Source organism: Streptomyces sp. NPDC015220 (genome assembly GCF_043079345.1).
In the GTDB taxonomy this organism is placed as follows: domain Bacteria; phylum Actinomycetota; class Actinomycetes; order Streptomycetales; family Streptomycetaceae; genus Streptomyces.
Genome location: NZ_JBIBUK010000011.1, coordinates 170,280 through 227,950 on the forward strand (window position 1 = coordinate 170,280; position 57,671 = coordinate 227,950).

Sequence of the window (57,671 nt, forward strand, 5' to 3'; positions counted from 1 at the left end):
CGGTGGTCAGCGGCGCGATGGAGTGGCTGGCCGAGCACGAGGACCGCGACCTCACCGCGGTGGCCATCGCCCCCGACCTCGGGGAGCGCTACCTGGACACCATCTACCAGTCGAGCTGGCTGGAGGACCTGTACGGCGATCTGACGCTCGATTCCACTGAGGTGCCCGCGGGCTCGCGCGGCACCGAGCGCCTCTCCGGGAAACCCGACCGGTCCTCGGAACCGTAGGACGGCCGTAGGACGCTTCCGCGGGCCCGGGTCCCGGGCCCCGGCTCCGGCTCCGGCTCCGGCTCCGGGGCGAGGCCGTCCGGCCCGGCGCCGTGCCTGCCGGAACCGGTTCGCCGCACCCACCGGTCCCACGGTGCGGCGGGCCCGCGAGGCTCCCGTGGACCGTGGTGCCCGGCGCACCCGTGGAGCGGCGCCGGCCGGCCTGCCGCCGTCAGCTCGCCGCGCGGGACGAGGCGGGCGGGGTGGCGGCGGTCGGCGGCGAACCGGTCGAGGGTGCGGGCGTGGAAGGCCCGGCCGGTGCACTGGCCGGGGCGGGCCGACTCCGGGGGGGTCAGTCCGTCCTGGGCGGCTGCCGGGCTTCCACCAGACCGGACTCGTAGGCGGCGATGACCGCCTGGGCCCGGTCCCGGACGCCGAGCTTGTCGAAGATGCTGGTGATGTAGTTCTTCACGGTGGAGACGCTGATCTCCATCGTCCGGGAGATCTCGCCGTTGTCGAGCCCGGTGGCCAGCAGCCGCCAGACCTCGCTCTCGCGCGGGGTGAGGCCGTCGGCCCGCTCCGCGGCGGGCTGCCTGCGGGTCCGGGGCGCGGGCGGCTCGCTCCTGACGTAGGCGGAGATCAGCCGGGTCAGCAGACGCGGCGCGACGACGGCCTCGCCGGCGCGGACGGTACGGATCGCGGCGACCAGTTCCTCGGGTGAACTGTCCTTGGGCAGGAAGCCGCAGGCGCCCGCGCGCAGGGCGGAGACCACGTACTCGTCCATGTCGAAGGTGCTGAGGGCGAGCACCCGGCACTCGGGCAGTTCGCGCGCCAGCCGCTCGGTGGCGGCCACGCCGTCCAGCACCGGCATCCGGATGTCCATCACCACCACGTCGGGACGGTGCTCGCGCGCCAGGGCGACCGCCTGTTCGCCGTTCTCGGCCTCGGCGACCACGGTGACGGCCGGGTCCGGCCCGAGGATGAGGGCCAGACCGCGGCGGACGAGCGGCTGATCGTCGGCGATCAGCACGCGGATGGGGTCACGGGACTCGGCGACGGCGTCGGGCACCGGTCAGCTCTCCTCGTTCTCGTTCGCGGGCGGTTCCAGCGGCAGGCTCGCCGCGACCCGGAAGCCGCCGCCGGGCAACGGCCCGGCCTCCAGGGTGCCGCCGTGCAGGGCGACGCGTTCGCGCATGCCGGTCAGACCGTATCCGCTGCCGCCGCCGAGTGCGCCGGCCGGCTCCGCGCCGTCGTACGCGCCCCGGTCGGTGACACGGACGGTGAGCCGCCCCGGCAGACAGGCCAGGTGCACCTCCGTGGGGACGGTGGGCCCGGCGTGCTTGCGGGCGTTGGTCAGTGCCTCCTGGACGATCCGGTAGACGGTCAGACCGACGACCGGGGGCAGCGGGCCGGGGTCGCCGTCGACGGTGAGGCCGGTGGGCTGGCCGGCCTGCCGGGCCTCCTTCACCAGGCGGTCGAGGTCCGCCACGCCGGGCTGCGGGGCCTCCGGAACTCCCCGCGGGCCCGGTGCGGCGTAGTCGTCCGCCCGCAGTACGTCGAGGAGTTGCCGCATCTCGCTCAGCGCCAGCCGCCCCGACTCCTCCAGGGTGACCAGTGCCTCGCGCGCGACGCCGGGGTTCCGGAGGTTGGCCCGGGCGCCTCCCGCCATGAGCTGCATGGTGGTGATGTGGTGGGCGATGATGTCGTGCAGCTCCCGTGCGATGCGCCTGCGTTCCTCGGCCACCGCGCGCTCGGCGAGGAGCCGGCGGTTGGACTCGGTCTCCTGCTGCCAGCGGTTGACCACGAGGGCCGCGATGACGACGAGAGCGGCGGCGAAACAAGCCAGGAGCACGTCGAGGAAGGTGAGCCCGGAGGAGTTGCGGTGGAAGACGGAGAGTGCCACCGCCGCGGCGGTCGCGGCCACCGTCGGCACCGGGCGGCAGGCCCGGGCGGTGGAGTACAGGGCCACCGTCAGCACCGCGCCGAAGTGCTGCTCCGCCGGCACGGCCAGGTTCAGCACCGCGCCGAGCACCAGGACCGCCGCCATGACCGGCAGCGGGTGGCGCCGGCGGAAGAGCAGGGGCAGCGCGGACAGCACCGAAAGCAGCAGGCCGACCGCCGTGACTGACCCGTCCCTGAGTTCGGGGACCACCGTGTAACCGATGAGGTCCACCACGGCGGCGGCGACGGTGACCAGGGCGTCCTCGCGGGTCCACGCCAGCCCCGCGGCTCCCTGCGATCCGAACAGCCGGCCGAGGCCCCGGCGGGTCGGCCCGGGATCTCGACGCTTCGGCCAGGGACCTCGGGGCGTCGGCATGGTCTTCCTCTCGCTGCTGCTTCTTCGACGGCCCCGCCGGGCGTCCGCTGTTCTGCCGTCATTGTGGCAGCGGCACACCCTCACGGAATGCGACCCGGGGCCGAGGCGCGACCAGGACCACGGTCCTGGTCCGGGCGGCGCCCGGCCCCCCGGGCCCGTGCCGCTTCTCATCCCGCGCTCGGACGTTCCCCGCGCATTCGGCTGATGAGCTTGAGGAGCACTGTCCGAGACCGAACCGAACGGGAGCCCCCGTGATTCGCGCCCTGACCGGATTGTCCACGAGACATCCATGGAAGGTCATCACCCTCTGGATACTGCTGGGCATCGGGCTCACCGTACTCAGCCAGCCGTTGATGTACCGCGTCACCGACAGCCGGATCGGCGGCTTCCTGCCCGGGACGTACGACTCCGCGGCCGCGCTGAAGATCGCCGAGGAGAAGTTCGGCGTCAAACCGGACGCCAACTCGGTGACCATGCTGGTGAAGCGGTCCGACGGGAAGCCGCTCGACGTCGCCGACCAGCGGCGCGCGCGGGCCACCGCCGCCGGGCTCGGCCGGCAGCGGGTGACGATGCCGAAGTCCGAGGACGAGCCGGACTTCCTGACCGAGGACTACTCGCAGACGCCGCGCGTAGGCCCCGGAACAGCGGCACCCCACGGCGCTTTCGTTCTCTTCCAGGTCGGGCTGTCCGGCAACTCCACCGACCCCGGCCTGCACGGTGTCTTCAGGAAGTTCCGGGACAGCGCGGAACACGCGTACGCGGAGGAAGGACTGCGCACCGGATTCACCGGCGGACTGGCCGACACGGTCGACAGCGCCGATGCCGAGAAGACCACCGGCACGGTGACCTCGATCCTCACCTTCGGCCTGATCCTCCTGCTGAACGTCCTGGTGTTCCGCAGCCTGGCGGCGGCGCTGCTGCCGCTGGTCGCGGTCGCTCTGATCGGCGGCGCGGCGGGCGGGGCCGTGGTCGGCGCGGCACTGCTCACCGGCACCAAACTCGACCCCTCCACCCCGTCGCTGATCAGCGTCGTGCTCCTCGGCATCGGCATCGACTACTTCCTCTTCCTGCTGTTCCGCTTCCGGGAGCGGCTGCGCGCGCACCCCGGGCGGAACGCCCGCGAAGTGGCGGGCGAGGTGACCGGACGCGTGGGTTCCGCCATCACCTCGGCGGCGCTCACCATCGTCGCCGCCTTCGCCACCCTCGGTCTGGCCAGTTTCGGCCAGTTCCGGGTGCTCGGCCCGGCCATCGCGGTCTCCGTCCTCGTCATGCTGCTGGCCAGTCTGACCTTCATGCCCGCCCTGCTGGCGGTCACGGGCCGCGGGATGTTCTGGCCGTCGCGCGCCCTGAAGCACGCACCCCGCGAGGGTTCGGCCGGTCGCTTCGGCGACTTGATCGCCCGGCGTCCGGCCGCCGTGACGATGGGCGCGGTCGCACTGCTCGCCGCCATGGCCGCCGGGACGATCGGCATGAGGATGGACTTCGGCACGGGCGGCGGGTCCGACACCCCGGCCGCCGCCACCGCCGCCGAGATCTCCCGGGCCCTGCCCGCCGGGATATCGGACCCGACCGGCGTCTACGTCACGAGCGGCAACGGCGACGCCCTCGACCGGCGGGGCGTCGACTCCCTCGTCCAGGTACTGCGCCGTACCGAGGGCGTCGGCCAGGTCGGCCGCGCCGTCTTCGACAAGACCGGCGACGCCGCCCGGATCGACCTCTACCTCGAAGCCGACCCGCAGAGCCAGCGGGCGCGTGACCTGGTCTCCGGACCGGTGCGGGACGCGGTCGGACGGAACACTCCCGCGGGCGCCGAGGCCCATGTCGGCGGCACCGCGGCGATCTTCGCGGACGTCTCCACCGCCGTCTCCAAGGACCTGCGGCTCGTCTTCCCGGTGGCCGCGGCGCTGATCGCGGTGATCCTGCTGGTGCTGCTGCGCAGCCTGCTGGCGCCCGCCGTGCTGATGGTCTCCGTCGGCCTCGGTTTCGCCGCCACCCTCGGCGCCTCCGCCCTCGTCTTCCAGCACCTGCGGGGCGAGCCCGGAGTCGGCTTCACCCTCCCCCTGGTGCTCTTCCTGTTCGTGGTCGCACTGGGCACGGACTACAACATCCTGATGAGCGACCGGATCAGGGAGGAGATGGAACGCCCGGGTCCCGCCCGCCCCGCCGTGGCCCGCGCCGTACGGCACACGGCCCCGGCGGTGGCCACCGCCGGGCTGGTGCTCGCCGGCTCCTTCGGCAGCCTCTCGGTGAACCCGGCACCGGCCACCCAGCAGATCGGCTTCGCGACGGCGCTCGGCATCCTGCTGTCGGCGTTCGTGCTGTCGATCGCGCTGGTCCCGGCGCTCGCCGCCCTGCTCGGCCGCGGGATGTGGTGGCCGGTAAGGCCCGACCGGCGCGGTCAGCGGCCGCACGAGCCCCGAGCCGGGCAGGGCGAGACGGTCCACCCGGCCACGCACGACCGGGTCGGCATGAGCTGATCACGGGCCGGCTCCGTGCGCGGGGCCGCCGGGTACGGGCGGCCCCGCGGTTCCGACCGCGCGGTCACACCTGCTGCGGCACGACGGCCACCGGGCACTGGGCGTGGTGCAGTAGGGTGTGACCCGTCCGGCCGAGCTGGAGACCGAAGTGTCCCGCGGCCCGCCGCGCGCCCACCACCACCAGGTCCGCGGCGGCCGAGCGCTCCACCAGCACCTTGTGCGCCGGCCCCTCCACCGTCGCTCGACGCACCCGGACCGCGCGATGGCCGGCGGCCGCTTCGCGCAGCAGTTCCTCCAGCACGGCGGCGGCCCGCTCCTCGGGCCCGCCGGGCGGTGCGGCATCGGCTGCCGCACCTCCGGTCCGCCCGTGCGTGCGGCGGTGCCGGGGCCGTAGGACGTCCGCGGGGCGGCGCCAGGCCCGTACGACATCGAGGACGCAGCCGCGCGCCTCGGCCTCGCGGAACCCGAACTCCGCGGCCCGGCCGCAACTGTCGGAGGTACCGGCGCCGAGCAGGATGCGCTCGTGCGTGCCGGCCACCCCCGCCCGGTCGCCGCGCACCACGACCACCGGACAGTAGGCGCGGCCCGCCACGGCCAGGCCGACCGAGCCCAGCAGCAGTCCCCTCAGCTCACCGCGCCCACGTGAGCCGGTGACCAGGGCGAAGGCGTCTTGGCCCTCGCGCAGCAGGGCGGAGACCGCGTCCTCGGGGAGGATGTCGGTGACCACCTTCACGTCCGGGTCGCGCCGCCGGGCCCGCTCGGCCGCGGAGCCTACGACGTGTTCCGCCATCAACTGCTCCGAAGGGCGCTCCGCGCCGTCCGCGGGGACGCCGCCTTCGTACCGCTCCCACAGGGAGGCGTGCACCAGCCTCAGCGGCAGGCCGTGCCGGGCGGCCTCGGCCACCGCCCAGTCGACCGCCGTCAGGCTCGACTCCGAGCCGTCGACGCCCACGACCAAGGGCAGTGCCATCCTCTCCACCGCCTTCCGCCCGGCTGCCGCCCCGCGCGGCAGGACTTCCCACTGCCACCGTCGCACCCACCACGAGCCCGCGCGAGAGCGGTTCGGCCCGGTCGAGGGGCCGTTCGGCCCCGTGGTGCGCGTGCGCCGTCGAGGGGATCCGGCGCGCCGCCCGGTGCGGCCCGTCGGCCCCTGACCCGCCGCCCGTCGGACCCTCCCCCGCCGCCCGTCGGACCCTCCCCCGCCGCCCGACGGGTCAGGCCGCGGGCACGGGGACGACCTCGTGCCGCGGTCCGCCGAGGACGACCTTGAGCGCACCCGTCTCGGCGGCGTGACCGAAGACCTCGTACGCCTCCTCGATCCGCTCCAGCGGGAAGGTGTGGGTGACCAGCCGGGAGGTCGGCAGGCGGCCCGCGGCGGCCATCCGCAGCAGGGTGGGCGTGCAGCGGGTGTCGACCAGGCCCGTGGTGATGGTCAGGTCCCTGATCCACAGCTCTTCCAGGTGCAGCGTCACCGGCCTGCCGTGCACTCCGACGTTGGCCACGCGTCCCCCCGGCCGCACCATACGGGTGCACATCTCGAAGGTCTCCGGCAGGCCCACCGCCTCCACGACCACGTCGGCGCCGAGACCTCCCGTCAGATCGGCGACCAACTGTTCGGGGGCTTCGCGGGCGTCGGCGACGGCCTCGGCGCCGAGTTCCCGGGCGGCCTCCAGGCGGGCGGGGGCCACGTCGACCGCGATGATCCGTTCGGGCGCGAACAGGTGGGCGGTGGCGATCGCGGCGAGCCCGACGGGGCCGGCGCCGACCACGGCGACGGTGTCCCCGGGCCGTAGCCGTCCGTTGAGGACACCGACCTCGTAGGCGGTGGGGAAGACGTCCGCCAGCAGGACCGCGTCCTCGTTGGCGACCCCGGCGGGCAGCGGGTGCACCGAGAGGTCGGCGAAGGGCACGCGGACGTACTCGGCCTGCGTGCCGTCGACGTGGCGGCCGAGGATCCAGCCCCCGCCGCCGAGGCACTGGCCGTACGCGGCCTCGCGGCAGAACCGGCAGCGCCCGCAGGCGGTGATGCAGGAGACCAGGACCCGGTCACCGGGCTGCACGGTGCGCACGTCGGCGCCGATCTCGACGATCTCGCCGACGGCCTCGTGCCCCAGCACGGTGCCGGGGCTCACCTCGGGCACGTCGCCCTTGAGGATGTGCAGGTCGGTCCCGCAGATGGTGACGGTGTCGACGCGCACGACGACGTCGGTCGGGTCCTTGACGTCCGGATCGGGGACGTCCTCCCAGGCGGACTGCCCGGGGCCGTGGAAGACACAGGCTTTCATGCCGATCCTCACCCTCTCGTTCTCGGGCGGATGTCCGGGGCCCCGCGGTGCGCGGCCGGCGGACGCGGTCCCGGCGCCGACGCGGCGCCGCCGGTGCCCCTCGGTTCCATCTTCTGCGGTGACCGGGCGTTCCGCTCGGTCCGGGCGGCCCGCGGCGGCGCTCCCCCGGTGAGCGGGCCGCGCGGGTGCCCGCGGCAGACGTCCGGTGCGGGCCGACCGGCGACGGAACAACCCTTCCGCCCGGGCACTTCCGCCGGGCTTGGCCCCCATGTCCGAGGGTCGCACCCGGCCGGCCACTGGTCGCCGGCCGGCCCAGGTCCGCCGCACCCGGCCGTGCCCACCTCCGCCGCCCGTCTTCCGAGGCCGCGGTGGCGGGGTGTGTCCTTCTCAGGGCTGACCCGGTGATCGCGTCTCCACCTTGAGGTGGATGAGCCGACGGTGCGTCCGGTGATGCGATGGAACGACGATCTCCCAGCGCGCCGATCCGGCACGGACCGTGCGCCCGGCCGACCGAAAGGCCCCGCATGAGCCGTACGTTGACGCGATCAAGCCAGGCCGCGCGCCGCGGTTGCGGCGGCTCCCGGCACGCGGGAGCGCGGGTCGCCTCGGTCGCGCTCGCGCTGCGCTGGGCGTCCTCCCGCTGGCCGTTCGTGGAGGACGAGGTGGGCGGTCTGCGTCCGTGGGTGCGGCCGGGCGCCGTCTGCCTCGACATCGGAGCCGAGTACGGGCTGTACACCTGGAGCCTGTCCGCGCTGGCCGGCCCGTCGGGGCAGGTGCACAGCGTGGAACCGCTGCCCGGCCCCGCGGGCTGGCTGAGGACCGCGGCCGCCGTTCTCGGCTGCGACAACGTCACCGTGCACCGCATGGCCCTGGCGGCACGCGCGCAGGACGGGACGATGAGCCTGCCCCGGCGCCGGCTGCTGCCCGTGCACGGCCGCGCCTACCTCACCGAGGGCGCCTCGGGCCCCGGGCCCAACACCGAGTTCCGCGCCTCGCGTCCGGTCCCGGCCCCGGTGCGGACGGTGGACGGCCTGTGCCACCACATGCGGCTGGACCGGGTGGACTTCATCAAGGCCGACGTCGAGGGGGCCGAGGCGGCCGTGCTCTCGGGAGCCCGGCGCACGCTGCTGCGCCACAGGCCCGTCCTGCTCCTGGAGATCGAGGACCGCCACCTGGCGAAGTACGGCACGGAACCGGCCGACCTCGTCACCCGGCTCGGCGCCCTCGACTACACCATGTACCGCCGCCGTGCAGGGCGTTGGCAACGCGTCACCCAGGTCACGGACGACTGCCGCAACTACCTGTTCACGGCCGGCCCGCTCACCTCCCACTGAAGGATCCGACACGTTCATGGGCTCGACCCTCGTCATCACCAACGACTTCCCGCCCCGCCAGGGAGGAATCGAGACCTTCGTGCATGCGCTGACCACGCGCATGCCCGGCGACGACGTCGTCGTCTACACCTCGCACGAACCGGGTGACACCGCCTACGACGCGACCCTGCCGTTCCCCGTGGTGCGGGACCGCACCCGGATGCTGCTGCCGACCGGCCGCGTCACCAGGAGGGCCGTCGAGATAGCCAGGGCGCACGGCTGCGACCGGGTCTGGTTCGGGGCCGCGGCGCCGCTCGCGCTGATGGCTCCGGCCCTGCGCGAGGCCGGCGTACGACGCGTCGTGGCGACCACCCACGGCCACGAGATCTGGTGGGCCCGGCTTCCCGGCGCACGGCGGATGATGCGCCGGATAGGTGAGGGCGTCGACGTCGTCACCTACCTCGGCCACTACACGCGTGCCCGGATCGAACCGGCACTCGGCCCGCGACCGCTGCTGAGCCGGCTGGTGCCGGCCGTGGACGCGCAGGTCTACCGGCCCGACGCCGCCGCACGCGACGAGCTGCGCACGAGGCTCGGACTGCACGGCGAACACGTGATCCTGTGCGTGGCCCGCATGGTTCCGCGCAAGGGCCAGGACACGCTGATCAGGGCCATGCCGCTGATCCGGCGCGAGGTGCCCGACGCGGTGCTGCTGCTCGTCGGGCAGGGCTCCGACGAGGCCCGGCTGCGCAAGCTGGCCCGGCGCCACGCCCCGGACGCGGTCCGTTTCACCGGCGGCAAGGCGCACACCGAGACGCCCCGGTACTACGCGGCGGCGGACGTCTTCGCCATGCCCTGCCGCACCCGCAAGGGCGGCCTGGAGGCGGAGGGCCTCGGAATCGTGTTCCTGGAAGCGGCGGCCAGCGGGCTGCCCGTCGTCGTGGGCAACTCCGGCGGCGCTCCGGACACGGTGCTCGACGGGACGACGGGCTTGGTCGTGGACGGCTCCGACGCCTCGGCCGTGGCCGGTGCGCTGACCGGGATACTGCTGGACTCCGACCGGGCCGCCGCCATGGGGGCGGCGGGCCGGGAGTGGGTCCGGCAGTCATGGTCCTGGGACGCGTCGGCGCGCCATCTGTCCCGGCTCCTCGCACCTGAACGGACGCCGGTCGTCACCCCGGGTCAGGAATAGCCCCCGGGCAGCAGCCCTCCGGGCCCGGCGCGGGCCCGGAGGGTCCGAGGGGCGTGGGGCGCCGTCGCGGCGGGCCGCCCCTCCGCGTCGCCTCCGCCGTCAGCCCTCGATCCAGCCGCGCTGCGTGGCGAACCGCAGCAGACCCTCCCGGATCTGCAGGATCTGGCTGCCCGTCAGCGTCGGAGCCGCGGACAGCAGGACCTCGGTCACTTCCCCGACGTACTCGTCGGCGTGGAGCACATCGCACAGTCCCTCCTCGCCCGCGTGCTGCCGGGCCGCGGCGGCCGCGGCCGCCGGAGGCGTCACCGGGGTGCCGTCGGCCTTCTTGGCGAGCCGTACCGACGACGCCTTCGGGCCGCGCTCCCCCTCCTCGATCTCGAATTCCACCGCCACACCGGAGCGGACGTAGGACTCCGGTATCAGCATGTCGTTCACATGCAGGAAGACGTCGTCGCCGCCGTGCTCCGGCGCGATGAAACCGTAGCCCCTGGCACCGTCGAACCTGACCACCCGACCAGTAACCACACCAACCCCCAACACCGTCGTCCGATGACCCACCCGGACCATCCGGGACGAAGATTAGTACGGCCCTGGCCATGAGGGGTTCCGTCGGGGCTCCGCCGGTGACGGGGTGCGGTCGGATGCGGCACGGGGGGCGGTGGGAGACGGGCGGCCGCCGCCGCTCAGCCCTCCGTGTCGGCCAGCCACAGGTCGGGGCCGAAGACCTCGTGACGGACGCGGCGGGCGGGCACGCCCGCCTTGAGGAGCTGGGCGCGGACCGCGCGCATGAACGGCAGCGAGCCGGACAGGTACACGTCGGCGTCGGCGGGCAGTCCCAGTCCGTCCACGTCCATCAGGCCCCTGCGGGCGCCGGGTTCGCGGTCGGTGTCCCGCTCGTACCAGAACCGGGCTCGTGCGTCGGGCAGTTCGTCCACCAGGCGGCGGATGTCGGCGCGCAGGGCGTGGTCGTCCGGGCTGTGGTCGGCGTGCAGGACCCACACCTCGCGGCCGGAACCGGTGGCGGCGAGGTGTTCGAGCACGCCGGCCATCGGCGTGCACCCGATGCCCGCGGAGACCAGCGGCGGCGGAGCGTCGGAGTCGTCGAGCACCACGGGGTTCTGGGGGCGGACGGCCGGACCACGGAGCGGGCGCCCAACCAGCCTTCCCCCGGCCCCGGTGGTGAGGGCCGGCCGCCTCCGGACGGCCCGTGGCGGCCGACCGCGCGTGTGCGGCGGACGGACAGGTACCGGGACAGGGACTCGCCCATGACGACGACGGCCGGGCTGTCCACCGCGCGGTCCACGACGCCGTGCGGGCGTTCGCGGGCGACGACGACACCCTCGCGCCGGAAGCGGCCGCGGCCGTCCGCTCGGCGGCCCCCCGGGCGGTCGAGCGGCTGCGCTCCCAGGGCGCGGGCCGGCGGGGTCTCGGCGCGGGGGCGCTGGTCGTGCTCGCACGGCTGGGCACGGACGAGGGGCTGAGCATCGGCGAGTCGGCGCGCGCCGCCGGGGTGAGTCCCCGCAACGTCACGGGCCTGGTCGACACGCTGGAGCGGGACGGGCTCGCCCAGCGCGTCCAGGACCCGCGCGACCGCCGGACCGGTCAGTCCGCGGCCGGCGGGCGGTCGGGCAGGGCGGCTTCCCAGGTGAAGCAGGCCGTCCCCGCGCTGTGCGCGACCACGAAGCCGGTGGCACTCGCGGCGATCGCCGACACGGGGGCGGGCAGGTGGTACGGCGCCGGGGCCGGCGTACCGCCGTCCGGGTCCCAGGCGGACACGCGGCAGTCGGCGCCGCCGCCCAGGAACAGGACCCGGCCGTCCCGCAGGCGGGCCGTCGCCAGGGCGGTCACCGATCGTTCGGGGCCGGCCAGCCGCAGCGGCGCCGCCCGGAGGCCGAGGTCCCACAGTCGCATCCCGCCGCCGGCCTCCGCGGACACGGCGACCGTCCGCCCGTCGGACAGGACGGCGGTGGCGATCGCGTCGAACCGCCCGCCCGACCGGGTCAGTGCCGCCGCCTCCTCCCCGCTGCGCAGGTCCCACACCAGCAGGGTTCCGCGGTCGTCACCGCTGACGGCGGTCCCGGCCGTGCCGGGGACGGCGGCGAGGGCGAGGATCCGGGCGTCGCCGTGCCCGGTGAAGACCGCCAGGCGCCGGCCCGTCTCCGGGTCCCACACCGTCGCCGTGCCCTCGTCGCCCCCCGCGGCGAGCACCGTACGGCCGTCCGGGACGCGTCCGCTCGCCATGGCCCGGACGCGTCCGGTCCGGGAGTCCCACGAGCGCAGCAGCGATCCGTCGGCCAGGCTCCACACCCGCAGGAGGCCGTCCCGGCTGCCCGTGAGAGCGACCCGGCCGGCCGTCGGCAGCTCGGCGGTGGTCACCGCCCGTACCAGCAACGGCCTTTCACCATCGCGCAGTTCATGCAGGACGCGACCGCCGGCGAGGTCCCGTACCTCCGCCGTGCGCTCCCCTCCCCCGGCGACGAGCAGCGCCTCGGCGTCCTGCGGCACGCCCGCCTCCCGCGGCGCGGCGACGGCCACGGCGGTGACCGCCTCGGTGTGGCCCGTGCCCGGCGCGTCCGGTCCGGCGGCCGTGACGTCCCACACGACGGCCCGCCCGTCGGCCCCGCCGCTGACCGCCACCAGCCGCTCCCCGGCCCGGCCGACGTCGACGTCGTGCACCCCGTCGGCGTGTGCGGCGAACCCGTGGGTGCGCCGCCCGGTGGCCAGGTCCCACACGGTGACCCGCCCGTCGGCGCAGCCCGTCACCACCACGGCGGCGCCCCCGCCCAGGGCCGCCCGCGTGATCACCCCGTGGCCGTCCCGCAGGTCGTGCCGCGGCTCCCCGGTGTCGAGGTCCCACACCAGCACACGGCCGGACCGGTCGCCGCTCACCGCCAGGCACCGGTCGCCGACCGTGCCGGCGGCCACCGCGGTCACCCAGTCCCCGTGCCCGTGCAGGGCGTGCACCGGGCGTCCGTCGGACAGGTCCCACACCAGTACGGCGCCGTCCCGGCAGCCGGTCACGGCGACGACGGCACCGTCGCGGCGGCGGGCGGTGGCGGCCGCCCGTACGAAGTCCGGGTGCGGGCCGAGCGTGTGCCGCCTGCGGCCGCTGCGCAGGTCCCACACCATGGCCTCGTACTCGTCGCCGGCGGCGAGCGCCACCGCGCCCCCGCCGGGCAGTTCGGCCGCCGCCAGGGCCCGTACGACGACGGCCGGGCTGTCCACCGCGTGGCGCAGCCGCCCCGCTTCCAGGTCCCAGAAAAGGATCTCCTTGCCCTTCCCGGCGGTGACGGCCCACGCCCCGTCGCGCACCGTGAGCGCGGTGAGCAGTCGCACCGCCCTGCCGTCGGGGTCCGCCAGGGAACGGACCAGGCCACCGGTGCGCAGATCGTGCACGAACACCCGGCCGTCGCCGCCGGAGACCAGCACGGACCGGCCGTCGGACAGCCGGGCCGGGGCCGGCGCGCGGGCCGGCCCGCCGGCCGGGGCGGGCAGCGGTCGGCCGCGCAGCACGTCCCACCGGCGCAGCCGGCCGTCGTCGCCCGCGGTGACGACGGCCTCCGCCGCGTCGCCGTCCCCGGACACCGGGACCAGCGCCACCCGTCTGACCTCTCCGCCGTGCGGCAGGGTGTGCAGCCGTGCCGGGAAGGCCGTGCTGCTGACCGCCCAACGCGGCCGGGCGAGCGCCGCGGGCGGGGTGCCGAGGGCTTCGGCGAGGGCGGGGCGGCCCCACACGGTCGCGTCCAGGTCCAGCAGGTCCCGGCGGACGGTCACGTCGTCCCGCCGTGGGTCGTGGGCGGTGCTGTGCCGGTAGACGTCGGCGTGCGACCGGGCCAGGGCGCCGCGCGCCCGGTGCAGGTGGGGGACGAGCCGGTCCGGTTCGGCGTGCAGCAGATGGCCGGGGTCGGCCAGGAGTTCGTCCAGTTCCTCCGGTCCGGCCTGCGCGGCGTGGTCGGCGAGGTGCCGTAGCAGATAGGGGTCCGCCGCCGCCCAGTCACGGATCCCGCCGGTGGCCGGCACCCGGGCCAGCAGGGCCCGCAGGACGTCACCGGCGTCCGCCCGTGGCGCCAGGTGCTCGGCCAGGGCGCGGTGGAAGAAGCGGTACAGCCGGCGGTCGCCGTCGTGGGCGCCGCGCAGGTAGAACCGGCCGAGATGCATCACCCGCCGGGTGTCCTCCAGCCGCGGCGGCAGCAGTCGGCGTGCCGCCCCGGGGTCCAGGGCGAGCGCCACCGCGTGGACCATCCCGGGCGGCATTCCGGGCCCGGCCGCGCGGGCGAGCGCCGCCAGCACCGGGCCGGTCCAGGGCTCCTCGGCCAGCAGCGTCCGCAGGTTGAGCTCCAGCATGCCGGGCAGGTCGCAGGGCAGGTCGCGCAGGATCTCCGCCGCGGTCGGCGGGGCGCCCGCGGCGACCAGGGTGCGCACATGGGTGCCGTGGAGGAAGGCGGTCAGGAACACGCCCTGCTCCAGGGAGTGCGCCAGGCGGTGTCCGAGGGCCCGCGCGACCTCGGGGGCGTAGTCCGGGCCGAGCAGGCGGCCCAGATAGGCGGCGAGATCGCGGGCCAGGACGTCCGGGTCCTCCTCGTCGAGGTCGATGAGCGACCGCGGCCGGCCGGCGAGGGCCGTGTGCAGGGCGGGCAGGGATCCGGGCCACAGGCGGGTGCCGATCAGCACCCGGCAGCCGGGCGTCCGGTCCTCGGGCGCGCGGCCCGCCAGCGGCAGCAGCACCTCCTCCAGCAGTTCCTCGGCGTCGGCGGCCTCGTCCAGGGCGTCCACGGCGACGGTCACCCCGCCGCGTGCGCCGAGGACGGCCGACAGGCCGTCCGCCGTGACCGTCCCTGCCCGTACGCCGGGCGCGTCCGCCGTCTGCCGGCCGTGCAGCTGCCGGTACAGGGAGGCCACCACCTGCCGGGTGGTCAGGCCGCTGGCGTGCACGGCGACGAAACCGGGGTCGGTGCGGGGCCTGAAGCCCTCGATGGCCATGTCCATCCGCAACCCGCCGAACTGCGGGTGGACCATGCAGACCGCCGCCCCGAGCAGCGCCGACTTTCCGGCGCCGGGGCTGCCGGTGACCACCAGCAGCCGGTCCTGGTCGCCGTCGGGGTCGTCGAGCCAGCGCTGCATGCGTGCCAGTTGCCGTGCGCGGCCGCTGAAGAAGAACGGTGCGGCGTGGCCGGTTCCCGTCGCCCGGGTGACGAAGTGGACCACGTCCAGCTGCGGGTCGAGGAAGGCGGCGAAGGCCCGCAGTCCGGCGTCGTACCCGGCCCACAGGCGCTCGGCGTGGTTCACCCCGTGCCAGGGGTTCGGCAGGATCGGCGCCGGCGGCAGCGCGGCCTCGTTGTGCGGGGTGCGCACCACGTCCTGCTTCGGCTCGCCGCGCTCCAGGTCCGCCCGGGCCAGTGCCGTGTCCATCTCCTGGGCGAGCAGTTCCACCGGGACGTGCTCGAACTCCGCCGGGACGACCAGCTTGCGGCGCGCGAGCCGGTTCAGCACGTCGGCGGCCGCCGAGCTGAACCGGGCGCCGTAGGTGATGGCGTCGGCGTCGCAGGCCGCGATCACCCAGGTCCTGCGGTCGGTCACCCCGCTCAGCCGGGCGACGAGCTGGGGCCGCAGCGCGGCGCCCGCGTGGCACACGTCGAGCAGGAACAGCACCGGCCCGCCGTCGCCCTGCCGGACGTCCTTCAGCAGCGCCTCCACCTCGACGGCGGTGTCGCGGATCCGGTTCCTGACCGTGCTGGTGCCGGACACGGCGAGGTAGAGGTCGGTGTCGACCAGGAGCCCGTGGCCGCAGAAGTGGACAACGAGCGGATCCCGGCCGGCCCGTTCGCGCGCGGTCCGCCACGCCGTGTCCCACTCCGTGCGCGTCGGATCGATCAGCGGCGGCCCGACCCCGGCCCCGGCCGCCGCCAGCGCCTGCGCCACCTCCTTGACGGCCTCCGCCACCCGGGGCAGCGGCCGCAGCGGCGCCGCGCCGGCGGCGCGCTCCTCCTCCGTCGCGGAGCGCCGCGGGAAACCCCCGGCGCCCGCCACGAGCGCGTGCAAGGTCACGTGCCGGCCCCCGCGCCGCGTCAGGAGCCGTCGAGACGGGACGCGAGCGCGGCGGCGGTCAGCCCGTCGGAGAGGTAGCCGCCGAGGGTGTGCGGGTCGAACAGGCCGATGTCGGTGGTGTGGTGCAGGTCGACCGGGAACGCGTCGCCCAGCCGCGGCGGGACGGCCACCAGGTCTCCGACGTCGGCGATGTTCACCCAGTGCCGCACACCCGGCGGCCGGGCTCCGCGCAGGTCCACGGGCTCCGGCTCCAGCTTGCGCAGCATCGCCGGCAGGCCGAGCGGCGAGCCGAGGGTCAGCAGCAGGTCCACTTCCAGGTCCGGGTGGGCGTGCAGGGTCTCGTACGCCACCACGCTGCCCAGCGAGTGGGCCACCACGACGCGGGCGCCGCTGTCCCGGATCGCCGTGGCGACGGTCTCCCGGACCAGCCGACGGCGGCCCGGGCGCGAGGTGTAGGCGTCCAGGTCCCGGACGGTGGCCACCACCAGCCGCGACAGCAGCTCCGTCAACTGCTGCCGGGCGCCTGGCGACGCGTTCCGCGCCCGCTGCGCCACCAGCCGGCCCAGGGCCCACCGCACCGGGGCCAGGAACGCGGCCTGGGAGTCCTCCGGATCCTCGGCACCCGCCGCGCGCAGCCACTCCAGCGCCTCGGCGGCCTGGCCGGGCGACAGGCCGTCCAGGCCGTCGTCCTCGGAGGACTGCGCGTCGGGCCGGTGGCCGTCGGTGAGCTGGTGCGCGTAGTAGGCCATCACCAGCGGCGGGACGGCGAGGTGCGGCAGGCGTGCGGCGTCCAGGCCCTCGCGCAGCCGCTTCGCCGCGTCCGCGGCCTTCTCCCGCGCCGCCTCCTCGGGAGACATCCCCGGTTCCTCGTTCCAGATGCCGTGCACCAGCACCACGGCGCCCATCCCACCACCCCCATGGCCGAGCCGATGTGCGTGACCCCTACCCGGTCCGCGCCCCGCCGACGCACCGCAGGCCGCACCCAAGGCGCCCGCGCCTGACGCGCCATCATCCCTGGGACCCCTCACCCGTACGCTCCCGCGTCGCTGAGGTCCTTGCGGTGCCGCGCGCCCGCCGGATCGTTGCGCGACCGCCACCGGTCGCGGTGTTCCTCGGCCTGGCGGCGTGCCTCGCGCACGGCGCCGGCCGGCAGCGGGGCCCGCCCCAGCTCGGTCAGGGCGTGCGCCATCCCGGTGACGAACCGGCGCCCGGTCGGGGTCAGCCGGTCACCGCCGTCGGCGAGTATCTCGTCGGTCGCCTCCGCCGCCGCCGCACGCCACCGCGCGCACCGCACCTGTGCCCGGTACCGTTCCCGCGGCACGGGCTCCGCGGCCGCCTCCACGGCCCAGAACCGGGCCACGGACAGGAAGGCGTAGGCGCCGTGCAGCAGACCGGACAGCGGCCGGGGGTCGTCGCGCCAGGGCGCGTAGTGCAGCGGCGCGGTCTCCGCCGTCCCGGCCGGCACCAGCAGGTCGACCAGGTGCGTCACGGCCAGCAGCTTGCTGTGCTGCATCTCGTGCACCAGCGTCTCGGCGAGGGCGCGCACGCCGGCCGGCCGGCTCAGCGCCACGCCGCCGAACATCTCCGCCGAACTCCCGCTGTGGTGCGCCGTGTCGCCGTCGTCGGTCGGCACCGGCACCAGCGAGCGCAGGCCGGCCGCGAGTTCGCCGGCGTACTCGGCGTGCCGGGCGCGCAGCAGCCGCAGGGCGTCCGCGGTCCCCGCCCGCCAGGCCCGCAGTTCCTCGCGGGACACCCGGACGGGCGCCGGCCCGGCCGTGGCGACGGCGTCGGTGTCGTCCAGGACCACGCCCGGGCCGGCCACCGTCCGCAGCGGCCACCATCCGGGGCGCTCGCGCCCCAGTTCGGGCGACGGCGGCAGCCACGCGCGCCCGCCGTCGCCGTATTCCAGCGTCCCGGCGCGCAGCCGTACGGAGGTGCCCCGGCCGGCGCCGGGCAGCAGGACCGCGCCCACTCCGGGCAGCACGACCCGGGGCCCCGTGACGGAGAGGGTCAGCGCGACGTCCAGCCCGGCCGCGGCGGCCGCCGCCGCGGCGACGGACGCCAGCGGCAGCTCCTCCCCGGCGCACGGCCGCCGCAGCGCCTGCCAGGTGGTGACGAGCCGCGGCCCCACCGAGGGGTGGGCGAGTACCCGGCGGGTCTCCTCCGGGGCGGCGTGCCGGGCCTGCGCGAGCACACCGAACAGCCGCCGCACCTGAGCCCTGGTCGCGCCGCCGTGCTCCCGCGAACGGTCCAGCACCGCCCGCAGGAGCAGCAGCCGCCTGCCGTACTCGGCGTCCGCGAGCAGCCCGACAGCCTCCGCGCCTCCCCCGCCCCGGGCCAACGCGTCGAACGACCGCTCGCTCAGCCGGTAGACGCGCAGCGTCACGGGCACGCCTCGCGCACCGCCGCCCGGCGCCGCAGCCGTGCGGTGTCCTCGGCCACCGCGCGGTGCACATGCCGGATGAGTCCCGCCAGGTCGGGGCAGTAGACGCTGGGGTTGCGGAAGCCGCTGCCGTCGGCCCGGTAGCGGTGGACGTAGTGGCCGCCGCCGCACACCGGCAGCAGCGAGCACGCCCGGCACACCGCGCTCAGCGCGGCCGCGCCCGACTGGCGCACCCTGACGTCCGGGTGGCGCAGCGCCCGGTCGAAGGAGTCCCGGGACACGTGCAGGCCCGTCCGCGTGGCGCCCGCGCGGGCCACGCGCAGTGTGTCGTCCAGGGCTATGGAGCCGTCGGTCTCCACGACGACGTACCGGACCGGTTCCAGTCCCAGGCCCTCGGTGCGGGAGCGCCCGCCCAGCACCAGTGCGACCAGGTTGTGCAGCACCCGCACGTCCGTCTCCCGCACCGGCGCCGCGTACCAGCGGTCGAACACCGCCGCGAGCCAGTCCCCGTACGGCGTGTCGGGGCGGCCGGCCACCCGGCCCGGCGGCGGCGTGGACCAGGTGCCCAGCGGCAGCAGGAAGTCGATCAGCGGGGGCCGGTAGCGCAGCAGTTCCTCATAGGTGCCGACCGGGTCGTTGCGCAGGTCCACCGTGCACAGCAGCCCGGCGAACAGGCGCCGGTAGGGGCCCTCGGCCAGCCGCTGGACGGCCGCGGCCGCCCGCCGGTGGCTGCCCCTGCCGCCCGGCCGCTTGCGGTGCCGGTCGTGGGCGATCCGGTCGCCGTCCAGACTGACCCCGATCCGCACGTCGAGTTCGCCCAGCGTCTGCAGCCATGCCTCGTCCAGCCGCAGCGCGTTGGTCTGCACACAGGTCTCGACCCGCACCCCGGGCCCCACCGCGCGGGCGATCTCCGTCACCGCCAGGCGCAGTGGCCGGGGCCCCGCCAGCAGCGGTTCGCCGCCGTGCAGCACCACGGTCACCGCGCGCAGCCCGTGCGCCTGGACGTGCTCGGCGATCCGCCCGGCCGTCCAGGCGATCACCGCCGGCGACATCGACCTCGGCTGGTGCCGCCAGCTCTGGTCGGCCGCCCGGTACATGTAGCAGTAGTCGCACGCCAGATCGCAGCGACTGTGGAACTTGAGGACGAAGGTGTGGAAAGGGAATTCGGCGGCGCCGTCCGCGGAAGAGGGGACGCCGCTTTGTACGGGAAGGACCGCCCGCCCGCACCGCTCACCCGTTTCAGCGCCCATGGATCTCCCGTGTGCGAGCGTATTGGCATCCGGCCCGGGGGCCGAAGGCTCGTGTGGCGCGCCGTCCGTCGCCGTGCGCTCCACGTGCCGCTGTTGCCAGTAGACTCAGCAGTGTGGCAGCAAGTCGGTTGTTTGACAGCCGGGTTCACCGGCCAAACCACAACTGTCCGGCACTCCTCCACACCGTGGCGCATTCTCGACTGAAACGAGATGACGGGGCTCCGTATGGATGATCAGATCGAAGCGCGGAACGTCGTGGAATCGCCATTGGTCGACCTGTCCGAATTCCCCTTCGAGGAAATCGCGGCACTGCCCAAATCCGCGCTGGTTCTCGCCCTGCGCCGGGTGCGGGACGAAGCCGACCGCCCCGAGGCGCTGTTCAACACGAACCACACCCAGCAGCCCGATCCGCCCGCCCTGCCCGAGGTCGATCAGTAGCACGCGGACGCACCCACCCCGTAGCGAAGTGGAGCCGAGATGTCCGAGGCGGTTGGCCGAGACGAGCGCCCCCGCGTGACGGTGTTCTGTTCCACGGCGGAGAACATCGGCCAGACCACCACGCTCCTCAACTCCGCCGTCCTGCTGGCCCGTTCGGGCCGCCGGGTGCTGGTGCTCGACGCGCGCAACGCCGACGCCCGCACCCGCCACTACGTCCGCTCCGTCACTCCGGGCCCCGCCCTGCTCGCCGACAGCGAGGGCGGACCCGCCGTGGAGGAGTGGAGTCCCGCCGGTGCCGTGCGGCCCGTCGGCATCGTCACCCTCAAGGGTCATGACGCCCTGGCCGCGCTGCCCGCCCCGGACCATCCCGCCTTCCTGCCCTACGACGACGTCCTCGTCGACGCGCCGTTGATCCGCACCGACCAGCAGGCCGCCGATCTCGCCCGGCTGCCCTCGGTGCTGGTGGTGTGCTTCACCGCCGCCTCCTCGTTCATCGAGTCCGCCGTCGGGCTGGCCGAGCGCCTGCGCCGGCACGCGGACCACCCCTTCGACGTGCTCGCGCTCGCCCTGCAGACCGACCCGGGCCACGAGGACCAGCTGCGTCTGGCCCGCGACCGGGCCCGCGAGCGCTTCGCCGCGCTCGGCGGCGACCGGCCCGCCCGCTACCTGGAGATCCCCTACCACGCGCTGTCGGAGCGCAGCCCGCGCCTGGGCGTGGAACTGGAGCCCGGGAACGGTTTCGCCGAACGCGTCCGTCCCGCGCTGGAACGGCTCGTCGACACCCTGTCCCGGCCCCGTTTCGCCCCGCCCGCCGGGGCCCTCCTCGTCTGCGGCCCCCGGCACGCGGTGTGGGCGGACTGGATCGAGGACCGGCTGCGCGACTCCCGCGTCCGGGTCGTGCGCCGCTCCTACGGCGAATGGGCGCCCGAGCGGCCCGGCGCGGACGAGGCGGTGCTGCTGCTGCCGCCCACCGCGCCCGGCCCCGAGGAGCGGCAGGCGCTGCGTGCCCTGTCCGACCCCGGCGTCCGCATGGTCCTCGTCGACGACGAGGCCCTGCCTCGCGAGCTCGCCCACCACCAGCGGATCGACCTGCGCCGGCTGACCGAGCAGCGCGCCGCCGAGCGGCTGCTGCGCAGCCTGGACCTGCCCGCCGACACCACCTGGCCGTCCCGGGGACGCCGCTTCCCCAGCCTGCCCAACAGCACCAACATCGTCGCCCGCAACGTCGCCTTCGTCGGCCGGGACGCCCTCCTCGACGAGATCCGCGCCGCCGTCGCCGAGCTGGCCCGCGAGCGGCGCCCCTGCCCGGTCCTGGGCGCGCCCGGGGTCGGCAAGAGCGAGGTGCTGCTGGAGTTCTGCCACCGGTTCGGCGGCTCCTACGACGTCGTGTGGTGGCTGACCGCCGACAACCGCGCCGAGGTCCTCTCCGGTCTCACCGCGCTCGGCAACGCCCTGGGCGAGCCCACCGTCCAGGACGCCGCCGCGCACGTGCGTACCCTGCGCTCGCGCGCCGACGCCCAGCGCGAGCGGTGGCTCCTGGTGTGCGACGAGGCGGACGGCCCCGTACGGACGGAGGAGATCGACGCGCTGCTGCCCGAACCGTCCGAGCACTGCCATGTGCTGGTCGGCGCCCGCGGCGGCGCCGACACGGGCGCCCGAAGCGCCGTGGAGGTGCCGCCGTTCAGCCGCGCCGAGAGCGAGGCGCTGCTCACCACCATGGTGCCCGGCCTGACCCCGCTGTCCGCGCGGACCGTCGCGCAGCGGGTCGGACCGCTGCCGCTGGCGCTGTGGCTGGCCGCCTGCTGGCTGGGGGTGACCGCCGAGCGGGCCGAGGAGCTGAACCAGTTGGGCACGCACGCGCTGCTCAGCGCCGTCGACGAGTTCAACCGGGCCTACGACCTGCGTCGTCAGGCGCACGGCACGGGCCCGATGTCCAGCGTCGAGGTCCTGCTGCACCTGGCCCGCACCTCCCTGCTGCAGACCCCCGCGGCCGAGGCGTGGTCCCGGGAACCGGCGGGCAGCAAGGCGCTGGTGTGGCTGCTGGAGTCCTGCGCCCTGCTCACCGGGGCGGGTACGGACCTGCGCCTGCTGCACTCCCGGCAACTGGCCACGGCCCTGGCCCGCACCGGCGAGCCGCGCTCCTCCGACCTGGCCGGGGAGACCCCCGCCCCCGTCCGGTCGGGCGACCAGCTGCTGATCGACGCCTCGCTGTGGGCGATGAACCGGCACGGCCTGCTGGACTTCGACTTCGCCCGTCCAGGCCAGCCGGTCCGCCAGCACCGCGTGCTGCGGGACCTGGTCGTCGGGGCGATGGACGGCGCCGACCGGGCCGGCCGGGAGGCCGAACTGCGTGCCGCGGTCGGCGGCACCCTGCTGGTGACCGACCAGGACCGGCCGGCGCCCGCCCCGCAGACGATCGTCCGCCGCGGCCGGCAGATCGACGTGCTCAGACTCTGGGAGGACGAACGCCCCGAGGTGCGCCAGGCCTTCCTCGCCCATCTGTCCGACCTGGTCATCAGCCAGGAGAGGCAGCATCTGCACGACGCCCGGCGGCTGGCCGAACTGGCCGAGCGGCACTGGGAACCCGACTCGTTCGAAGGGCTCCGGCTCCGGTCCATGCTGTCGCAGACCCTGCGTTACCTCCAGGTCTACGGCCCCTCCGCACAGATGGCCCGCGGTGTCCTGCAGAGCTACCGCACCCGCCTGGGACTGGGCCATCCCCGCGCGCTGCTGATGACCGACGGCTACGCCGCGAACCTGCGCACCTTCGGCCGTTTCGGTGACGCCCTGGACGAGGGCCTGCACGCGGCGCGCGCCATGGCACGGCTGCTCGGCCCGCGGCACTGGACCACCGAGCAGATGCAGCGCAACCTCGCCTGGCGCTACGCCGTGCTCGGCAACTACACCGAGGGCCTGCGCATACTGCGCCTGCTGTACGACCACCGCCGCGCCGTCGGCGGCGACGAGGATCCGGTGGTCGGGGACATGGTCCCGGAACTGGCCGAGATGCACCGCCTGCTGGGCCAGAACATCGAGTCCTACCAGCTGCTGAAGGGCGCCGGGGTGCTGCGCGGTCCGCATCCCGGGGTCAAGCGCGTGCCGCTGGTCGCGCAGGCCGAGAACGGGCTGGCCGTGAGCGAACGCCGGCTCGGCAGCCACGAGCGGGCCCGGGAGCGCGACCTGCGCACCCTCGACCTGGCCGCCTCCGTGCTGGGCGAACGCAGCGTCATCACGCTGCGCTGCCGGTTCAGCCTCGCCGCCGACCACCATCTGCTCGGCGACCACGGCAGCGCGGTGCCGGAGACCGAGCGCTGCCTGGAGGGGCTGGAGGCGTCGCTCGGCCCCGAGCACCCGTTCTCCCATCTGTGCCGGGTGCGCCTGGGCGTCCACCTGCGCGGCGCGGGACGGCTGCCCGAGGCCCGGGACATCGGCCGTGCCGCGCAGGAGGAGCTGCGCCGGCGGCTGAGCGACCACCACCCCTGGGTGCTGGCGGCCGCCGCGAGCCTCGCCAACACCCTGGTGGAACTCGACGAACTGGACGAGGCGGTGGAACTGGAGGAGTTCGCCCGGCTGGGTTACGACCGCACGGGCCTCGGCCGCCACCCGGACCGGGCCGTCGTCGCGGACAACCTCGCCGTCACCCGTGCCCGGCGGCTCGGGGCCCCGCCCACCGGCGAGGAACCCCGGCAACGCAAGGACATCGACCTCGAACTGCCCGATCTGTGAAGCGGGCCGCGGCGCACCGGTCCGTCGCGGACCGAAAGGAGCGTGCAAGCCGATGAAGCGGGACGCCGACGGGGCGGTGAGCGATCCCAAGGCCCTGGTCGCACCCCATGCCGAGCGGGGCTACGACCATCTGATCGAGGCATGCCGCACGACGGCCGCGCGCTGCCCCGAGGTCCGGTCCCTGACCCATCTCACCCTCAACGCCGTCGACTTCTCCATCCGGGCCGCCGCGGCGGTGCCCTTCTCCGACGCCCTGCCCTGGGACGACGAGGTGGAGGTGGAGGGACGGCCCGCGCGCCGGCTGGTGCGCTGGGTCACCGAGATGGACGCCGCCATGCGTCCCCTGAACACCGGTGAGCTGATGCGGGTGCTGGCCGTCACCCGCTCCGCCGGGGCGCAGTGCTCCCGGCTGCGGCACGGTCAGTACGTGGTGGGCGTCAGCACGACGGGCCCCGGCAGCGACGCCGTGGACGACGCCGTGAACGAGATGGTCACCGATCTGCGCACCAACCACTACCAGCAGGGGAACGAGCTGCCGGGCGGCGAGCCGGGCCGGCGCAAGCGGTCCCTCGGCGCCGAGGTCCCTCTGGTGATGCACGTCCTGACGCCCGACAAGGACGAGGAGAGCCGGCTGCGCGGCATCTGGCAACGGCATGTCAACCCCTACGACCTGCAGTACGCCGGGTACTACCGCCGCTGGTCGCCGGTGTGCGTCGGAGACGCCTTCGAGCACGGGGAACTGGCCGACACCTTCCTCGTCGTCTCCGTCCAGACCCGCCGCGCGCTCTACCGGGACCTCGTCTTCCGGCTGAGCTCGGCGCTCGTCGATCTGGCGGACATCCTGCGGCCCGTCACCCGCGAACCGCTGGAGCGGCTGGTCCTGGACGTGCAGGAAGGGGCGGTGTACCTGCACTGGCTGGATCCGGCCGCCGGTGACTTCCTCGTGGGCGTCACCGTCCGGCAGAAGGAGGTGGCGGTGGCCGAGGAGCGTCTCACCGACCTCATCGGCGAGATACGCCCGGGTCCGCGCTGACCTCGGCGCGCAGCCGCTGCCACACCTCGTCGGTGAGTTCCGTGAGCACCTCCTCCACGCCGGCGCCGGGCCGGGAGCCGACGCCCGGGCCGGCCTCACCGGTGTCGACCCTGGGCAGCACCTCCACCGAGATCTCGAAGCTGCGGCAGACGGTGAACAGGTCGTCGGCCCGCCGGCCGCCGGGCCCGCCGTCGGTCTCCCACCAGTGGGTGATCGCCTCGCGGAACGCCTCCAGCAGCCGCCGGGCGTACAGCAGGGTGCCCATGGCCTGAAGCGCCGACTGCCCGGTGGTGGCCCGGCGCGGCAGCGGCGCGGAGGAGCCGTCGGCGCGGGGCGCCGGACCCAGCCGGGGACGCGGGCCGACCCCCTCCTCCAGCAGCCGGTCCAGTGCGGCCTGGGCCCGCCGGAAGGGTTCCTGCACGGGGGGCGGCACCCGCAGGTCGACGGTCTGCGGACCGGGCAGCGGTGCGGGCAGCCGCGGGTGGTTCACCGCGTGGTCCACGGCGTCGACCCGCTCGGCGAGCATGGCCTGCTGGGTCGTGATCATCTCCAGTTTGTCCCGCACCTCCGACAGCACGGCGTCGCGCCGACTGGCCCTCAGCCGGTCGATGAGGCTCCTGACCCCGTTGAGCAGGGTGGACTCGAAGCGGGGGTCGTCGAACACCAGGGGCACGGTGCCGCAGTGCTCGGCGACGCGGTTGCGCATCTCCCGGCAGGCGTGACCGTTCACGACCACCAGCACCTCGACGTTCTCCGGCGCCAGGACCGAGCGCACGTGGTCGACGAACCGCTGAATGGCGTGCACGTCCGTCTGGGCCAGCACCGACGGCACCGGCAGCAGCGCGATCCACGCCGTCCGGGTCACCTGGATCCAGCGGGGCTCGCCGCCCCGCGGCGCCGGCGCGGCGCCGACGGAGACCGGCGGCATGTGGTGCCACCACTGGCGGGGCGCGAGCACGTGCTGCAGCCGGTGGGCCACCTCGGCCATGTCCCGTTTGCCGTGGGCGGAGCGGAGGGCCGCGTGCACGTCGGCCAGCCCGATCTCCTCCGGCGGGCGCGGGCTCCGCTCCGGCTGTCCGTCGTCGCGCCGGCGTGCCTGGCGCACGGCCGCCTGGTCCCAGGCTCCTTCGCAGATCCGGAGGATCTGCCGCGGCACGCCGTCGGACTGGAGCACGACCTCCTTCAGGGCGCGCTCGGCGAAGGGCGTGCCGTCCGTGTCGGGCGGTGTGCCGCCCCGGCCGCGGTGGACGTGCTCGGCGATCAGCCGGTTCGTCTCCGCGGGCCCCCAGCTGTCCAGCCACAGGGGCAGCACCCGCTCGTGCAGCGACAGGGGCAGCCCGCCCCACAGCTCCGGGCGGGCGCAGAACAGCAGCAGACCGCCCTGGTTGACATAGCGCTCGACCAGCATTTCGAACGCGTTCATGAAGACGGCCCGGTCCTGCTCAGGCCATTCCGCGGTCTTGTCCAGCTCGTCCAGGACCAGGGCGTAGGGCCGGCCGCTCTTGCCGTACACGAGGCTGAGGACCGCGAGCGCGTCGAAGACCTGCTGGGTGCTCCGGATCGGCTCCTGGACGCCGCGTTCCCGGAGGTAGGCCACGGGCTCGCCGCCGGACAGCCAGTTCCACACGTCGTTCTCGAACGGCCGGTTGAAGAGCTGCGCGAGTGCGGTGGCGAACGCGCGGTGGTCGGTGATCCCCCGTAAGTGACGGCGGAGCCGGTGCTGGATGCGCTCCTCGTCCAGGTTGAACGCCTGGACGATCTTCTGCGGGTCCAGCCTCCGGGTCCGCAGGCCGTCCAGGAACGCCTCGCGGTCGTCACCGAACCGGCCGGTGTCGTCGTCGCGGAGGATCTCGGCTGTGACGTCGGCGTAGAAGTCGGTGATGGCCTGCTTGAAGTCCACGAAGGCGTCGAAGTCGTCCCGGGGGCTCGTCAGGCGCTCCTGGTAGACGGTCCACATGTCGATCGAGGGCCGGCTGATCACCCACAGCGGCAGGGGCGGTGTGTGCCCCCGGAGCAGCCGCGTGGCCTCCCGGGCGAGATGGCTCTTGCCGAGACCGAACTCGCCGACCAGCGCTATGGCGCGTCCGCGCGTCTCGGGCTCGCCGCGGTGCCCCAGGTACGCCTCGATGTGCTGGGTGAGCCACGCGCTGGTGCGGCCCGGGACGTGGACCCGGGTACTGGGCGGCCCGACCCCGATCTGCGTACTGTCGTCGAACGCCTCCAGTTCCGCGACGGTGCTGTCGCGGAAGGGGTTCCCGGGCGGGAGGCCCGCCGCGGCGCGGGGGTACTGCGGGGTCATCGCGTCTCCTCTTCATGACGGGCGGTGCTCTGCTCACGCAGGAAGGACGTCGGTTTCGGCCGGTGCGCCTCGAACCAGTCGGCCACGTGGCTCCTGCGCAGTTGTCCCTCGTCGTTGAGCACCGCCTCCTGGGAGACCTGGCGAAGGCAGTCCTGGAGCTTGGAGATGCTGACCAGCGCCCAGGTGTCCGGCTGGTACTCGAGCACGTCGTCGTGGATGACGATCTTGGGGGCCGGTATGTCGCGGACCTCCATCCAGTGCCGCAGGTACTTGCCCCAGTCCTGCGGTCCGAGGGCGGAGGTCCGCAGATGGGTGATGCCCGCACGCTCCTTCTCCGTGAAGAAGGCGTCCAGGTCCCGTCCGACGTCGGTGCGCCTCGTCTCCACGAAGAACACCACCCCGCGCGTGGACCGGTCGTAGCAGAACCGCAGGAAGCGCCGGGCTATGTCCTCGTCCTGCCAGTCGATGTGCGGCACGATCACCACCAGGGCGCGGCCCTTGGCCTCCAGCGTGGCGGTGAGCCTGCGCCAGGAGAGGTACGGGTCCTTCTCCTCCGGCCGGGGCTGCTCCCGCCATGCGTTCAGGAACTCCTGGTCCGCGCAGAGCTTCTCCACGATCAGATGAGCGATGCGGCGGACCGTCATGTCGTACTGCGGGACGAGGGGCCGCGCCCCCGGCGGCGAGCCGAGACCGCGGCCCTCGTTGGCTTGGCCGTCGACCGTGACGACGTGCACCGACCGCGCCGGACCGCGGCGGCTCCAGGGCCGCTCCGGCTCGGCGGGTCCGGCGGGCTCCCGCGTCCGGCCGGCGCCGTCGGCGGGTCCGGCGAAGCCGTCGAGCCACTGGACGAGTTCGTGGACGCAACGGTGCAGCAGACTGCTCTTGCCGGTGCCCGGCAGGCCGCTCACCACGACCAGGTGCCCGCGGCCGTCCTCGCCCGGCCTTATGCCTCGGACCACGGCCCCCACCTCGTTACGGAACGTGAGCAGGGCGCTGGGCAGGTGGTCGATGTCGACCCAGAGGTCCTCATGGCCGTTGATGTGCCAGGGCGCCAGCGGCTGGTAGGTGGGCCAGGGGGCGTGACCGTCTTCGGGAGGCGTTCCGAACAGGCTGCAGTTGGCGTTGGGCATACGCGTTCCCCCGTGTTGGTGCTCCGGGCCGCCCGAAGGCAGAGGCCGCCCGCTGGTGTCCTCGGCGCGCCGGGCGGGGCGCGCGGCGCCGGACGGCCGGTGCCCGGCGCCGGGGCGGTTCCGGCGGCGCGTGGTCCGCGCGCGTCCGCTGCCCGGGCGGCCCGGCGCCGCCCGCGGCGCTGCGTGGCTGTGTCACGAGTTTCCCCTGCCGGTCGGAACCTCCGGATCGAACACGGTCGGTGGCGCGTCAGCCCGCGTCGGCGACCGCCGGGACCGGTCCGTGCGGCCCCGGCCCCGTCCGTGCGGCACGCCCGGGGCTCCCTTGGGCGATCCCCGCTCCCGGTACCGCGTACTCATCCCGCCCGGATCCGGCTCCGCTCGACGGTGTCGCGCCGCCGGGTCCGCAGCGGGCGCCGGGAGGGCCGGGGAGCGGGACGCGGAGGGGTGCGCCGGGCACGGGCCCAGCGGTGAACCGACTCCCACCGCCAGGTGTCGGCGCGCGCCCACCGGAACGCGTAGTGCAGCAGGTTGACGGTCAGGATCGCCGGGCCGACGACGCCGACCGTGCCGCGGAACGTGGGCTCCAGGGAGAGCGCCAGCAGGATCGCGGTGATGCCGTTCTGCTGTCCGAGGCCCAGATGGGCGCGGTCCGCGCGGGTCAGTGGCGGCCTGACCAGAAGGCGCCCGATGAGCAGGGCGACCAGGAACTGGGCGGCGAAGGCGGTGACGCCCAGCACCACGCCCTGTTGGAGGGAGACGCCGTCGGAGAGCAGGACGCCCAGCGCCGCCGAGGCGAGGAGGAAGGCCAGGGCGACCGCGCCCTGGAGGGCGCCGGCGAACCGGCCCAGGCGCACGGCCAGTCCGGCCAGCGCCACCGCGAGGACCAGCGTGGTGCGCGCGGCGACCACCAGGAGCACCGCGACGAGCAGCAGCGCCGCCACGTCGAGGAACAGCGGCCTGTCGTGTGCGGGCCCGGCGCCCGCGGCGGGGGCGGACGGCCGGCCCGCCCCGCCCGCGCCCTCGCTCCGGGAGCGCGTCCGGACCAGGAACGCCAGCCGGATCAGCCACCACAGGACGAGCACTGCGGCGAACAGGAGGAGGTTGGACAGCAGGCTGCCGAAGACGTCCGCGGAGTCGGACACCACCGAGCCGGTGGCCGGGCCCGCGTCGCTGAGGCGCAGGGCCAGCGCGGAGAAGTACACGGTGAGCAGGACCGTCATCGGGTCGTCGAAGGACGCCCAGATCGACAGGATGGCCTTGGCACGCGGGGTGACCCGTGGGTCGTCCTGCATGGCGGCGACGGACAGCGGGTCGATCTGGGCCACGGCGATGCCCAGGACGAGGTATTCGGGTCTGTGGAACGCGAGCACCATGACCGTGGCGATGAGCGCGGCCTTGAGCAGCACCCCCGCGGTCACGGCCACCAGCACGACCCGTAAGGACCGTCTGACCTCGGCGAGTTCGATGTCGTGGGTGCTGCCGTACAGGCCGACGGCCAGCAGCAGGGCGGCGGCCTGGCCGTAGCCGGGCGTGCGGAGGAAGCCGCCGGACGGCACGAAGGCGCCGGCGACGAGGCCGGCGCCCACGGCGGCGCAGACGGCGATGACGATGCGCGGCACGGCGAGGCGGCGCGTGTGTCCGCGCAGCGGGTTCACTCCCAAGGCCCGTGCTCCGTTCGACCTCGTAAGGGGTCCGGTCGCGCGGCGGGAGGACGGTCGTCGGGCTCGCCGTCGCGGCGGCGCGTGGGGCCCATCATGCCGTACTCACCGGCCCCGACCGCCACACATGAGTCAACACGCAACACCCACTCACCCCCCGCAGCGGCCCTCCCGACACGGCACACCCGGGTTCAGAGTAGGGCGCGGGAAGACGCCGGAACAGGGCGCCGGGAGATCTCAGGGCCCACTCAGGGGCGGCCCGGTGACGGTCAGTGCGCCCCCCTGCCGCCCTCGTGCCCTCTCACCGCACCCCCGGGCCCGCCCCGGCCGCGCACCCGGTGCGGACGAGGGGCCGGAGCCGGGCCCTGCGGATCCGTCTCCGTCCGCTCGCCCCCGTCCGCTCCGCGCCCTCGCGCGGCGGACGTAAGGGATCGATCGGCACCTTTAAGTCATGTGCATGGCCAAAAGAGGAGGGGATGTGTTCTGATCTTGTGCTCATCTCCCAGCGATCACCAGGAGCCTCCGTGCGCAAGCGCCTGCTCATGACCGCCTTGTTGGCCACCTCCCTCCTCCTGCCGACCACCGGTGTCTCGTCGGCCGCCGACGCCCCGATCGTCACGGGAGCCGTGTTCAACGACCCCAAGGGCACCACGGCGGAGCGGAACGCCGTCAAGGACCACATCATCGAGGCGATCGACGACACCCAGAGCGGGCGGCTGATCCGCGCCTCGATGTACGCCCTCAAGGACCAGGACTACGCCGACGCGCTGATCCGCGCCCACCAGCGCGGTGTCGACGTCCGGGTGGTCCTCGACCAGGCGTACGCCGACTCGGCCGCCGTGCAGAGCCTGAAGACGGAACTGGGCACCAGCACGTCCGCCACGTCCTGGGTCCATGTGTGCGGCGCCGCCGGCGCGTGCGTCGCCTCGGGCGGCACCAATCCGATCAACCACAACAAGTTCTTCACCTTCTCCCGCATCGGTGACGCGGGAGTGGCCGAGGACGTGGTCATCCAGGCGTCCGCCAACCAGACGTCGGTCAACGTCGACAAGTACTGGAACAACGCCTACACGGTGGTCGGCAACACCGACCTCTACACGGCCTACGTCGACTACTTCAACGACCTGGCCGCGGAGCGCCGCACCAACGACTACTACCGGAGCGAGAAGTTCGGCACCGAGAAGTACTACTTCTTCCCCCAGTCGACGGGCGACGTCGTCGTCGACGTCCTCGGCAACGTCTCCTGCACCGGCAACACCACCGTGGGCACCTCCACCCACAAGTCGATCGTGCGGGTGGCCGCCTACGCCCTGCACCGCGACGCGGTCGCCCAGGCGCTCGTCTCCCTGGCCGCCCAGGGCTGCTCGGTGCAGGTCGTGTACGCCAACAGCAACGACGAGGCGACCCTCAAGGGCCACGCCAACCTGTCGCTGAAGAAGCTCAACTCGGACGGCTACCTGGTCCACTCGAAGTACTTCACCATCGAGGGCAACTACGCCGGTCATCCCGACACCAAGTGGACCTTCACCGGCTCGCACAACCTCGACGTCTCCTCCCTGCGCGACAACGACGAGGCACTGCTGCGGCTGGAGGGCGCGGCTCCGCACGACGCCTACGCGCGGAACTTCGACCTCCTGCGCTCCTACGCCACCACCGTTTCCTGAGCGCTCAGCCGCCCGGGACCGGCGGGGCGGCGGGCGCGGCCGGCCGCGAGACGGCCGGCCCCTCCGGCCGCCGTGCCCGCCCGGGACGTGGTACGTCCCGGGCGGGCACGGTGAAGGAGCGCCGGTGAGGCGGCCACGCCGCGCGGTCGCCCGTCCCGCCGGTTCAGCCGGTGGCGCGCACCGCGTCGAGGATGACCCGGGCGACGGCCTCGGGCTGCGAGACGGCGACGGCGTGCGAGGCGCCCTCGATCTCGACGACGGTCGCCGCGGCGCGTTCGGCGCCGAAGCGCTCCACGTCCGGGTTGATGGCCCGGTCGGCGCCGGCCACCAGGGCCCACGACGGCTTGGTCTTCCAGGCCGCCGCCGCGGCCTTCTCGGTGAACGCGCCCATGGCGAGGGGACGCTGGGCGGCCGCCAGGACCTTGGTGGTCCCGGCGGGCACGTCGGCGGCGAAGACGGAGGGGAACGCCTCCTGCGTGATGGTGACCTCGGTGGCACTCCCGCCCTCGGCGGTGGGGTACGACCACTGTTCGAGGCTGCTCACCAGCGGGGAGTCGGGGAAGCGGCCCTGGAGTTCGCCGAGGCTCTCGCCCTCCTCCAGGACGTAGGCGGCGACGTAGACCAGGCCGACGACGTTGTCGGCGGTGCCGGCGACGGTGATCAGCGCGCCGCCGTAGGAGTGGCCGGCCAGGACCACGGGGCCGTCGATCTGGGCGGCCACGGAGGCGATGTAGGCGGCGTCGGAGGCGAGACCGCGCAGCGGGTTCGGCGGCGCGAGGACGCGGACCCCTTCGCGCTGGAGCTCGTCGATGACCCCGGACCAGCTGGCCGCGTCGGCGAACGCGCCGTGGACCAGGACGACGGTGGGCGTGGGAGCGGACATGTGCGGGAGTTCTCCTGTCGTTCTCAGGCGGTGTGCAGGGCGGCGCGCAGCACGTCGGCGGCCTGGGTGATGGCGGCCTGGGCGGCGTGGGTCCCGCGCAGCGCGTTGAGCATGACGAAGTCGTGGATGACGCCCTGGTAGCGCACCGCGGTGACGGGGACGCCCGCCTGGCGGAGCTTGGCGGCGTAGGCCTCGCCCTCGTCCCGCAGGACGTCGGCCTCGGCGGTGATGACCAGCGCCGGGGGCAGGCCGGTGAGCTGTTCGGTGGTGGCCCGCAGCGGGGAGGCGGTGATCTGCGCCCGGTCCGACTCGCTGGTGGTGTACTGGTCCCAGAACCACTGCATGCCGTCGCGGCGCAGGAAGTAGCCCTCGGCGAACTGGTGGTAGGAGCCGGTGTCGAAGCTCGCGTCGGTGACGGGGTAGAACAGCACCTGCTGGACCAGCGGGATGCCGCCGCGCTCCTTGGCCATCAGCGTCAGCGCCGCGGTCATGTTGCCGCCCACCGAGTCGCCGGCCACGGCCAGCCGGCCGCCGTCGAGCCGGTGGTCGGCGCCCTGTTCGACGATCCACCGGGCGACCGCGTAGTTCTGCTCGACGGCGACGGGGTAGCGGGCCTCGGGCGAGAGGTCGTACTCGGGGAAGACGACCGCCGCCCCGGCGCCGACGGCCAGCTCGCGCACCAGGCGGTCGTGGGTGTGGGCGTTGCCGAACACCCAGCCGGCGCCGTGGATGTAGAGGATCGCCGGCAGGGTGCCGGTGGCCCCGGCCGGCCTGACGACGCGGGCGCGGACGCTGCCCGTGGGGCCGCCGGAGACGGTGATCCACTCCTCGTCGACGTCGGGCATGTCGACCGGTCCGGACTGGACCTCGTCGACGGCCTTGCGGCCTTCCTCCGGCGCCAGTTCGAACAGGTAGGGCGGGTTTGCCGTCGCCTCCGCGAACGCGGCCGCCGCGGGTTCCAGCACGGGCTGAACCGGCTCCATGACTTCAGACATCGAATCTCCCGACGATTCTTGGGGGTGCCGGTCCTTCCGGCGGAAACGGTCCTGGATTGCGCGTGGAACGCGGCTCCCCGAGTCCGTCGTCCGACACGTTAGGGCCAGTTGGCCGGCGCCGATTGCCCACGAGCGCACCACCGTTGCTCTCCCAGCGAACGGAAGGCCGAAAGGCCGCGGAATCAGCCGCTTCGGGAAGGCCGCGCACCCGCCCGGCGCCTGTGCGCTGACGGGACGCGTCCAGTGCGCTCACGGAACACGGTCGTCAGTCGCGCAGGCCTAGGTTGACGGCGGAACAACGGCGGCGCATTCACCTGAATGCGCTTCGAGGAGGGGGTTTCGCAAGGTGTCAGCAATGCCGGTCGGCGGCTTGGTTCCACAAGTGACCGACGACGCAGCGCAGCTGGTGGTGCGCAACGCGCGGATCCACACGGGAGACGCGCGCCGGCCGCAGGCCGAGGCGCTCGCCGTACGGGACGGCGTCATCACCGTGGTGGGCGACGACCGGGACGTGGCGCCGCACATCGGTGCGGCCACCAGGGTGGTCGACGCCCTCGGCAGACGGATGGTCCCGGGACTCAACGACGCGCATCTGCACGTCATCCGCGGCGGCCTCAACTACGTGCTCGAGCTGCGCTGGGACGGTGTGCCGACGTTGCGGGAGGGCCTGGCGATGCTGCGCGAGCAGGCCGCCCGGACACCGAAGGGCCAGTGGGTGCGCGTGGTCGGCGGCTGGTCGGCGGAGCAGTTCGCGGAGCGGCGGCTGCCGACCGTGGCGGAGCTGAACGCCGCGGCACCGGACACCCCGGTGTTCGTGCTGCACCTGTACCAGTCGGCCGTCCTCAACCGCGCCGCGATCAAGGCGGTCGGCTACGGCAGGGACACCCCCGAGCCGAAGGGCGGCCAGATCGTCCGCGGCCGGGACGGCGAGCCCACCGGCATGCTGCTGGCCGCACCCAGCGCGCTGGTGCTGTACTCGACCCTGGCCAAGGCGCCCACGCTTCAGGGGGAGGACCGCAAGACCTCGACCCGGCACTTCCTGCGCGAGCTGAACAGGTTCGGGCTGACCTCGGCGATCGACGCCGCCGGCGGTTTCCAGAATTTCCCCGACAACTACGGTACCGTCGTGGAACTGGCGAAGGCCGGACAGTTGTCGCTCCGGATCGCCTATCATCTGTTCCCGCAGACGCCGGGCCAGGAGATCGACGACCTGGCCCGCTGGATCGACATGGCCCGTCCCGAGGACGGGGACGAATGGCTGCGCCTCAATGGCGCGGGCGAGAATCTCACCTGGGCGGCGGCCGACTTCGAGAACTTCTCCCAACCGCGCCCGGAACTCACCTCCGATTACGAGGTGGATTTCGAGAAGGCGGTACGTCTTCTCATGGAAAACGGGTGGGGATTCCGGCTGCACGCCACCTATGACGAGACCATCCGCCGCGATCTGGCGGTATTCGAGAAACTCGCCTCGGAAGGTCTCTTCCCGGCCGGGAACCGCTGGCTGTTCGACCACGCCGAAACGGTGAGCCCGGACAGTCTCGACCGCATCGCCGCTCTCGGCGGCGCCGTCTCCGTGCAGAACCGTCTCTCCTTCCAGGGCGAGGCGTTCGCGCGCCGTTACGGTGCGGGCGTCGCCGCAGGCTCCCCGCCCGTGCGGGCCATGCTGGACCGCGGGCTGACCGTGGCCGCGGGCACGGACGCCACCCGGGTCTCCACCTACAACCCGTGGGTCGCGCTGCACTGGCTGGTCAGCGGGCGCACGGTCGGTGACCTGGTCCTGCGCCCGCCGGCCAATCGCGTCGACCGGCACACGGCACTGGCCCTGTTCACCCGCGCCGGAGCCGCGCTGACCGGTGAGGAGCAGGTCAAGGGCACGTTGCGGCCGGGGAGTTACGCGGACCTCGCGGTGCTCTCCGACGACTACTTCACGGTGCCCGAGCCGGAGATCCCGCACATCGAGTCGGTGCTGACGGTCACCGGCGGCCGCGTCGTCTACGCCGCCGCCGAGTACCAGGGCCTCGACGAGGAACTGCCCCCGGTCAGTCCCGACTGGAGCCCGGTCGCGCACTTCGGCGGGTACCAGGCCGCCGCGCGCACGGGGCGGCCCGGCGTCCGTCAGGCCGAGTCGCTCGGCGAGGCGGTGGCCGAGTCGGAACAGCACACCCGGTGGCGGGTCCGGCGCGGTCTCGCCCCGCAGGACACGGCTCCCGCCTTCGACCCCTGCTTCGTGCTCTGAGGAGCACGGCGCTTCCCCGAGGAAGCCGCCGCTCCCTCCCCCCGGACGTCCCGGAAGGGGCCCGGCCCCGCGCCGCCCCTCCCGGGACGCCACCACCGATCCCCGTCCACAGGACGGTTCTCACCGAAGCGGACGGCCGTCCGCGTCCCTACCCGGAAAGGCAACTCCCATGACCGACATCGCCGAGGTCACCGCCGCCCCCAGCCCCGATCTGCTCACGCCCGACAACTGCGCGGTGCTGTTCGTCGACCACCAGCCGCAGATGTTCTTCGGCACCGGCAGCGGGGACCGCACCGCGATCATCAACGCCACGACGGGTCTGGCCAAGGCCGCCAAGGTCTTCGACGTCCCCGTCGTCCTGAGCACGGTGGCCGCCGAGTCGTTCTCCGGCCCGATCATGCCGCAGCTCCCCGCCGTCTTCCCCGACCAGAAGATCATCGACCGCACCACGATGAACGCCTGGGAGGACGCCGCCTTCGTCGAGGCGGTCAAGGCGACCGGCCGCAGAAAGCTGGTCATCGCCGGTCTGTGGACCGAGGTGTGCATCGTGCTGCCCACCCTGTCCGCGCTCGCCCAGGGCTACGAGGTCTACGTCGTCACGGACGCCTCCGGCGGTGTCAGCCCGCAGGCCCACGAGCACGCGGTGCAGCGCATGATCCAGGCCGGCGCGGTGCCGGTGACCTGGGTGCAGGTGCTGCTCGAGCTCCAGCGGGACTGGGCGCGCACGGAGACCTACGGCGCCGTGACGGACGTGGTGAAGGAGCACGGCGGCGCCTACGGCCTCGGCCTCGTCTACGCGCAGGCCTTCATCGGCGCGCACGCCGCCGGCTGAGCCGCTCGCGGCTTCGCACGGCAGTGGTCATGAGTCAGGAACAGGCAGGAACACGATGAACGCTGGACTGTTGGTCCTCCGGCTGGTGGTGGGGCTGCTCATCGCCGGCCACGGAGTGCAGAAGGTGAGCTTCCACCTGGGGGGCGACGGCCTCGCCGGCGGAACCGAGGAGTTCCGCCACGACGGTTTCCGGGGCGGGCGGCTGACCGCGCTCGTGGCGGGCGGCAGCCAGATCGGCGCCGGCCTGTTCCTGGCCGCGGGGCTGCTCACGCCGCTCGCGGCGATGGCCGCGATGGGCGTCATGACGGTCGCGGGCACCGTCAAGCTGCCCAAGGGCCTGTGGGTGCAGAACGACGGGTTCGAGTACCCGCTGGTCCTGGTGCTGGTCTCCGCCGCCCTGGCCCTGACCGGCCCCGGCCGGTGGTCGCTGGACGAGGCCGTGGGGCTCACCCCGTGGCCGCTGTGGACCGGCGTCGCCGCCGTCGTGGCCGGTCCGGCGAGCGGGCTGCTCACCCGCGCGGTGCTGCACCGGCCGTCCGCCGAGCCGGAGGGAGCACGGTATGCGCGCCCTGCTGGCTGACGCGGCCCGTACGCTGCTGCCGCGCGGTGAGGAGCGGCACGGACCGCTCCCCCCGCTGATGCTGACGCTGACGGTCGTCACCGGACTGGTCGACGCGGTGAGCTATCTGGCCCTCGGGCACGTGTTCGTCGCCAACATGACCGGCAACGTGGTCTTCCTGGGCTTCGCGCTGGCGGGCGCAGCGGGTCTGTCCGCCCCGGCGTCCGTCGTCTCGCTCGTCTCGTTCCTGCTCGGCGCGCTGGCGGGCGGCGGGCTGGGCTCCCGGTTCGCCGGACACCGGGGGCATCTGCTGCGGACGGCCACCGCCGTCCAGGTGCTGCTGGTGGCCGTCACCGCGGCCGTCACCGCGCTCTCCGACGGCCAGGTGACCACCGGCGTGCGGTACACCCTGATCGTCCTCCTCGGTCTCGCCATGGGCCTGCAGAACGCGGTCGCCCGGCGGCTAGGCGTCCCGGACCTCACCACGACCGTCCTGACGCTGACGCTGACCGGACTGGCCGCGGACTCCGCTCCGGCCGGCGGCGAGGCGCCACGGCCCGGCCGAAGGATCCTGTCCGTGCTGGCCATGTTCCTCGGGGCACTCGCGGGAGGCCTGCTCGTCCGGCACGGGCATCTCGTCCTCACCCTGCTGCTCGCCCTGCTGCTCCTGGCGGCCACCTCCCTGGCCGTCCACCGGCTCTCGGCCGCCGGCCCCCCTTGGGTACGGCACCGGCCCTGAGCCGTGGGACCGGCTCCCGCACCGGCCGCGGGACCGTGCACGTCACCCGCCGGGCCGCCGTGTCCGACGACGCGCGCGGCAGGCCGGCCGACGCCGACGGGGCGGGGTTCGTGCTTCGGCACGAACCCCGCCCCGCACGCGTTCCACCGGCTCGGCGTCAGCCCCGCTCGCCCTCCAGCCAGCTCAGGATCTCGGAGGTGACGGGATCGGTGATGTCGTCGAACTCGTCGTGCGTCGTCAGGTACTTCGCCACGTAGGGGCAGACGGGCACGATCCGCATGCCCTGTGCGCGCACGTCCGCGAGCGCCTGCCGCACCAGCTCGGCGGCCAGGCCGCGCCCGGCGAAGGCGTCGTCGATCACGGTGTGGTAGAAGACCCGTTGGCCGAGGTGGTCGCGGAAGGCCGTCAGGCCGGCGCGTTCGCCCGCGACGAGGATCTCGTAGCGGTGCCGGTCGTCCCTGCGCTCGACGGTCGGGGCGGCGGAAGGGGAGCTCATCGTGGTTCCTTTCGGGGTACGGGGCCGGAGCGCGGCGGGTCGCGGTGCGGCACGGCATGACGGTGGCGTCCGGGCGGGACGGGGGCCGGCAGCGGGTCGCCGGTGTGTTCCCGGACCGCGCCGAAACGGTCGGAGGCGTCCGCACGCTCCCGCCGGGCCCGGACGATGTCCTCGTGGCTCCGTCCGATGACATTCCGCCACATGGCGAACTGTACCGGTGTCTGCGCAGCTCAACGCCGCTGCGGTGCCCCGTTCTCCACGGCAGTGCGCGCGTGACCGGTCGAGGGCGGCCGAAGCCTCCGCACCCGTGCGGAGCCGGTGCCGGCCGGCGGCGGGGTACGCCACTCGGGCGGAGGGACAGAGAGCCGGGTCACGCCGCCGGCGCCGACTCCAGTGGCCCGAAGCGTCCTCCGGCGCGGAATGGCGCCGTGACTCGAAGCGCACCCCGTACTCGTGCGGGCCCTCGGCCGCTCAGCGGTGTGCCGCGGGCCGGGGAGCCGCTCCCCGGTCCGCCTCCGCGAAGAGGGCCGCGACCTGTGTGGCGGTCCGCTCGGCGCCCGGCGTGAGCAGGGCCAGGGCTACGGTCCCGACGCCGAGGGCGAGGAGCGGCCACGCAGGCCGCGCTCGCCGTGGGCCGGGGCGCCGGGACGTCGGAGTGCCGGGACGTCGGAGTGCCGGCGTGGAGCGCGCTGCCCGGTGGGCCGCTGTCCGGCGGATGTCGCGGGGGCGCACAGCCCGGTGGCCGCGGGCGCTTGGTGCCCGGGCTCGACGGTGCGCCCCGCCCCACAGCCCTCGGACAGACGGGTATCCCCGCGGGTCAGTGCCGGTTCCTCCGCGGTTTCAGGGGCACCGTCGGCAGCTCGGGAGCGGGCAGCGGATCACCGGCGTAGCCCGTCACCTCACCGAACCGCCGGCCCTCCGTCCAGTCCCGGCGCGCCTGCGCGATGTCTTGCGAGGACCGCCCGATGAAGTTCCACCACATGACGATCTCCTCCTCGAACGGGGTGCCGCCGAGCAGGACCGTGCGCGCCGGTTGGCTGGACTCGTTGCGCAGCGTCAGCGTGCCGGCGCCGGGGCGGAGGTAGCCGAGTTCCGCCGGGCGCAGCAGGCTTCCGGCCAGGCGGACGTCCCCGCGGTCCACGAGGAGCCCGTGCTCGAAGCGGGGGTCCACGGACAGCGTGAGCGAGGCTTGTGCCGGCAGGGTGATCTCGGCGCCGAGCAGCGGCGTGAAGGTCCGCACGGGCGAGACGGCGCCGGCCAGCGCTCCCAGGAAGACCCTGATCACGGCTCCGTCGACGTGCACGGGCTCCGGCACATGGTGCTGGAAGTCGGGTGCGGTGTGCCGGTGTTCGTCCGGCAGTGCCACCCAGAGCTGCACGCCGTGCAGGACGGTGGTCCGCGGGGTGGAGACCTCCGAGTGGCTGATGCCGTGCCCGCCCGTCATGAGGTTCAGCTCGCCGGGCCGCACCAGGGCGTGGCTGCCGAGGCTGTCACGGTGCTCGATCTCCCCGCTGAACAGCCAGCTCACCGTCTGGAGTCCGGTGTGCGGGTGCGGGGCGACGTCCATGCCGCCGGTGCGGGCGACGTCGTCGGGGCCGTAGTGGTCGGCGAAGCACCAGGCGCCGATCAGGGTCCGGGTCCGCTGCGGCAGCGTGCGCCGGACCGACATGGCGCGCGGCCCGCCCAGCGGCACGTCGCGCGGCGTGAGCACCTCGACCCGCGTCTTACCCGCCCGCTCGCCGTCGTCCACCGGCCCATGACGGACCTGCCCGGGGCCCGCTTGGACATCGCTCATCGAGAAGCACCTCCGACAGTCATTTTGGTTGCATATTCAACCACTATCGCGGGCCCGTCCCCGTCGACGGTGCCCCGCCGGGCGATCGCGGCCGAGCCGGGGCCGGCCGCCCCGCGTCTCCCGCGGAACGACGACCGCGCGTACGGAGCCGACCGCCGGGCAGCGAGGCTAGAGCACACGAGCGCCGGGGACGCGCCCGTGAGCGCACGGCCTTCGTTCCCGCAGCGCACGACCCGTGAGCGGCGCCGTACACGGTGCGCTCTCGAACACCATCGCGTGCGCTGTCGATCAATCCAGCCCCGCTCCTCGCCCCTACCGTCACTGCGGTACGCACCGCACAGCGCCTCAGGAGGCGACCATGACCACCGGCACCCAACCCGCGAGCAGCCAGCCCCGGCTGCACCAGAAGGGCGCGCTCATCCAGGAGTTCGGGACCGTCAAACAGTTCCCGCTGGGACTGTCGTACGACGCCCGCATGTACTCCTGCCAGCGCCTCAACCAGGTCCTGGCCGACACCCAGATCCTGTACGGCCTCTACAAGAAGCACCACTGGCTCCTGCGCGGCGCGACCTTCTACCAGCTCCACCTGCTCCTGGACAAGCACGCCGGACAGCAGCTGGAGCTCGTCGACACCCTCGCCGAGCGGGTCCAGACGCTGGGCGGGGTGGCCGTGGGAGACTCCCGGCACGTCGCGGAGATCACCTCGATCCCGCGTCCGCCGGACGGCGTGGAGGAGGTCCCGGCCATGCTCTCCCGTCTGCTCCAGGCACACGAGACGATCCTGACCGAGGCCCACGACGCGGCCGCCCGGACCGCCGAGCTCGGTGACGACGGCACGAACGACCTGCTGGTCTCCCAGGTGATCCGTACCGGTGAACTGCAGGCCTGGTTCCTGGCCGAGCACCTGGTCGACACCCCCCTGGTGCGGGTCTGATCCCACCCCGGAACGCCTGTGACCTGCGGTCCCGTCGCGCCCGCCTAGAATCTTCCCGATCATGTCCGGGAGGCGGGCAGGGGCCGGGAGGACCGAGGGTGACCGGTGAGCGGGCGGCGTTCGGGGCGCTGCTGCGGGAGCTGCGGCTGGCCAGGTCGCTGACCATCGAGGGCTTGTCCGAGGCGTCGGGCGTGAGCGTCCGCGGTATCGGCGACCTGGAGCGGGGCCGCCGGGCGGCTCCGCAGCGGCGCACGGTGGCCGCGCTGGCGGACGGCCTGGGGCTGGACGAACCGGAGCGGGAGCGCCTGCTGGCCTCCAGCCGGAGCGGACGCAGCCCCGCCTACAGCCCGGCCGGAGTCCGCTCCTTCCCGCGCGGCATCGACGACTTCGTCGGCCGGGACCAGGAGATGGGGCGGCTCGTCGGACTCGCGGAGCGGGCCGCCGGCCAGGCAGCGCCGGACCGGTCCGCCAAACCGGCCGCCCACCCGGTCGTCGTCGCCGTCTCCGGCACCCCCGGCGCCGGGAAGACCACGCTCGCGCTGCACGCCGCCCGCCGGCTCGCCGACCGGTTCCCGGACGGGCAGCTGGTGGTGGACCTGCGCGGCACGGACGAGGACCCGCCCGCACCGGCCGAGCTGATGCTCGTCGTCCTCAAGGCCTTCGGCGTGCCCGACCGCGACCTCGCCAAGGCCGGGCCGGAGGGCCACCCCGGTCTGTACCGGCAGGCGCTGGCCGACCGGCGTTTCCTCCTGGTGCTCGACAACGCCCGCGACGAGGCCCAGGTACGCCCGCTGCTGCCCGGAGCCGGCTCCGGGATGGTCGTGGTGACCAGCCGGCGGATGCTGACCGGCCTGGACGACGTGCACCGCATGGCCCTGGGCGAGCTGAGCACCGGGGACGCCGCCGCCTTCCTCTCCTCGCTCGTCGGGGCCGAGCGCGCCGCGGCCGACCCCGCGGCTCTGGCGGAGGTCGCCCGGCGCTGCGCACACCTGCCGCTCGCGCTGCGCGTGGCGGGCAACTGGCTGGCCACCCGCACCGGGTGGACCGTCCGCCGCCTGGCCGACCGCCTCACGCTGGAGGAGCGACGGCTGGAGACGCTGACCGCCGGCGACGTGGGGGTGGCGGCCGCGTTCGATCTGTCGTACCGCCAGCTCACCTCCGCCGCCGCACGCATGTTCCGGCGACTGTCGCTGGTTCCGGGCCCGGACGTGAGCGCCGCCTGCGCGGCCCGGTTGACCGGCCAGGACCTGTTCGAGGCGGAGGACACGCTGGAGGAACTGGTCGAGGCCGGGCTGCTCGGCACGGACCGGGACCGCTACCGCCTGCACGACCTGCTGTGCCTGTACGCCCGTGCCCGGCTGACGGCCGAGGACCGGGCCGGGGAGGTCGGCCGGGCCCGGGCCGCGATGTACCGCTGGCTGCTTCAGACGGCGGTCGTCGCGGGCCGCTGGTACGAACCGGGCCACGGGGCTCCGCCGGTGACCTGGCAGGGCGAGGTCGATCTGTCCAGTGCCGAGCGGGCGCGCGAGTGGCTGCAGGCCGAGGGGACCAACTGGCTGGCCGCGCTGCGCGCCGCCGCCGCGGCGGGCGAGCACCCGACCGTCGTGGAGGTGGCCGAGTCGCTGCACTGGTTCTCCGACCAGTGGATCTTCTGGGGGCACTGGTCCGAGATCTTCGAGACCGCCGCCCGCTCGGCCCGGGCCCTGGGCGATCCGCTGCTCGAGGCGACCCAGCTGAACTACCACGCCTGGTCCCTGCTGCTGTGCGAGGGCCGGCCGCGGGACGGCCTCGACCGGTCCCGGCAGGCGCTGGCCGCGGCCGAACGCGCCGGCGACCCGGGCCAGCAGGCCTGGGCCCACTACTACACCGCCTGGGCCCACCGCCTCCTCGACGAACCGTGGCTGAGCGTCGACCACAACGAGCGGGCCGCCCGGCTGTTCGAGACCGCCGGCGATCTCCACGGCTTCCTCCAGAGCACCCACGTACGCGGCTGGCTGCTGGAGACGCAGGACCGCAACGAGGAGGCCATCGCGGTCTACCAGGACTTGCTGGCCTGGCTCGAGGAGGCCGGCGACCGCATCGAACCGCACGTCGCCGACACCGCCCGGTTCGGCGCGCACCGGGGCATCGGCAAGAGCTACAGCCGTCTGCGGCGGTGGGACGAGGCCGTGCGCCACCTGCAGACCGCCGTCGACGTCTGCCGCGCCAGTGGCAACACCGCGATGGAGAGCCGCCAACTCACCGATCTGAGCGAGGCCCTGCTCGCCACCGGGAGGGCGGCGAAGGCCCGTGAGGCCCTGGTCCGCTGCCTGTCCCTCGGGCCGGACGCCGACCCACGGCGCGTCGCCGAGGCCCGCGAACGGCTCGCCCGCCTCGACGCCGGCTGAGCCGACCGCCGACCGGAGCGTGCCGACCGCCGCGGTCACCGCCCGACCGGAGTGTCGTTCATCTCACCGTAGGCGACGCCAGCACATGTGCACTGTTCTCCGCGCGCACTGACCTGTTCCCGCAGCGCACAACGCGCGCCCGTCTCCCGGGGAGCGGCGTTTTCTGCCTGCTTTCTGCCTGGAGGCGCGCCCGGGCCGGCTGGTTGGCTGACAGCGGCGGGGAAGAGGGCAGCGGCGTTGCTGTCCGGCTCCTGTCGGCGGCCGGTCCCCGGCGCGCGACGGGGCGTCCACGCGTGACGAGGCACGGGGCGTCGCCTTCCAGGGGCGAGACGTCCCCGGTCGATCCGTGCGCGCCACGGCTCCGAGATCTCCGCCGGTACCGCATGGGTGGAGAGGAGAGCCAGGTGAGCCTGGTGCTGACGACGGATTCGGTTCCCGACGAGGACAAACTGGCCTACTGGCGAGCCGCCGTGGGCAGGGCACTGGTGCCGATGGCCGTCACACCGCGGGCCGAGGGCCCGATCGCCGGCCGGATCGTCACCGCCCCGCTGGGGTACATCAGAGTCTCCGCCGTCGAGGCGGACGCCCAGCGCGCGAGCCGTACCGCGGCTCACATCGCGCGCTCCCCGCAGGACTTCGTGGCGGTGAGCGTCCAGATGCGGGGCACGGCGACCCTGGTCCAGGACGGCCGGCGTGCCTGTGCCGGGGAGAAGGACATCGTCGTCTACGACACGACGCGACCGTACAGCCTGACCTACCCGGAGCGGTTCGCCGCCCGCGTCGTCCACCTGCCCCGCCGGGCGCTGGGCCTGTCGGACGAGCAGCTCCACCGGATCACCGGCACCGCCATCGGCACGACGGAGGGGGTCGGCTCGGTCCTGATGCCGTTCCTGGCCTCGCTGGTGGCCTCCGCGCACACCTGCTCACCGGCCGTCGCAGGGAAACTGGCCGCCAACGTCGTCGACTTCTTCGCCACCCTCGTGGCCGAGCGGACCCGGCCCGGCGCGGTGGGAGCGGACAGCGCGCGAAGCCGGCTGGTGCTGCGCGTCCGCGACCACATCGACCGCAACCTCGGCGATCCCGCGCTGTCCCCCGCGGCCGTCGCGACGGCGCACCACATCTCCGTCCGCTATCTGCACCGCCTCTTCGAGGACGAGGGCGTCACCGTGGGCAGGCTCATCCAGCGGCGCCGGCTGGAGGAGAGCGCGCGGGAGCTCACCCGCGGTGGCCGGACGGCTCCCGCGGTGTCCGCGGTGGCCCAGCGCTGGGGGTTCGTCAACCCGGCGCACTTCAGCCGGGTGTTCCGGACCTTCTACGGCCACTCCCCCCTGGAGTGGCGCAACCTGCGCCTGACCGAGGGCGCCGACGCCTCGCGGCGCCCCGCGCGACGGCAGCCGCGGGACGAGCCCGGCCCGGCACGCCGGGGGGAGCCGGGGGCGGAGCGGCTCGGCTGATCCGGCGCGCCGCACGCGCGCCCCCTCCGTGTGGGGCCCCGGGTCAGGCGGAGCCGTCCCGCCCGCCCGGCAGCCCTTCGCTGGTGACGAAGTAGAAGACGGGGAGGACGACGAACACCCCGATCGCCAGCAGCGGTGCGACGAACACCCCGAGGAGCCCGGCGACGGTGTAGGCGAGAGCTCCGGTCCAGGAGCGGAGCCGTCCGTGCCGTACGTAGGTGTCCTCCACGTCCGCGTCCAGCAGTTCGGGCCGACGGGCCATCTGGTGGTAGAAGGCCACCCAGCTCAGGCACATCGTCGCGGCGAGACCGGCGTAGAGGGCGACGGCCGTCCGTGCGTCGGTGTCGGTGAGGTCGTGCTGCAGCGCGTCGGCGACCACGGCGGTGGGGAAGGAGAGCGCCGCGGTGGTGAGCAGGAGGAACAGGTTGGCGGCGTGCAGTCCGCGGTCCATGGCCCGGATGCGGACGAAGGCCTGGTGGTGGTTGAGCCAGATCACCGAGACGTAGCCGAAGGACGCCAGGTAGCCGAGGTAGGCGGGCCACTGGGCCAGCAGGGCCCGGCCGAGGCCGCCCGGCCGGTGCGGCGGATCGGAGAGGTTGAGCACGAGGAGCGTGACGGCGATGGCGAACACGCCGTCGCTGAAGGCCTCGGCCCGTGTCGTCTCGGAACGGGAGAACTTGCGAAGGTGGGTGCGGGACAAGCCGCCTCCTGTCGTACGTGGTTCATGTCGCGGTGCGGGCGGCTTCCGTCGCGGCGCGGTGCTCCAGCTCCGACCGTCCGGCGGCTTCCGAGTCAACCACGTCCGCAAGCCGGCCCGCCCGCCGGACGGTGGACCGTGCGCTCACGGGCAAGCGGAGGGCACGGCCGGTGGCGACGTCTCCGCCGTCCGGCATGGCGCCGGCTCCGCGCCGCCCCTCAGTCGACGGCTCCGCCGGTGGCGCCGGCGGTGACGCGGCGCTGGGCCGCGACGAGCAGCACTGCCGCGGGCGCGGAGGACAGGACGGCGGTGGCCATGACGGCGTTCCACTGGTTCGTGTGGGCGCCCAGGTACTGGTAGATGCCGAGGGTGACCGGCCGCACCGTCCCGTCGGTGGTCAGGGTGAGGGCGAAGATCAGGTCGCTCCAGGCGAAGAGGAAGACGAACAGGGCCGCGCTGATCAGCGCGTTGGCGCTCATCGGGAGCACCACGGCGCGGAACACGCGCAGCCGTCCCGCGCCGTCCACGCGCGCCGCCTCGATGATCTCCCCGGGAATACCCCGCATGGACGAACGCAGGACCATGATCGCGAACGGCACCCCGGCGGTGGAGTCGGCGAGAACGAGCCCCGGGTAGGAGTTCAGCAGTCCCAGGTCGTTGTACGCGCTGTAGAGCGCGTTGGCCACGACGATGCTCGGGACCGCCTGGGTGACCAGGACGCCGAGGAGCACCGGGTCGGCTCCCCGCGGGGGGAAGCGGGCCAGCGCGTAGGCGGCCGGAGCGGCGAGCCCGAGACTGAGCGCGACGCTGCCGAGCGCCACGACGAGACTGGTGAGCAGGTTGCGTCCCTGGCCGCGCAGCGCGGTGGCGTAACCGCTGAGGTCGGGGTGGCGGGGGAACCAGCCTGCCCGCAGTGCGTTGCCCGTCGGCTGCAGGGAGGCGTTCACCATCCAGTAGACGGGGAACAGCATCACCGCGAGCAGGACGATCGCGATGATCGTGGACGGCAGGCCGCGTCGGCGGGCGCGGCTCACGAGATCCGCCCTCCGGTGGTCCGGGCGCGCCGGTCGGCACGGAGGTGCAGGAGGGCGAGGGCGAGCGAGACGACGATGAGGAGGTTGCCCGTCGCGGCGCCCTGCCCGAAGTCGAACTGCCGGAAGGACAGCTCGTAGGACCGGGTGGCCAGGGTCTCCGTGGCTCCGGCCGGTCCCCCGTCCGTCACCACGAGGATGACGTCCAGCACCTTCAGGGTGTAGATCGCGCCCAGCACCAGCACGACCCGGGTCACGGGCCGCAACAGCGGCCAGGTGACATGGCGGAACGACGCCAGGGCCCCGGCGCCGTCCAGTTCCGCCGCCTCGTACAGATGGGCCGGGATGTCCTTCAGGCCGCTGTAGAGGATCGTCGTGTTGAACGGGACTCCCACCCAGATGTTGACGAGGATCACCGAGACCAGCGCCTGGGACGTGCCGGTGAGCCAGGGCACGCCCGAGGAGACCAGGTGCAGGCCGCGCAGCACCCTGTTGACGACCCCGGTGTCGGTGTCGAGCATCCACTTCCAGGTCGTTCCGGAGGCGACCAGCGGCAGCAGCCAGGGCAGCAGCAGGAGCGAGCGCAGCACCCGGCCGAGCGGGAAGTGGCGCCGGAAGAACAGGGCCAGGGCCAGACCGAGCACGAACTGCCCGGCCAGCGAGCCGGCGGTGAACAGGACGGTGGTCAGCAGGACCTCGCGGAAGCGGTCGGACGTCAGGATCCGCGCGTAGTTGTCCAGTCCCACGAACGGCGCGGCGCCGGTGTAGAACGTGGCGGCGTCGTAGTGCTGAGAACCCATCATGACGTTCTTGACGAGCGGGTAGCCGAAGAACAGCAGCAGGTACGCGACGGCGGGCAGGAGGAACATCCACCGGGTGAGCCCGTCGTACCGGCGTCCCCGGGCCGCGCTCGGCTCTGCGCCGTCCGGGTCGTCGGGCCGCCGCGCCGCGCCGGCCGCGGGCGCCTCGACCGTGACCGCTGCGCCCGTCCGCTCGGCGCCCGTCGCAAGGAGCGGGCGCGGGTCAGGAGCCGGTGGCGATCCGCTGCGCACGCTTCAGCGCCTCCTCGGGTGTCTGCTCCCCCGTGAGCGCGGCCTGGATCGCGGTGTAGATCCCGGTCGCCGCCCGGGGCCACCGGGCGCCGAGTTCACCGGTCCGGGACCGGGCCCCGGCGACGCTCTTGACGAAGGTGTCGGCCGTCGCGTCCCGTCCGGCGTACCGGGCGGCGACGGCGGTGCGCGAGGGCACGGTGAGTCTCTGCTCGGCCTGGGTGAGCATGTTCTCGGGGTCGTTCAGGCAGGCGAGTACGCGCGCGGCCTTCTCCCGCCGGGGTTCGGAGGCGTTCCGCGGCACGGTCCACACCTCGCCGCCGAGCGGTGTGACCGGGCTCAGCCCCGCGCGTGGGACGGGAACGGGCGCCACCCCCCAGTGCAGGTTCTTGGTCCTGTTCATGGCGGGGATGCGCCAGGGGCCGTTGATCATCATGGCGGTCCGGCCGGCGACGAACTGATCGTGGAGGTCGGCCTGGTCCCAGTTCAGCACCGACTTCGACATGGATCCGTCCTTGACCAGGTCGACCCACAACTGGAGTGCCCGCGCGGCCTGCGGGGTGTCCAGCCGCTGCTCGTCCCCGCCGTTGGACCACAGGAAGGGCAGGAACTGCCAGGCGCCCTCGAAGGTGGCGGTGGCGTCGACCGCCATGCCGTAGCGTCCCGGACGCGTCAGCCCGGCCGCCGCCGTCCTCAGTTCGTCCCAGGTCCTGGGCACGGCGACGCCGGCCTCGGCGAGCATGTCCTTGTTGTAGAAGAGGGCGACCGTGTTGACGGTGGGCGCCAGTCCGTAGACCTTTCCTTCGTAGGTGCCCGCCGACAGGATGCCCTCGGTGAAGCCGCCGAAGTCGATGCCGTACTCGTCCAGCGGGGTCAGGGCGCCGGTCCCGGCGATCTGCTGCAGGTCGGCGTTGTCCAGCATCAGCAGGTCGGGGAGGGTCCGCGAGGACGCCTGCTGGAGCACCCGGGGCACCAGCGAGGGCCCGGGAACGCTTCGGTGCTCGACCTTCACACCGGCCGCCCTGCCGCAGGCGTCGAGCCAGCGGCTCCACTGGGCGTGCTCGGTCTCGTCGGTGTAGTAGTCGAGTGCGGTGATGGAGGTGACCTTGCCCGAGGAGGCCACGGCGCCGGTCTCGCCACCGCACCCGGTGCCGGTCAATGCGAGTGCGACGGCTCCCAACAGGGCGGCGATCCGCCGCGCCGGTGGAGTGACCGGTGAGATCATGGTGCGTGTGCTCCCGAGTGACGAGCGTTGCCGGAGTGGGGGTCCCCGGGGGCGGCGGATGGGTCCGCGGGTCCCCGGGGCGACTCGGTCAGCGTATGCGCAGGGTGGCGGGCCCGGACGGCCGGGCCGGTGGTGCGGCGCCCCGCACCAGTGTGTTCGCCCCGCGACCGGTGGGCCCGGCGTCGGCCGGTTCAGACCCCGGCGCCTCGTCCGGCGGCTTCCCGGATCATCGCCGCCACGGCGGCGGGCCGTGCCCGCGGGACGGCGTGCGAGGCGTCCAGCAGGTACTCGGTGGCCGCCATGCGCTGCGCCATGAAGCGCTGCGCGGTGGGGTTGAGCATCCGGTCGGCGGTGGCGATGGCGTACCAGGAGGGTTTCGAGGCCCACGCGGGCGGGCCGGATCTTCCGGTCAGCGCGCCCGGGGCGATCGGACGCTGGGTGACGGACAGCACGTCGGTCACGCGGGAGGACAGGTCGGCGGCGTACACCTGCCGGAACCGCTCGGCGCGGAGGTACAGCTCGCCGTCCGGGCCGGTGGGCAGGGCGGCGGTGACGAGCGCGTCGGTGGACGGCATGGGGGCGAAGCGGCTCATGACGTCCAGGGCGCACTCGCCCTCGTCGAGGCCGAGCGCCGCGACGTAGCACAGCGCCACGATGTTGTCGGCGTCGGTGGCGGCCTGCGTGATCACCGCGCCGCCGTAGCCGTGGCCGACCAGGACGACCGGGGCGTCGAACCGGCGCACCGCGCTGCGGACGTAGGCGGCGTCCTGGGACAGGCCTCGCAGCGGGTTGGCCAGGGCGCTCACGGCGAGTCCGGCCGAGTGCAGCGAACGGATGGTCCCGGACCACACCGAGGCGTCGGCGAACGCCCCGTGCACGAGCACGACGGTGGGCGGTGTGGGGGTGTTTCCGTGCACGTCGGCGGCCTCCGAATGGGTTCGGTCCCAGCCAAACGCATCCCGGTGGGGCGGGCATCGCGTGAACGTACCAGGACGTCCGCTCAGTCTTCCCGCAACGCCATGACCACATTGGCGAGTTGGACCCGCGAGTTGACCGACAGCTTGCGGAAGACCGCGGTCAGGTGGGTGTTGACCGTGTGCGGGGAGACGACGAGCCGGTCGGCGGCCGACCGGTTGGTGTGTCCCTGGGCGATGAGACGGGCGACCTTCCGCTCCGAGGCGGTGAGGGCCCCCCAGCCCTGGACGGGGCGCTGCCGGGCGGCGGTCCCGCGGTCGCCTCCGCCGCCCGCCGTCCTGCCCGGACCGGGCCGTACCCGTGCCGCCGCGGCATGGGCGCCGGACTCGGCGAACGCGCCATGGGCCTGCCTCAGCGCGGTCATGGCCCGCGGCGCGCGGCCGGCGGTCAGCAGCGCCTGTCCGAGGTCGGCCTGCGCGGCGGCCCGGACGAGCGGGCGGGGGCTTCGGGCGAGCAGGTCCACCGCGCGTTCCAGCAGGGCGGGATCGTTCCGCACCAGCCCGAGGGCCTGCGCGGCGATACCCGTGGCGGTGGGTACCGCGGGGTTGCGGTCGGCGTGCGCCCCGGCCTGGGCGGCCAGGTCCTCGGCGAGTTCCCGGTCCGCGCCGCGCAGGGCCATGCGGATCGCGAGGTCGACCCAGTCGCGCAACAGCCGCCAGCGCATGAAGGAACCTTCCTGCTGCACCTGCCGGATCCGGTCGACGGCGAGCCCGGCGTCCCCGTCGGCATCGGCGTGCACCGCTTCCAGGAAGCGCACCGCGGCGGTGTTGCCCGGGTTGGGTTTGACCGCCAGCCCCTCCCGCGCGGCGGCCAGGTGCCGGCCCGCCGCCTCCCGGTCGCCGCGCAGCAGGGCGATCCGGGAGCGGATCACCCGGGAGTTCACCTGCTGGACGGGTATCCGCACGTCGTCCTCGAGCCGCTCCATGGTCACGAAGCCGGCCTCGGCGTCGTCGAGTCTGCCCAGGCCCAGGTGCTGCTGGGCCTGGGCCCACAGGAGCATCGCCTGCCGGGGCGCCCCGGCGTCGTCCGCCGCACGCAGCAGCAGCCGCTCGCCGGCGGCGAAGTCGTCCAGGTGCTGGTAGGCGACGATCTCCTCGGGGAGGAAGGCGGCGTCGACGGCGCTGAGGGCGGTGAAGCGCTCCAGGGCGAGGGCGTTCTCCCCCGCGTTGAGGGCGATCTCGCCGAGCCCGGACAGGGCGAGGACGTGCGCCTCCCGGTCACCGGTCGCGATGGCCTCGCGCAGCGCGCTCTCGCCGGCCTCCCGCGCGGCTGCGAGGTCACGTCCCCGGGACAGGGCCAGCGCGCGCAGGGCGGCGAGCCTGGCCGCGACCTTTGGGGCGGCGCCCCCGACGGCGACGGCCGTCTCCGCCCGGCGGCGCAACTCGTCGGCGAGGTCCATGTTCCACAGCGTCCCGCCCAGGGCGGCCTGGAGCCGGCCGAACGCCTCGGGGTGGGGGCGCGCGGCCAGCAGCCGGTCGCCGGTCGCCAGCGCCTCGCGGTTCCGGCCGGCCCGGGTCAGGCAGACGATCGCCCGCTCCCCCACCGCGAAGCTCAGCGGCCGCGCGGGCGGCACCAGTTCCAGGGCGCGCGTCATCAGGTCGGCCGCGAGGCCGGGCGTGACCGGCAGCACGTCCTCGGCGGCCCGCCGCAGCAGTGTCACGGCCTCCTCGTCCCCGGGCAGGGCGCCCTTGAGGAGGTGCGGCACCATGTCGATCGGCTGACGGCCCGCGGCGGCGAGGTGGCCGGCCGCCTCCCGGTGCAGCGCCTTGCGGGCCGACGGCGGGATGTCGACGTAGACCGCCTGGCGCAGCAGATCGTGCCGGAACACCAGTTGGTCGCCGTCGTCGTCCAGGAGACCGGCGCGCACCGCCTCCTCGAGCGCCGGGATCAGGGTGGTGGCCGGCCGGCCGCACAGCGCGGCGGCCTCGGGGAAGCCGAACCTGCTTCCCAGCACCGCTCCCATCTGGAGGAAGCGCAGCGTGCCGGGTTGCAGGGATCTGAGCCTGCCGCGCACACCCACGACGAGCCTCGGGTGCACGGGTGTGCCCGGGGCACCGGCGGTCCGCAGTCCCGCGAGCATCTCGACCGCCAGGAACGGGTTCCCGCCGGCTCCGTTGAGCAGGTCGCGCACCCGCTCGTCGACGGCCGTGCCCAGGGCGTCGCCCGCCAGCTGGCCGATGGCCTCACCGGACAGCGGGCCCAAGGGCACGGTGACCGTCGGCAGATCGCCCGCCGCGGCCGTGACCACCTCCTCCGCCGGGCCGGCCGGCTCCAGCCGTCCGGTCAGCAGCCAGAGCACCGGTGAGGTCCGCAGACGGACCGGGAGTTGCTTCAGGGCGAACCGGCTCAGCGGGTCGGCCCACTGCACGTCGTCGAGGGCGATCAGCACCGGTACCTCGCCGGCTCTGGCCTCGATCGCCTCCGCCAGGCGTTCCACCAGCCAGATCCGCTGGTCGTGATGGCGCGCGAGATCGGCGATGGCACCGTCGGACAGCAGCGGCCGGTCGCCGTGCAGGACGCAGGCCGCCAGCGACGAGAGCGGCACGATGTGGTGGAGCTCGTCTGCCTTGCCCAGGCCGACCGAGAATCCGGCCGCCCGGGCTCTGGCGACGGCCTCGGCGAGCAGGGTGCTCTTGCCGATCCCCGGTTCGCCCCGGATCAGGGCCAGTGCGCCGCCGCCGGTGCGGACCACCGAGGTGATCAGGTTCTGGAGTGCTTCGAGCTCGTCCTCCCGGCCGCGCAGACCGCTACGGGACAGTGATCCGCCCACCCTCGCCACTCTTGCCCTTCCCTGTCCCCGCGCGTCCGCCGCGGGGACGACGCGCCGGCTGTCCACTATGGCAAGAACGACGGCTCCGAGCACACCTGGCATATGGGGCGGGCCACGTGACTCGTGCCACTGCCGGCAGACGGCGGTGCGGGACGGGGCGCAGGCACGGGAGCCGCGGCCGGCCGGGACCGGGCCGGGCGCCGCGCGGGGCCGGTGCCCGACACCCCGCGGGCCGTCGGCCGTACCGGTCGGCGCGCACCGGCCGGCCGGTGGTCCGGTCCGGGAGGGATCCCGGTCCCGGCCGCCATGGTCAGGACGCGTCGGGCGGACGGGGCTCACGCGCTCCCGGCCGCGGCCGGGAGCGCCGGCCCGCCGGCGCCGTCGAGGACCGCGACGGCCGGTGCGTCCCACTCGGCGGGCGGGATCGTACGGGGTTCCCGCAGCGCGGAGTCCCGCCACTCGGCGGGGGACATCCCGTAGGCGGCCCGGAACACCCGGCTGAAGTGGGCGGCGTTGTGGAAGCCCCACCGGCGGGCCACGGCGGCGATGGTCCGGCCCTCGGAGTCCCGCCGGGCCAGTTCGCGCCGGCACTCCTGCAACCGGCGGCGCTGGATCCACCGGCCGAGCGTGATGTCCTCCTCCTGGAAGAGTCTGTGCAGGTAACGCACGGAGATCTGGTGGGCGTGCGCGATGGCCTGGGGCGTCAGGTCGGAATCGGCGAGGTGGCGGTCGATGTGCGCCTGGATCCGCGACAGCCACGCCTTCGCCGCGCTCGGCGGGTCGTCCGTGTCCTGCCGAAGCCGCTCCTCGACCAGCACGCTGAGCAGGTCGATGACGTTGCGGGCGAGCGCCTCACCGGTGTCCGGGGGGTAGGTCGCGGCCGTGTCCACGAACCGGGTCAGGAAAGGGGACAGCAGCGAGCCCAGCGTCGTGTCGGGGCGGACGGCCGTCGCCGTGAGCCGTCGCAGGTCCGGCTCCGCCAGCCCCAGGAGCCGGCGCGGCAGGAGGAGGGACTTCGTCCGGAACGGCCCGGGGAACTCCATACGGCTCGGGCGGGCCGTGTCGCAGAAGACGATCTGCCCCGGGCCCAGGTGGGCCACGCGGGCGTCCTGCTCGACCACGGCGGTGCCCCGGACCAGGAGCATGACGACGAGGTGCTCGTCCTCGCCCGGCGCGATCAGCTCCACGGTCCGCCGGGCCTCCAAGGGGCCGCCGTCCACGGTGGCGACCTTCAGATGACCCAGCCGGGAGGTGCGGACGGTTCCCGAGCAGTCCTCGTCGGGGACGACGAGCTCGACCGCGGCGAGCGTCCGGGACAGGGCGGCGCGCCAGTACGTCCGTCGTTGGTGGATGGGCACCGCATCCGTGGTGTAGAGGGTGCCCGACAGCGCCTCTTCCGGTTCCGCTGCCGGTGAGTCCGGCGACATGTTCTCCGCCCTTCGGCCGGTGTGCTTTCCTCACACCGTGCCAACGGGACGGGCGCGACGCATCGAGCGAATCCGCTAGATCCGGTGAGTTCCGTCGGCGCGTGCTTCCTCGCCGGATTCGTCGTGGTGGAGCTGGGGGCCGAGTCCCCGATCTTCGACCTGACCCTGTTCCGCGACCGGGCCTTCACCGTGGCGTCCGTGGTCGCGGTCATCGGCATGCTCGCCTTCCTGGGCGCCTGCTTCGCGACCAGCATGTGGCTGGGTCCCGTTCAGCACCAGGACCCGATCCGCGTCGCGATCCCCTTCCCGCTGCTCCAGGTGCCCGCCTTCGTACTCATCCCGATCGTCTCGCGGCTCCCGCACCGGGTCGCCGCGTCCTGGCTGCCGACCACCGGATTCGTCCTGATGGCGATCGGCTGCCTCTGTGCGCCCGGCTCGACGTCACCGACCCGGGACTCGGCGCGTTCACGGCGCCCGCCCTGCTCATCGGCATCGGCTTCGCCCTGACCGTCAGCTCGGTGACGGCCGTGGCGCTGAACAGCGTGCCCCTGAACCTGGCGGGCATGGCCAGCGCCACCACCAACATGCTGCGCGACCTCGGCTTCGCCCTCGGCCCGGTCGTCGTCGGCGCGGTGGCCCTCAGCGACGCGGGGTCGGCGTTCGCGGCGAACCTGTGCGACGCGCACCTGTCGGCCGGCCAACTGGCCGCGGCACAGCGGGACACCGGTCACGACGGGGCACCGATCACACCGGCCGGCGTCCCGTCGGGCTGCTCCGGTGAGGACGCCCGGTCGCCGCGGACGACCGCTCACCGGTGGTCATGCGCTCTCCCCGGGATCGGACAGGAGGGGAGCGGAGGGGACGATCCCGCGCTCCCCCACCGGGGATGTGTCAGGAACCGCCAGCGCCAGCGTGTCCACCAGTTTCTCCAGGCGGCCGGTCCTGGCGTACGTCTCGCGTTGGCGGTCGGCGGCGCCCCCCTCGGCCGACAGCCGGTCCAGCCATGCGCCGACCACGGCACGGTCGCCCTCCTGGGCCATGTGGGGCCAGGCCAGGCGCCGCAGCGTCTCGATCTGCCGCACCACCGGTGTCACCGCGGGCGGCGAGCCGGCGGTCAGGTCCAGCAGGTTCCCGGTGACCCCCTCACGGGCAGCCTGCCAACAAGCGGCGACCAGGACGTCGTGTTCCGTCTCCGGCGGCTTCGCTCCCGCGTCCACCTCGCTGCGGGCCCGTGCGACCAGCGCTCGTACCAGCAGTGCGTAGGCCACCGTCTCCGCGACGGTCGGCAGGACGTCGGCCACCCGGACCTCGACGGTCGGAACGTGACGCGAGGGGCGGGCGAACCAGTAGATCATCCCCGGATCCAGGACCGCCCCGCTGGCGACCGAGGTCCCGACGATCTCCTCGTAGTGTTCGGCCGAACGCAGCAGCGGGGGCGGGCCGGCCGTGGGCCACCGGCCCCACAGCATCGTGCGCCAGCTCGCGTACCCCGTGTCGCGGCCGTGCCAGAACGGCGAATTGGCGGTCAGCGCCAACAGCAGCGGGAGCCAGGGCCGCAGACGGTCCACCACGGCGACCGCGGTGGCCAGGTCCGGTACGCCGACGTGGACGTGGCAACCGCACACGCCCTGGTCCTGGAGCAGCGGACCGAAACGCTGCCGTATGCGCGCGTAGCGGGGGTGGCCGTGAAGCCCCGGTGTGCCGGCCGGATCACCGTCCAGTGCCGGCCCGGCGTGTCCGAGCGGCGAGGTCCCCGAGGCGAGCAGCAGACAGTCGTGCACGCCCGCCGCCCGGGCCACGCCCCCGCGTAATCGAAGGAGTTCACGGCGCAGGTCCCGTGCGGTGCCGCACACGCCGCTGACCGTCTCCACCATCGCCTGGGATATCTCGTGCACCAGTCGCCCGTCACCCAGCCGCGCCCGGCCGGTCTCGACCACCGTGCCGCTGCGCCCCACGGGAAGACCACTGCTCCGGTCCAACAGCAGGAACTCCTCCTCCACGCCCAACGTCGTCCGGTCGCGCAACCGCACCTGTTCCCCACCGTCCACAGGCTCTCCGTCCTCGCGCCGTCCGATGCGATCAGCACCGGCGGTGAATTCCCTGGGGGGATACCCGCAGCAGGCGTCGCCCGGAACTTGTCGCCGGGAACACCAATACGAACAGGCCAACGCGAACTACGCCGCTCAGAAAGAGCTGCGCCGCACAGAGACAGGCGGGGCGCGTGTTTCGGCGCGAGGCACATTCTCCGCAGTGAGAGCGGTCCCGGGTGCCGAGGTCGGTCGGCCGATTCCGCGGCGAAGCGGCGAAGGACCCGGGGAAAACCCGAGACGGGCGACGACCCACCGGATCCGGCCGGGGGACCGGATGCGGGCCCGGCCCTCAGACTCCTTGTGCGCCGCCGCTCACGATGGCGGTTCCATTCGAACGACAGGCGCCGGTTCCGGCCTCGCATTCCGTTCCGCCGTGCGCTCCGCGGAACGAAGGGCATGCCGCGGCGCGTCCGCGGACCACTGACCGATGGCCGTATACGAGCGTGCGCCGGCGACAACCGCCGGGGCGGCAACCGGCAGCACCGCCACGAACGGGTGACGCACCCCTCGACGCCGACGCGGATCCGGCAACAGTCGCAACCGCTCCACCAGCGGCAACCCCGCAGTGTCCTCCAGAACGGGCGACTTGATCGGACAGACGGTGGAGACTGACGACACCACGAAGTTCCGGTGGTACGAGACGACTTGGGGAGGCCAACCCGTTCAACCGGAGCTTCGTTGCGTTCGGGACGGCCCGACCCGCACTCCCTGGACGGCCGCAACCCGCGGACTCACCTGATCACCGGGACTTCGTAACGCCCCTGCTCCGCGGGCTGCTGCGCTCAGGACTGGTCGTACCAGGAGAATGCCGCGATCCGCCAGCCCTCCGGGGTGCGGACGAACTGGAAGGTCTTGGTCCCGCCGCCCTCGAACGGCTTGCCGTCCAGGACGCCGGCCTTGCGGTACTCGCCGAAGCGCGACGCGATGTCGCCCGCGATCTCGGTCCGCTCGGAGGTCTCCCACTCCGAGAACTCGACCAACCGGCCGTCGGAGAGCAGGCGTTCGCGAGGCTCGATGAACTCGTCCATGGTGTAGACCGTGTACTTCGGCCCGGTCAGCACGATCACGCCACCCGGAATGACCAGCCGGCGGATCCGGGTCACGTCCGGGGTCTTGCCGCCGCGGTTGTCGAAGGCTCCGAAGAACTCGGCGGTTATGGCGTCAATCTCGATCTTGGACATCGTGCGACAGTAACGCCGTTATGGGGCAACGGACATGGCGCCGAGAAAGCTTCGGTCCAGCACACCCACGAGATCACACGACTTTGCAGCAGCCCTGGGCGCTGAGACCATTCGAAGTGCCCGCAAGGGCCGGTGCGGAACCGACTGGACGCTCCGTCAGACCTGGTCTCGCAACGACGGACGAACGGCCACGGACATCGAGATCCGGTCCTGTCGCCGAACACGTCAAAGCCCCTGGGCCGTCGCCTTCATTGATCTACCGTGGCGACATGACGAAACCTCTCCCTCGCCTCACTCCGACCGGCACCTGCTGGTGCGGCTGCGCCAAGAAGGTCGGACCGGGGTCCTTCTTCGCTCCCGGCCACGACAAGGTGGCGGAGGCGGCCCTGCTCGCTGCCGAATACGGTTCCTCTGTCGCCCAGTTGCTGCACGGACACGGTTATGGCCCAGGACATTCGGTGAGTGAGCGTGCCGTGTCCGAGGGCGTATGGCGCAGGTGT

General features: G+C 74.0%; 43 protein-coding genes and 1 pseudogene (1 of these 44 only partly in view). 17 read left to right on the top strand and 27 right to left on the bottom strand.

Going from position 1 to position 57,671, the window contains the following annotated elements; translation table 11 throughout:
- A protein-coding gene (gene sbnA, locus ACF061_RS22545) for a 2,3-diaminopropionate biosynthesis protein SbnA (RefSeq protein WP_392268723.1) crosses the window boundary here: on the top strand, window positions 1–227 show its 3' end. It extends 799 nt beyond the left edge of the window; the window shows 227 of its 1,026 coding nt (coding positions 800–1,026); its start codon lies off the left edge, out of view; it ends in the stop codon at window positions 225–227.
- 331 nt (window positions 228–558) lie between these two features.
- On the opposite strand, the gene ACF061_RS22550 is transcribed toward sbnA, so the two are convergent.
- A complete protein-coding gene (locus ACF061_RS22550; protein ID WP_392268724.1) occupies window positions 559–1,275 on the bottom strand; it encodes a response regulator in 717 nt (238 codons plus the stop codon).
- A gap of 3 nt (window positions 1,276–1,278) precedes the next feature.
- Window positions 1,279–2,523 carry a sensor histidine kinase gene (locus ACF061_RS22555; RefSeq protein ID WP_392268725.1) on the bottom strand — a complete coding sequence of 415 codons (1,245 nt, stop codon included), beginning with the start codon at window positions 2,521–2,523 and terminating at the stop codon, window positions 1,279–1,281.
- A 251-nt stretch (window positions 2,524–2,774) separates the two neighbouring features.
- On the opposite strand from ACF061_RS22555, the gene ACF061_RS22560 reads away from it, so the two are divergent.
- Window positions 2,775–5,000, top strand: a complete 2,226-nt coding sequence (locus ACF061_RS22560) for an MMPL family transporter (protein ID WP_392268726.1) — start codon at window positions 2,775–2,777, stop codon at window positions 4,998–5,000.
- Between the two features lie 64 nt (window positions 5,001–5,064).
- Here the strand turns inward: ACF061_RS22560 and ACF061_RS22565 are convergent, their stop codons facing one another.
- Window positions 5,065–5,970 carry a universal stress protein gene (locus ACF061_RS22565; protein ID WP_392268727.1) on the bottom strand — a complete coding sequence of 302 codons (906 nt, stop codon included), beginning with the start codon at window positions 5,968–5,970 and terminating at the stop codon, window positions 5,065–5,067.
- 244 nt (window positions 5,971–6,214) lie between these two features.
- Window positions 6,215–7,285: an alcohol dehydrogenase catalytic domain-containing protein gene (locus ACF061_RS22570; RefSeq protein WP_392268728.1), complete on the bottom strand. Its 1,071-nt coding sequence runs from the start codon at window positions 7,283–7,285 to the stop codon at window positions 6,215–6,217.
- Window positions 7,286–7,809: 524 nt separating this feature from the next.
- On the opposite strand from ACF061_RS22570, the gene ACF061_RS22575 reads away from it, so the two are divergent.
- Together ACF061_RS22575 and ACF061_RS22580 are read left to right on the top strand one after the other, a co-directional pair.
- Entirely contained in the window at window positions 7,810–8,619 is an 810-nt protein-coding gene (locus tag ACF061_RS22575) for an FkbM family methyltransferase (protein ID WP_392268729.1), read from the top strand.
- A gap of 16 nt (window positions 8,620–8,635) precedes the next feature.
- A complete protein-coding gene (locus ACF061_RS22580; RefSeq protein WP_392268730.1) occupies window positions 8,636–9,790 on the top strand; it encodes a glycosyltransferase family 4 protein in 1,155 nt (384 codons plus the stop codon).
- A gap of 99 nt (window positions 9,791–9,889) precedes the next feature.
- Here ACF061_RS22580 and ACF061_RS22585 read toward each other — a convergent pair whose 3' ends face one another.
- Both ACF061_RS22585 and ACF061_RS22590 read right to left on the bottom strand, forming a co-directional pair.
- Entirely contained in the window at window positions 9,890–10,315 is a 426-nt protein-coding gene (locus tag ACF061_RS22585; RefSeq protein ID WP_392268731.1) for a cold-shock protein, read from the bottom strand.
- 158 nt (window positions 10,316–10,473) lie between these two features.
- The gene (locus tag ACF061_RS22590) at window positions 10,474–10,899 is read right to left on the bottom strand and encodes a hypothetical protein (RefSeq protein WP_392268732.1); all 426 of its coding nucleotides are present in this window, start codon (window positions 10,897–10,899) and stop codon (window positions 10,474–10,476) included.
- A gap of 338 nt (window positions 10,900–11,237) precedes the next feature.
- Here ACF061_RS22590 and ACF061_RS22595 point away from each other — a divergent pair.
- Window positions 11,238–11,375: pseudogene (locus tag ACF061_RS22595) on the top strand (MarR family transcriptional regulator); the annotation flags it as partial.
- A gap of 17 nt (window positions 11,376–11,392) precedes the next feature.
- Here ACF061_RS22595 and ACF061_RS22600 read toward each other — a convergent pair.
- The 4 genes from ACF061_RS22600 to ACF061_RS22615 form a co-directional block, all read right to left on the bottom strand.
- Window positions 11,393–15,835: a hypothetical protein gene (locus ACF061_RS22600; protein ID WP_392268733.1), complete on the bottom strand. Its 4,443-nt coding sequence runs from the start codon at window positions 15,833–15,835 to the stop codon at window positions 11,393–11,395.
- Window positions 15,836–15,855: 20 nt separating this feature from the next.
- Complete coding sequence (locus ACF061_RS22605; protein WP_392268734.1) at window positions 15,856–16,740, bottom strand: hypothetical protein; 885 nt, start codon at window positions 16,738–16,740, stop codon at window positions 15,856–15,858.
- Between the two features lie 119 nt (window positions 16,741–16,859).
- Entirely contained in the window at window positions 16,860–18,221 is a 1,362-nt protein-coding gene (locus ACF061_RS22610) for an HEXXH motif domain-containing protein (protein ID WP_392268735.1), read from the bottom strand.
- On the bottom strand, window positions 18,218–19,468 hold the full coding sequence (locus ACF061_RS22615; RefSeq protein ID WP_392268736.1) for an FxsB family cyclophane-forming radical SAM/SPASM peptide maturase: 1,251 nt from the start codon (window positions 19,466–19,468) through the stop codon (window positions 18,218–18,220). The genes ACF061_RS22610 and ACF061_RS22615 overlap by 4 nt, the downstream gene beginning before the upstream one ends.
- A 225-nt stretch (window positions 19,469–19,693) precedes the next feature.
- Between ACF061_RS22615 and ACF061_RS22620 the strand changes: the two genes are divergently transcribed.
- From ACF061_RS22620 to ACF061_RS22630, 3 genes are read left to right on the top strand one after another with little or no spacing between them, the layout of a single operon-like run.
- Window positions 19,694–19,906: a hypothetical protein gene (locus ACF061_RS22620; RefSeq protein ID WP_392268737.1), complete on the top strand. Its 213-nt coding sequence runs from the start codon at window positions 19,694–19,696 to the stop codon at window positions 19,904–19,906.
- Window positions 19,907–19,945: 39 nt separating this feature from the next.
- Complete coding sequence (gene fxsT / locus ACF061_RS22625; protein WP_392268738.1) at window positions 19,946–23,632, top strand: FxSxx-COOH system tetratricopeptide repeat protein; 3,687 nt, start codon at window positions 19,946–19,948, stop codon at window positions 23,630–23,632.
- A gap of 52 nt (window positions 23,633–23,684) precedes the next feature.
- Window positions 23,685–24,665 (top strand): hypothetical protein, encoded by a 981-nt coding sequence (locus ACF061_RS22630; RefSeq protein WP_392268739.1) that lies wholly within the window; start codon window positions 23,685–23,687, stop codon window positions 24,663–24,665.
- Here the strand turns inward: ACF061_RS22630 and ACF061_RS22635 are convergent.
- The 3 genes from ACF061_RS22635 to ACF061_RS22645 all read right to left on the bottom strand — a co-directional run bounded on the left by ACF061_RS22635 (window position 24,634) and on the right by ACF061_RS22645 (window position 29,749).
- Window positions 24,634–26,964, bottom strand: coding sequence for a hypothetical protein (locus ACF061_RS22635; protein ID WP_392268740.1), 2,331 nt, complete (start codon window positions 26,962–26,964; stop codon window positions 24,634–24,636). The genes ACF061_RS22630 and ACF061_RS22635 overlap by 32 nt on opposite strands.
- Window positions 26,961–28,094, bottom strand: coding sequence for an ATP-binding protein (locus ACF061_RS22640; protein ID WP_392268741.1), 1,134 nt, complete (start codon window positions 28,092–28,094; stop codon window positions 26,961–26,963). Before ACF061_RS22640 ends, ACF061_RS22635 begins: the two co-directional genes overlap by 4 nt.
- A gap of 353 nt (window positions 28,095–28,447) precedes the next feature.
- Window positions 28,448–29,749, bottom strand: coding sequence for a hypothetical protein (locus tag ACF061_RS22645; RefSeq protein WP_392268809.1), 1,302 nt, complete (start codon window positions 29,747–29,749; stop codon window positions 28,448–28,450).
- A 527-nt stretch (window positions 29,750–30,276) separates the two neighbouring features.
- Here ACF061_RS22645 and ACF061_RS22650 point away from each other — a divergent pair.
- Window positions 30,277–31,416 carry a phosphatidylserine/phosphatidylglycerophosphate/cardiolipin synthase family protein gene (locus tag ACF061_RS22650; RefSeq protein ID WP_392268742.1) on the top strand — a complete coding sequence of 380 codons (1,140 nt, stop codon included), beginning with the start codon at window positions 30,277–30,279 and terminating at the stop codon, window positions 31,414–31,416.
- Between the two features lie 163 nt (window positions 31,417–31,579).
- Here ACF061_RS22650 and ACF061_RS22655 read toward each other — a convergent pair whose 3' ends face one another.
- Window positions 31,580–32,299: an alpha/beta fold hydrolase gene (locus ACF061_RS22655; RefSeq protein ID WP_392268743.1), complete on the bottom strand. Its 720-nt coding sequence runs from the start codon at window positions 32,297–32,299 to the stop codon at window positions 31,580–31,582.
- Window positions 32,300–32,322: 23 nt separating this feature from the next.
- Window positions 32,323–33,294: an alpha/beta hydrolase gene (locus tag ACF061_RS22660; protein WP_392268744.1), complete on the bottom strand. Its 972-nt coding sequence runs from the start codon at window positions 33,292–33,294 to the stop codon at window positions 32,323–32,325.
- Window positions 33,295–33,649: 355 nt separating this feature from the next.
- Here ACF061_RS22660 and ACF061_RS22665 point away from each other — a divergent pair, with 355 nt between their 5' ends.
- The 4 genes from ACF061_RS22665 (at window position 33,650) to ACF061_RS22680 (ending at window position 37,660) form a co-directional block, all read left to right on the top strand.
- Complete coding sequence (locus ACF061_RS22665; protein ID WP_392268810.1) at window positions 33,650–35,530, top strand: amidohydrolase; 1,881 nt, start codon at window positions 33,650–33,652, stop codon at window positions 35,528–35,530.
- A 169-nt stretch (window positions 35,531–35,699) separates the two neighbouring features.
- The gene (locus tag ACF061_RS22670) at window positions 35,700–36,362 is read left to right on the top strand and encodes a hydrolase (RefSeq protein ID WP_392268745.1); all 663 of its coding nucleotides are present in this window, start codon (window positions 35,700–35,702) and stop codon (window positions 36,360–36,362) included.
- 55 nt (window positions 36,363–36,417) lie between these two features.
- Window positions 36,418–36,942, top strand: coding sequence for a DoxX family protein (locus ACF061_RS22675; protein ID WP_392268746.1), 525 nt, complete (start codon window positions 36,418–36,420; stop codon window positions 36,940–36,942).
- Window positions 36,923–37,660: a YoaK family protein gene (locus ACF061_RS22680; protein WP_392268747.1), complete on the top strand. Its 738-nt coding sequence runs from the start codon at window positions 36,923–36,925 to the stop codon at window positions 37,658–37,660. Before ACF061_RS22675 ends, ACF061_RS22680 begins: the two co-directional genes overlap by 20 nt.
- A gap of 157 nt (window positions 37,661–37,817) precedes the next feature.
- Here the strand turns inward: ACF061_RS22680 and ACF061_RS22685 are convergent, their stop codons facing one another.
- Entirely contained in the window at window positions 37,818–38,156 is a 339-nt protein-coding gene (locus tag ACF061_RS22685; protein ID WP_392268748.1) for a GNAT family N-acetyltransferase, read from the bottom strand.
- 817 nt (window positions 38,157–38,973) lie between these two features.
- Complete coding sequence (locus ACF061_RS22690; protein ID WP_392268749.1) at window positions 38,974–39,951, bottom strand: pirin family protein; 978 nt, start codon at window positions 39,949–39,951, stop codon at window positions 38,974–38,976.
- Between the two features lie 358 nt (window positions 39,952–40,309).
- On the opposite strand from ACF061_RS22690, the gene ACF061_RS22695 reads away from it, so the two are divergent.
- The 3 genes from ACF061_RS22695 to ACF061_RS22705 all read left to right on the top strand — a co-directional run bounded on the left by ACF061_RS22695 (window position 40,310) and on the right by ACF061_RS22705 (window position 44,726).
- Window positions 40,310–40,885, top strand: a complete 576-nt coding sequence (locus ACF061_RS22695) for a Dps family protein (RefSeq protein ID WP_392268750.1) — start codon at window positions 40,310–40,312, stop codon at window positions 40,883–40,885.
- 98 nt (window positions 40,886–40,983) lie between these two features.
- Window positions 40,984–43,272, top strand: a complete 2,289-nt coding sequence (locus ACF061_RS22700) for an ATP-binding protein (protein ID WP_392268751.1) — start codon at window positions 40,984–40,986, stop codon at window positions 43,270–43,272.
- A gap of 404 nt (window positions 43,273–43,676) precedes the next feature.
- Window positions 43,677–44,726 (top strand): helix-turn-helix domain-containing protein, encoded by a 1,050-nt coding sequence (locus ACF061_RS22705; protein WP_392268752.1) that lies wholly within the window; start codon window positions 43,677–43,679, stop codon window positions 44,724–44,726.
- 43 nt (window positions 44,727–44,769) lie between these two features.
- Here the strand turns inward: ACF061_RS22705 and ACF061_RS22710 are convergent, their stop codons facing one another.
- The 7 genes from ACF061_RS22710 to ACF061_RS22740 form a co-directional block, all read right to left on the bottom strand.
- Entirely contained in the window at window positions 44,770–45,426 is a 657-nt protein-coding gene (locus ACF061_RS22710) for a TMEM175 family protein (RefSeq protein WP_392268753.1), read from the bottom strand.
- A 215-nt stretch (window positions 45,427–45,641) separates the two neighbouring features.
- Window positions 45,642–46,394 carry a carbohydrate ABC transporter permease gene (locus ACF061_RS22715; RefSeq protein ID WP_392268811.1) on the bottom strand — a complete coding sequence of 251 codons (753 nt, stop codon included), beginning with the start codon at window positions 46,392–46,394 and terminating at the stop codon, window positions 45,642–45,644.
- 59 nt (window positions 46,395–46,453) lie between these two features.
- Window positions 46,454–47,323: a carbohydrate ABC transporter permease gene (locus tag ACF061_RS22720; RefSeq protein WP_392268812.1), complete on the bottom strand. Its 870-nt coding sequence runs from the start codon at window positions 47,321–47,323 to the stop codon at window positions 46,454–46,456.
- A 154-nt stretch (window positions 47,324–47,477) separates the two neighbouring features.
- On the bottom strand, window positions 47,478–48,728 hold the full coding sequence (locus tag ACF061_RS22725) for an ABC transporter substrate-binding protein (RefSeq protein ID WP_392268754.1): 1,251 nt from the start codon (window positions 48,726–48,728) through the stop codon (window positions 47,478–47,480).
- Window positions 48,729–48,919: 191 nt separating this feature from the next.
- Window positions 48,920–49,645: an alpha/beta hydrolase gene (locus tag ACF061_RS22730; protein ID WP_392268755.1), complete on the bottom strand. Its 726-nt coding sequence runs from the start codon at window positions 49,643–49,645 to the stop codon at window positions 48,920–48,922.
- Window positions 49,646–49,728: 83 nt separating this feature from the next.
- A complete protein-coding gene (locus ACF061_RS22735) occupies window positions 49,729–52,473 on the bottom strand; it encodes an AAA family ATPase (protein WP_392268756.1) in 2,745 nt (914 codons plus the stop codon).
- A 335-nt stretch (window positions 52,474–52,808) separates the two neighbouring features.
- A complete protein-coding gene (locus tag ACF061_RS22740) occupies window positions 52,809–53,900 on the bottom strand; it encodes a helix-turn-helix domain-containing protein (RefSeq protein WP_392268757.1) in 1,092 nt (363 codons plus the stop codon).
- Between the two features lie 84 nt (window positions 53,901–53,984).
- Between ACF061_RS22740 and ACF061_RS22745 the strand changes: the two genes are divergently transcribed.
- Complete coding sequence (locus tag ACF061_RS22745; RefSeq protein ID WP_392268758.1) at window positions 53,985–54,407, top strand: hypothetical protein; 423 nt, start codon at window positions 53,985–53,987, stop codon at window positions 54,405–54,407.
- 311 nt (window positions 54,408–54,718) lie between these two features.
- On the opposite strand, the gene ACF061_RS22750 is transcribed toward ACF061_RS22745, so the two are convergent.
- The 3 genes from ACF061_RS22750 to ACF061_RS22760 form a co-directional block, all read right to left on the bottom strand.
- Entirely contained in the window at window positions 54,719–55,948 is a 1,230-nt protein-coding gene (locus ACF061_RS22750) for a glutamate--cysteine ligase (protein WP_392268759.1), read from the bottom strand.
- A 354-nt stretch (window positions 55,949–56,302) separates the two neighbouring features.
- A complete protein-coding gene (locus ACF061_RS22755; protein WP_392268760.1) occupies window positions 56,303–56,611 on the bottom strand; it encodes a transposase family protein in 309 nt (102 codons plus the stop codon).
- A 161-nt stretch (window positions 56,612–56,772) separates the two neighbouring features.
- A complete protein-coding gene (locus ACF061_RS22760; RefSeq protein ID WP_392268761.1) occupies window positions 56,773–57,171 on the bottom strand; it encodes a DUF4440 domain-containing protein in 399 nt (132 codons plus the stop codon).
- Window positions 57,172–57,671: the final 500 nt, after the last annotated feature.

What these genes read in the sequence shown, in the direction of transcription:
- ACF061_RS22565 (WP_392268727.1), bottom strand. Translation starts at nt 5,970, where the DNA reads ATGGCACTGCCCTTGGTCGTGGGCGTCGACGGCTCGGAGTCGAGCCTG.
- ACF061_RS22570 (WP_392268728.1), bottom strand. Translation starts at nt 7,285, where the DNA reads ATGAAAGCCTGTGTCTTCCACGGCCCCGGGCAGTCCGCCTGGGAGGAC.
- fxsT (WP_392268738.1), top strand. Translation starts at nt 19,946, where the DNA reads ATGTCCGAGGCGGTTGGCCGAGACGAGCGCCCCCGCGTGACGGTGTTC.
- ACF061_RS22615 (WP_392268736.1), bottom strand. Translation starts at nt 19,468, where the DNA reads ATGGGCGCTGAAACGGGTGAGCGGTGCGGGCGGGCGGTCCTTCCCGTA.
- ACF061_RS22555 (WP_392268725.1), bottom strand. Translation starts at nt 2,523, where the DNA reads ATGCCGACGCCCCGAGGTCCCTGGCCGAAGCGTCGAGATCCCGGGCCG.
- ACF061_RS22675 (WP_392268746.1), top strand. Translation starts at nt 36,418, where the DNA reads ATGAACGCTGGACTGTTGGTCCTCCGGCTGGTGGTGGGGCTGCTCATC.
- ACF061_RS22660 (WP_392268744.1), bottom strand. Translation starts at nt 33,294, where the DNA reads ATGTCTGAAGTCATGGAGCCGGTTCAGCCCGTGCTGGAACCCGCGGCG.
- ACF061_RS22685 (WP_392268748.1), bottom strand. Translation starts at nt 38,156, where the DNA reads ATGAGCTCCCCTTCCGCCGCCCCGACCGTCGAGCGCAGGGACGACCGG.
- ACF061_RS22715 (WP_392268811.1), bottom strand. Translation starts at nt 46,394, where the DNA reads ATGCTGTTCCCCGTCTACTGGATGGTGAACGCCTCCCTGCAGCCGACG.
- ACF061_RS22680 (WP_392268747.1), top strand. Translation starts at nt 36,923, where the DNA reads ATGCGCGCCCTGCTGGCTGACGCGGCCCGTACGCTGCTGCCGCGCGGT.
- ACF061_RS22725 (WP_392268754.1), bottom strand. Translation starts at nt 48,728, where the DNA reads ATGATCTCACCGGTCACTCCACCGGCGCGGCGGATCGCCGCCCTGTTG.
- ACF061_RS22720 (WP_392268812.1), bottom strand. Translation starts at nt 47,323, where the DNA reads ATGTTCCTCCTGCCCGCCGTCGCGTACCTGCTGCTGTTCTTCGGCTAC.
- ACF061_RS22690 (WP_392268749.1), bottom strand. Translation starts at nt 39,951, where the DNA reads ATGAGCGATGTCCAAGCGGGCCCCGGGCAGGTCCGTCATGGGCCGGTG.
- ACF061_RS22640 (WP_392268741.1), bottom strand. Translation starts at nt 28,094, where the DNA reads ATGCCCAACGCCAACTGCAGCCTGTTCGGAACGCCTCCCGAAGACGGT.
- ACF061_RS22695 (WP_392268750.1), top strand. Translation starts at nt 40,310, where the DNA reads ATGACCACCGGCACCCAACCCGCGAGCAGCCAGCCCCGGCTGCACCAG.
- ACF061_RS22740 (WP_392268757.1), bottom strand. Translation starts at nt 53,900, where the DNA reads ATGTCGCCGGACTCACCGGCAGCGGAACCGGAAGAGGCGCTGTCGGGC.
- ACF061_RS22575 (WP_392268729.1), top strand. Translation starts at nt 7,810, where the DNA reads ATGAGCCGTACGTTGACGCGATCAAGCCAGGCCGCGCGCCGCGGTTGC.
- ACF061_RS22630 (WP_392268739.1), top strand. Translation starts at nt 23,685, where the DNA reads ATGAAGCGGGACGCCGACGGGGCGGTGAGCGATCCCAAGGCCCTGGTC.
- ACF061_RS22670 (WP_392268745.1), top strand. Translation starts at nt 35,700, where the DNA reads ATGACCGACATCGCCGAGGTCACCGCCGCCCCCAGCCCCGATCTGCTC.
- ACF061_RS22635 (WP_392268740.1), bottom strand. Translation starts at nt 26,964, where the DNA reads ATGACCCCGCAGTACCCCCGCGCCGCGGCGGGCCTCCCGCCCGGGAAC.
- ACF061_RS22605 (WP_392268734.1), bottom strand. Translation starts at nt 16,740, where the DNA reads ATGGGCGCCGTGGTGCTGGTGCACGGCATCTGGAACGAGGAACCGGGG.
- ACF061_RS22620 (WP_392268737.1), top strand. Translation starts at nt 19,694, where the DNA reads ATGGATGATCAGATCGAAGCGCGGAACGTCGTGGAATCGCCATTGGTC.
- ACF061_RS22580 (WP_392268730.1), top strand. Translation starts at nt 8,636, where the DNA reads ATGGGCTCGACCCTCGTCATCACCAACGACTTCCCGCCCCGCCAGGGA.
- ACF061_RS22665 (WP_392268810.1), top strand. Translation starts at nt 33,650, where the DNA reads ATGCCGGTCGGCGGCTTGGTTCCACAAGTGACCGACGACGCAGCGCAG.
- ACF061_RS22760 (WP_392268761.1), bottom strand. Translation starts at nt 57,171, where the DNA reads ATGTCCAAGATCGAGATTGACGCCATAACCGCCGAGTTCTTCGGAGCC.
- ACF061_RS22655 (WP_392268743.1), bottom strand. Translation starts at nt 32,299, where the DNA reads ATGTCCGCTCCCACGCCCACCGTCGTCCTGGTCCACGGCGCGTTCGCC.